General features: G+C 73.5%; 53 protein-coding genes and 1 pseudogene (1 of these 54 running past the window's edge). 25 read left to right on the top strand and 29 right to left on the bottom strand.

Annotation, left to right across the window (positions count from 1 at the left end; genetic code table 11):
- The 3 genes from RZ50_RS20845 to RZ50_RS20835 all read right to left on the bottom strand — a co-directional run.
- Positions 1-2,025: the 5' portion of a BTAD domain-containing putative transcriptional regulator gene (locus RZ50_RS20845; RefSeq protein WP_254802890.1), read on the bottom strand. 96 nt of this gene lie to the left of the window's left edge; only the first 2,025 of its 2,121 coding nucleotides appear in the window; the start codon lies at positions 2,023-2,025; the stop codon falls past the left edge of the window.
- Positions 2,026-2,332: 307 nt separating this feature from the next.
- Positions 2,333-2,689, bottom strand: a complete 357-nt coding sequence (locus tag RZ50_RS20840; RefSeq protein WP_196947259.1) for a helix-turn-helix domain-containing protein — start codon at positions 2,687-2,689, stop codon at positions 2,333-2,335.
- A 476-nt stretch (positions 2,690-3,165) separates the two neighbouring features.
- Entirely contained in the window at positions 3,166-4,443 is a 1,278-nt protein-coding gene (locus RZ50_RS20835; RefSeq protein WP_217680677.1) for an MFS transporter, read from the bottom strand.
- A 205-nt stretch (positions 4,444-4,648) separates the two neighbouring features.
- Here RZ50_RS20835 and RZ50_RS20830 point away from each other — a divergent pair, with 205 nt between their 5' ends.
- Positions 4,649-6,010 (top strand): condensation domain-containing protein, encoded by a 1,362-nt coding sequence (locus tag RZ50_RS20830; RefSeq protein WP_308271959.1) that lies wholly within the window; start codon positions 4,649-4,651, stop codon positions 6,008-6,010.
- A gap of 67 nt (positions 6,011-6,077) precedes the next feature.
- Here RZ50_RS20830 and RZ50_RS20825 read toward each other — a convergent pair whose 3' ends face one another.
- The 5 genes from RZ50_RS20825 to RZ50_RS20805 all read right to left on the bottom strand — a co-directional run bounded on the left by RZ50_RS20825 (position 6,078) and on the right by RZ50_RS20805 (position 11,913).
- Positions 6,078-7,607 carry a M1 family metallopeptidase gene (locus RZ50_RS20825; RefSeq protein ID WP_196949067.1) on the bottom strand — a complete coding sequence of 510 codons (1,530 nt, stop codon included), beginning with the start codon at positions 7,605-7,607 and terminating at the stop codon, positions 6,078-6,080.
- A gap of 174 nt (positions 7,608-7,781) precedes the next feature.
- Entirely contained in the window at positions 7,782-9,305 is a 1,524-nt protein-coding gene (locus tag RZ50_RS20820; protein WP_196949068.1) for a M1 family metallopeptidase, read from the bottom strand.
- Between the two features lie 238 nt (positions 9,306-9,543).
- On the bottom strand, positions 9,544-10,416 hold the full coding sequence (locus RZ50_RS20815; RefSeq protein WP_196949069.1) for a sulfurtransferase: 873 nt from the start codon (positions 10,414-10,416) through the stop codon (positions 9,544-9,546).
- Positions 10,417-10,545: 129 nt separating this feature from the next.
- The gene (locus RZ50_RS20810) at positions 10,546-10,869 is read right to left on the bottom strand and encodes a hypothetical protein (RefSeq protein ID WP_196949070.1); all 324 of its coding nucleotides are present in this window, start codon (positions 10,867-10,869) and stop codon (positions 10,546-10,548) included.
- A gap of 162 nt (positions 10,870-11,031) precedes the next feature.
- The gene (locus tag RZ50_RS20805; RefSeq protein ID WP_196949071.1) at positions 11,032-11,913 is read right to left on the bottom strand and encodes a polysaccharide deacetylase family protein; all 882 of its coding nucleotides are present in this window, start codon (positions 11,911-11,913) and stop codon (positions 11,032-11,034) included.
- 220 nt (positions 11,914-12,133) lie between these two features.
- Here RZ50_RS20805 and RZ50_RS20800 point away from each other — a divergent pair, with 220 nt between their 5' ends.
- The gene (locus RZ50_RS20800; RefSeq protein WP_196949072.1) at positions 12,134-12,991 is read left to right on the top strand and encodes an SAM-dependent methyltransferase; all 858 of its coding nucleotides are present in this window, start codon (positions 12,134-12,136) and stop codon (positions 12,989-12,991) included.
- A gap of 57 nt (positions 12,992-13,048) precedes the next feature.
- Here the strand turns inward: RZ50_RS20800 and RZ50_RS20795 are convergent, their stop codons facing one another.
- Positions 13,049-13,918 carry an Fpg/Nei family DNA glycosylase gene (locus RZ50_RS20795; RefSeq protein ID WP_196949073.1) on the bottom strand — a complete coding sequence of 290 codons (870 nt, stop codon included), beginning with the start codon at positions 13,916-13,918 and terminating at the stop codon, positions 13,049-13,051.
- An 87-nt stretch (positions 13,919-14,005) separates the two neighbouring features.
- On the opposite strand from RZ50_RS20795, the gene RZ50_RS20790 reads away from it, so the two are divergent.
- The 4 genes from RZ50_RS20790 (at position 14,006) to RZ50_RS20775 (ending at position 16,753) form a co-directional block, all read left to right on the top strand.
- Positions 14,006-14,488 carry an SRPBCC family protein gene (locus RZ50_RS20790; RefSeq protein ID WP_196949074.1) on the top strand — a complete coding sequence of 161 codons (483 nt, stop codon included), beginning with the start codon at positions 14,006-14,008 and terminating at the stop codon, positions 14,486-14,488.
- An 87-nt stretch (positions 14,489-14,575) separates the two neighbouring features.
- Entirely contained in the window at positions 14,576-15,235 is a 660-nt protein-coding gene (locus RZ50_RS20785) for a hypothetical protein (protein WP_196949075.1), read from the top strand.
- A gap of 112 nt (positions 15,236-15,347) precedes the next feature.
- Positions 15,348-16,139: a thioredoxin domain-containing protein gene (locus RZ50_RS20780; protein WP_196949076.1), complete on the top strand. Its 792-nt coding sequence runs from the start codon at positions 15,348-15,350 to the stop codon at positions 16,137-16,139.
- Positions 16,136-16,753 (top strand): vitamin K epoxide reductase family protein, encoded by a 618-nt coding sequence (locus RZ50_RS20775; protein ID WP_196949077.1) that lies wholly within the window; start codon positions 16,136-16,138, stop codon positions 16,751-16,753. The genes RZ50_RS20780 and RZ50_RS20775 overlap by 4 nt, the downstream gene beginning before the upstream one ends.
- Before the next feature lie 51 nt (positions 16,754-16,804).
- Here RZ50_RS20775 and RZ50_RS20770 read toward each other — a convergent pair whose 3' ends face one another.
- The 3 genes from RZ50_RS20770 to RZ50_RS20760 are packed head-to-tail and all read right to left on the bottom strand — an operon-like array spanning position 16,805 to position 19,730.
- Positions 16,805-17,788: an adenosine deaminase gene (locus RZ50_RS20770; RefSeq protein WP_196949078.1), complete on the bottom strand. Its 984-nt coding sequence runs from the start codon at positions 17,786-17,788 to the stop codon at positions 16,805-16,807.
- A gap of 50 nt (positions 17,789-17,838) precedes the next feature.
- A complete protein-coding gene (locus tag RZ50_RS20765) occupies positions 17,839-19,140 on the bottom strand; it encodes an MFS transporter (RefSeq protein ID WP_308271955.1) in 1,302 nt (433 codons plus the stop codon).
- Complete coding sequence (locus tag RZ50_RS20760) at positions 19,137-19,730, bottom strand: helix-turn-helix transcriptional regulator (protein ID WP_196949079.1); 594 nt, start codon at positions 19,728-19,730, stop codon at positions 19,137-19,139. The genes RZ50_RS20765 and RZ50_RS20760 overlap by 4 nt, the downstream gene beginning before the upstream one ends.
- Positions 19,731-19,871: 141 nt before the next feature.
- Between RZ50_RS20760 and RZ50_RS20755 the strand changes: the two genes are divergently transcribed.
- Positions 19,872-20,153 (top strand): DUF6158 family protein, encoded by a 282-nt coding sequence (locus RZ50_RS20755; protein ID WP_196949080.1) that lies wholly within the window; start codon positions 19,872-19,874, stop codon positions 20,151-20,153.
- Between the two features lie 198 nt (positions 20,154-20,351).
- On the top strand, positions 20,352-21,740 hold the full coding sequence (locus tag RZ50_RS20750; RefSeq protein ID WP_196949081.1) for an NADP-dependent succinic semialdehyde dehydrogenase: 1,389 nt from the start codon (positions 20,352-20,354) through the stop codon (positions 21,738-21,740).
- Between the two features lie 49 nt (positions 21,741-21,789).
- Here the strand turns inward: RZ50_RS20750 and RZ50_RS20745 are convergent, their stop codons facing one another.
- Entirely contained in the window at positions 21,790-22,074 is a 285-nt protein-coding gene (locus RZ50_RS20745) for a hypothetical protein (protein WP_196949082.1), read from the bottom strand.
- Positions 22,075-22,123: 49 nt separating this feature from the next.
- A complete protein-coding gene (locus RZ50_RS20740) occupies positions 22,124-23,110 on the bottom strand; it encodes a Ku protein (protein ID WP_196949083.1) in 987 nt (328 codons plus the stop codon).
- 163 nt (positions 23,111-23,273) lie between these two features.
- Here RZ50_RS20740 and RZ50_RS20735 point away from each other — a divergent pair, with 163 nt between their 5' ends.
- The 5 genes from RZ50_RS20735 (at position 23,274) to RZ50_RS20715 (ending at position 30,866) form a co-directional block, all read left to right on the top strand.
- Positions 23,274-23,522 carry a hypothetical protein gene (locus RZ50_RS20735; RefSeq protein WP_196949084.1) on the top strand — a complete coding sequence of 83 codons (249 nt, stop codon included), beginning with the start codon at positions 23,274-23,276 and terminating at the stop codon, positions 23,520-23,522.
- A 240-nt stretch (positions 23,523-23,762) separates the two neighbouring features.
- The gene (locus tag RZ50_RS20730) at positions 23,763-25,205 is read left to right on the top strand and encodes an amino acid permease (RefSeq protein ID WP_196949085.1); all 1,443 of its coding nucleotides are present in this window, start codon (positions 23,763-23,765) and stop codon (positions 25,203-25,205) included.
- Positions 25,206-25,888: 683 nt separating this feature from the next.
- Positions 25,889-26,530, top strand: a complete 642-nt coding sequence (locus RZ50_RS20725) for a transglycosylase SLT domain-containing protein (RefSeq protein WP_196949086.1) — start codon at positions 25,889-25,891, stop codon at positions 26,528-26,530.
- Between the two features lie 256 nt (positions 26,531-26,786).
- Positions 26,787-27,791, top strand: coding sequence for a glycosyltransferase family 2 protein (locus RZ50_RS20720; RefSeq protein WP_196949087.1), 1,005 nt, complete (start codon positions 26,787-26,789; stop codon positions 27,789-27,791).
- Positions 27,792-27,974: 183 nt separating this feature from the next.
- Entirely contained in the window at positions 27,975-30,866 is a 2,892-nt protein-coding gene (locus tag RZ50_RS20715) for an FAD-binding and (Fe-S)-binding domain-containing protein (RefSeq protein ID WP_196949088.1), read from the top strand.
- Positions 30,867-30,884: 18 nt separating this feature from the next.
- Here RZ50_RS20715 and RZ50_RS20710 read toward each other — a convergent pair whose 3' ends face one another.
- A complete protein-coding gene (locus RZ50_RS20710; RefSeq protein WP_196949089.1) occupies positions 30,885-31,397 on the bottom strand; it encodes a DUF1453 family protein in 513 nt (170 codons plus the stop codon).
- Between the two features lie 73 nt (positions 31,398-31,470).
- On the opposite strand from RZ50_RS20710, the gene RZ50_RS20705 reads away from it, so the two are divergent.
- Complete coding sequence (locus tag RZ50_RS20705; protein ID WP_196949090.1) at positions 31,471-32,091, top strand: TetR/AcrR family transcriptional regulator; 621 nt, start codon at positions 31,471-31,473, stop codon at positions 32,089-32,091.
- A 68-nt stretch (positions 32,092-32,159) separates the two neighbouring features.
- On the opposite strand, the gene RZ50_RS20700 is transcribed toward RZ50_RS20705, so the two are convergent.
- Positions 32,160-32,603, bottom strand: coding sequence for a CBS domain-containing protein (locus RZ50_RS20700; protein ID WP_196949091.1), 444 nt, complete (start codon positions 32,601-32,603; stop codon positions 32,160-32,162).
- 83 nt (positions 32,604-32,686) lie between these two features.
- Positions 32,687-33,688: a slipin family protein gene (locus tag RZ50_RS20695; protein WP_374199967.1), complete on the bottom strand. Its 1,002-nt coding sequence runs from the start codon at positions 33,686-33,688 to the stop codon at positions 32,687-32,689.
- Between the two features lie 210 nt (positions 33,689-33,898).
- Between RZ50_RS20695 and RZ50_RS20690 the strand changes: the two genes are divergently transcribed.
- Complete coding sequence (locus RZ50_RS20690) at positions 33,899-34,672, top strand: uracil-DNA glycosylase (protein ID WP_196949093.1); 774 nt, start codon at positions 33,899-33,901, stop codon at positions 34,670-34,672.
- 3 nt (positions 34,673-34,675) lie between these two features.
- Here RZ50_RS20690 and RZ50_RS20685 read toward each other — a convergent pair whose 3' ends face one another.
- On the bottom strand, positions 34,676-35,449 hold the full coding sequence (locus tag RZ50_RS20685) for an SDR family NAD(P)-dependent oxidoreductase (protein ID WP_196949094.1): 774 nt from the start codon (positions 35,447-35,449) through the stop codon (positions 34,676-34,678).
- 132 nt (positions 35,450-35,581) lie between these two features.
- Between RZ50_RS20685 and RZ50_RS20680 the strand changes: the two genes are divergently transcribed.
- A complete protein-coding gene (locus tag RZ50_RS20680; RefSeq protein ID WP_196949095.1) occupies positions 35,582-36,433 on the top strand; it encodes a helix-turn-helix transcriptional regulator in 852 nt (283 codons plus the stop codon).
- A gap of 134 nt (positions 36,434-36,567) precedes the next feature.
- On the opposite strand, the gene RZ50_RS20675 is transcribed toward RZ50_RS20680, so the two are convergent.
- Positions 36,568-37,446, bottom strand: coding sequence for a CHAD domain-containing protein (locus RZ50_RS20675; RefSeq protein WP_196949096.1), 879 nt, complete (start codon positions 37,444-37,446; stop codon positions 36,568-36,570).
- 351 nt (positions 37,447-37,797) lie between these two features.
- On the opposite strand from RZ50_RS20675, the gene RZ50_RS20670 reads away from it, so the two are divergent.
- From RZ50_RS20670 to RZ50_RS20660, 3 genes are all read left to right on the top strand, one after another.
- Positions 37,798-38,472, top strand: a complete 675-nt coding sequence (locus RZ50_RS20670) for a hypothetical protein (protein WP_196949097.1) — start codon at positions 37,798-37,800, stop codon at positions 38,470-38,472.
- 147 nt (positions 38,473-38,619) lie between these two features.
- Entirely contained in the window at positions 38,620-39,435 is an 816-nt protein-coding gene (locus tag RZ50_RS20665; RefSeq protein ID WP_196949098.1) for a thioredoxin domain-containing protein, read from the top strand.
- Between the two features lie 90 nt (positions 39,436-39,525).
- Positions 39,526-40,176 carry a vitamin K epoxide reductase family protein gene (locus tag RZ50_RS20660; RefSeq protein ID WP_196949099.1) on the top strand — a complete coding sequence of 217 codons (651 nt, stop codon included), beginning with the start codon at positions 39,526-39,528 and terminating at the stop codon, positions 40,174-40,176.
- Between the two features lie 14 nt (positions 40,177-40,190).
- Here the strand turns inward: RZ50_RS20660 and RZ50_RS20655 are convergent, their stop codons facing one another.
- The 4 genes from RZ50_RS20655 to RZ50_RS20640 all read right to left on the bottom strand — a co-directional run bounded on the left by RZ50_RS20655 (position 40,191) and on the right by RZ50_RS20640 (position 42,916).
- Positions 40,191-40,691, bottom strand: coding sequence for an NUDIX hydrolase (locus RZ50_RS20655; RefSeq protein WP_196949100.1), 501 nt, complete (start codon positions 40,689-40,691; stop codon positions 40,191-40,193).
- Positions 40,692-40,866: 175 nt separating this feature from the next.
- Complete coding sequence (locus RZ50_RS20650; RefSeq protein WP_196949101.1) at positions 40,867-41,940, bottom strand: serine hydrolase; 1,074 nt, start codon at positions 41,938-41,940, stop codon at positions 40,867-40,869.
- A gap of 43 nt (positions 41,941-41,983) precedes the next feature.
- On the bottom strand, positions 41,984-42,499 hold the full coding sequence (locus tag RZ50_RS20645; RefSeq protein ID WP_196949102.1) for a GNAT family N-acetyltransferase: 516 nt from the start codon (positions 42,497-42,499) through the stop codon (positions 41,984-41,986).
- Positions 42,500-42,523: 24 nt separating this feature from the next.
- A complete protein-coding gene (locus tag RZ50_RS20640) occupies positions 42,524-42,916 on the bottom strand; it encodes an ankyrin repeat domain-containing protein (RefSeq protein WP_196949103.1) in 393 nt (130 codons plus the stop codon).
- Positions 42,917-43,325: 409 nt separating this feature from the next.
- On the opposite strand from RZ50_RS20640, the gene RZ50_RS20635 reads away from it, so the two are divergent.
- The 3 genes from RZ50_RS20635 (at position 43,326) to RZ50_RS20625 (ending at position 45,941) form a co-directional block, all read left to right on the top strand.
- Positions 43,326-43,520, top strand: a complete 195-nt coding sequence (locus RZ50_RS20635) for a hypothetical protein (RefSeq protein WP_196949104.1) — start codon at positions 43,326-43,328, stop codon at positions 43,518-43,520.
- Positions 43,521-43,653: 133 nt separating this feature from the next.
- Positions 43,654-45,267: a hypothetical protein gene (locus RZ50_RS20630; protein WP_196949105.1), complete on the top strand. Its 1,614-nt coding sequence runs from the start codon at positions 43,654-43,656 to the stop codon at positions 45,265-45,267.
- Between the two features lie 299 nt (positions 45,268-45,566).
- Positions 45,567-45,941 (top strand): RNA polymerase-binding protein RbpA, encoded by a 375-nt coding sequence (locus RZ50_RS20625; protein WP_196949106.1) that lies wholly within the window; start codon positions 45,567-45,569, stop codon positions 45,939-45,941.
- 156 nt (positions 45,942-46,097) lie between these two features.
- Here the strand turns inward: RZ50_RS20625 and fxsA are convergent, their stop codons facing one another.
- The 5 genes from fxsA to RZ50_RS20600 form a co-directional block, all read right to left on the bottom strand.
- On the bottom strand, positions 46,098-46,676 hold the full coding sequence (gene fxsA / locus RZ50_RS20620; RefSeq protein ID WP_308271950.1) for an FxsA family membrane protein: 579 nt from the start codon (positions 46,674-46,676) through the stop codon (positions 46,098-46,100).
- Between the two features lie 55 nt (positions 46,677-46,731).
- Positions 46,732-48,387 carry an apolipoprotein N-acyltransferase gene (gene lnt / locus RZ50_RS20615; RefSeq protein ID WP_196949113.1) on the bottom strand — a complete coding sequence of 552 codons (1,656 nt, stop codon included), beginning with the start codon at positions 48,385-48,387 and terminating at the stop codon, positions 46,732-46,734.
- A 112-nt stretch (positions 48,388-48,499) separates the two neighbouring features.
- The gene (locus RZ50_RS20610) at positions 48,500-48,958 is read right to left on the bottom strand and encodes an N-acetyltransferase (RefSeq protein WP_196949107.1); all 459 of its coding nucleotides are present in this window, start codon (positions 48,956-48,958) and stop codon (positions 48,500-48,502) included.
- A gap of 42 nt (positions 48,959-49,000) precedes the next feature.
- Positions 49,001-50,608, bottom strand: a complete 1,608-nt coding sequence (locus RZ50_RS20605; protein WP_196949108.1) for an amidohydrolase — start codon at positions 50,606-50,608, stop codon at positions 49,001-49,003.
- Between the two features lie 50 nt (positions 50,609-50,658).
- Positions 50,659-51,099 carry an Lrp/AsnC family transcriptional regulator gene (locus RZ50_RS20600; protein WP_045694655.1) on the bottom strand — a complete coding sequence of 147 codons (441 nt, stop codon included), beginning with the start codon at positions 51,097-51,099 and terminating at the stop codon, positions 50,659-50,661.
- Positions 51,100-51,327: 228 nt separating this feature from the next.
- On the opposite strand from RZ50_RS20600, the gene RZ50_RS20595 reads away from it, so the two are divergent.
- Positions 51,328-51,813: a hypothetical protein gene (locus tag RZ50_RS20595; RefSeq protein ID WP_196949109.1), complete on the top strand. Its 486-nt coding sequence runs from the start codon at positions 51,328-51,330 to the stop codon at positions 51,811-51,813.
- A gap of 120 nt (positions 51,814-51,933) precedes the next feature.
- Here RZ50_RS20595 and RZ50_RS20590 read toward each other — a convergent pair whose 3' ends face one another.
- A complete protein-coding gene (locus tag RZ50_RS20590; RefSeq protein WP_196949110.1) occupies positions 51,934-53,097 on the bottom strand; it encodes an acyl-CoA dehydrogenase family protein in 1,164 nt (387 codons plus the stop codon).
- Between the two features lie 307 nt (positions 53,098-53,404).
- Here RZ50_RS20590 and RZ50_RS20585 point away from each other — a divergent pair, with 307 nt between their 5' ends.
- Positions 53,405-53,983: a uridine kinase gene (locus RZ50_RS20585; protein ID WP_196949114.1), complete on the top strand. Its 579-nt coding sequence runs from the start codon at positions 53,405-53,407 to the stop codon at positions 53,981-53,983.
- A 411-nt stretch (positions 53,984-54,394) separates the two neighbouring features.
- Positions 54,395-55,422 (top strand): annotated as a pseudogene (locus RZ50_RS29370) (CbxX/CfqX); the annotation flags it as partial.

The following is a 55,422-nucleotide window of genomic DNA, read 5'->3' as shown; positions in this document are numbered from 1 at the left end:
CGACCAGAACCGGCGGGTCGGCCCCTTCGCCTCGTCCTGCGCGCTGGAAAGCAGCTCCAGCAGCCGGTCGACGGCGTCGTCCGACAACGGGTCGAGCGTGATCGTGGTGACGTGGCGCTTGCCGCCGCCCCACTCCGGCCGTCGCCGGATCAGCTCCGGCCTGGCCGCGGCGACCACCAGCAGCGGCACCGGTCCGGCGAACTCGGCGAGATCCTCGACGACGTCGAGCAGGGCGTCGTCCGCCCGGTGCAGGTCGTCCAGGATCAGCACCAGCGGTCGGTCGAGCGCTATCTCGGCGAGTAACCTCCGCCAGGCGAGCACGATGTCGTCCGGGGCGACGGTGTCCCCGGCCGGTCCGGAACCGGCCACCAGCGGACGCAGTCGGCTCACCAGCCAGGCCGCGGCCTCGTCGCCGCCCACCAGCCGCCGCACGGCCGAGGAGAGCTTCGCCACCGCCACCACGCCGTCGTCGTCCGGGGTGATGCCGCAGTACGTCGAGAGGATCTCGCTCTGGACGGCCGCCACGCTGCCCATGCCGGCGAACTGCCGCTGACAGACCAGGAACTGGACCTGGGCGGTGTCCGGCGTGGCGAACCGGCGCTCGAACTCCAGCAGGAACCGGGACTTCCCTATGCCGGGCTCCCCCATCACGGTGACCAGGTGCGGCGTGGCCCGGCGCCTGGCACGTTCCAACAGGACGCGCAGCACTTCGAGTTCGGACTCCCGGTCGACCATCGGTATCGCGTGCAGCCGGGCGCACCCCTGGCCGGCGCCGAGCACCTGCCAGCCGCCCTTCGGGCTGCCGTCCTCGTCGTACCCGATCACCGGCTCGGTGGCCCTGCGGGTACTGGCGCAGACCCTGATCTCGCCGGGCGCGGTGACCGCCAGCAGTGACTGACACTCGTCCAGCAGTGCGCCGCTGACCAGTGGCGGGAGGTCGGGCTGGTCGACGCCCTGGTACCGCACGATGGCCTCACCGGTGGTGACCGCGGCGCTGATGTCCAGCCCGCGCAGACCGAGCGGGCCGACCAGGGAGCCGAGGCCGTCCCGAATCGCCAGCGCCGCCCGCACCGCGCGCTCGGCGTCGTCGCCGCTGTCGCCGTGCACGCCGAAGAGGGCCAGCGAGACCGAGCCGATCGAGGCCGCCGCGGTGCCGCCGAACCACTCGAACTTCTCCCGGATGATGGCGGCGACCTCCTCCAACAGACCGTCCACGTCGCCGGGTTCGAGGTCGCAGGCCTCGGACCTGAGCTGGGTGCGCACGATCACGGCGCTGACCGGCTTGCGCTCCGGCGCCGCCGGGCCCCGCCGGACGGGCACCCGTTCCGGGACGGGCGGGGTCCGCTCGCCGCGCGAGCCGATCACGTACGCGTCGCCGGCCGGGGGCTCGGTCAGGGTGAGCCCCGGATCGTGGGTGAGGATCGCGTGCTGCAGCGTCTGGAGGTCCCGGCCGGGCTCCAGGCCGAGGTCCTCGACCAGGGCTGCCCGGACCCGGCCGTAGACGGTCAGCGCGTCCGCCTGCCTCCCGCAGCGGTACAGCGCGAGCATCAGCTGCCCGCACGACCGCTCCCGCATGGTCTCGGCCTCCACGAGCGTCTCCAACTCGGAGAGCACCGCGTGGTGCCGCCCGCAGGCGAGCTCCGCCTCGAAGTAGTCCTCCATCGCGTCCAGCCGGGCGTTCCGCACGCCGACCAGCTCGGGCCAGGAGATCCCCGTCTCCACCAGGTCCGCCAGGGCCGGTCCGCGCCACAACCCCAGTGCGTCACGCAGGAGTTGGGCGGCCGCCTCGGGCGATCCCGCGGCGAGCCTGGTCCGGCCCGCCTCCACCTGCTGGTAGAAGTGGTACAGGTCGATCTGCTCGGGGTCGACCCGCAGCATGTACCCCGGCGCCCTGGTGAGCAGCGAGGCCGCGTCCTGGCCGGCGCCGGGCGGCGGTGCCAGGGCTCCGCGTAACCCCGAGACCGCGTTCTGAAGAATCTTGCGTGCGGAGGTGGGCGCGTCGTCACCCGCCCAGAGAGCCTTCAACAACTGACTGGTCGCCACTACCCGGTTGGGCTGCAGAAGCAGGAACCCCAGCGTCGCCCGCTGCTTGGTCCCTCCTAACGCGACCGGCTGCTCTGCGCAGACGGCCTCCAACGGGCCCAGCAGTCGAAACCACATCGTTCCCCCAATGATCGCGTGCAATCGCTGATTGATTGACGAGGTACGCGAATTCCGGTGACCGCGCCGGGAGCTCCGCCGCACGCCCGAGCGGCCGCCGAAATCCGGTGGCGGCCAGATGAGGTCAACCCCCTTGACCTCACTGCCGCCGCCCCTCTCCACAGGGGCTTCTCTACAGGGGCTTCCGTGCCACCACGAGCTGATGTTCGAGTCCGGCCCGCTCCATGTGCCGCTCACCCCAGAAACCGAGCGGTCCCAGGGCGTCATAGAGCGAAGTGCCGTACATCGTCAGCGAATACTCCACCTTCGGGGGCACTTCATCGTAGATCTCACGGTGGACGATCCCGTCCGCCTCCAGCTCCCTGAGCTGCTGAATCAGCACCTTCTCGCTGACGCCGGGAATGAGTCGTCGAAGCTCACCGAAGCGTCGCTCTTGACAGTGGAGCTCCCACAGAATCAGTACCTTCCATTTGCCACCGATCACATCCATGGCAGCGTCCAGACCGCATTGATATGACTGCCTCTTCATGATCCCATCCCCGCCGACTTCGAAGTAAGTACTGACTTCCAGGTAAGTGCTGAAAAGTTTCCAGGTACTTGACCATAGTAAGAGGCGTGCGCGATCCTATGGCCGGGCATGGCCAACTTCCGGCCACCGGGCCCGAATCGGCCACAACACCACCCCGGCGGCCCCGGTCGTGCGGGTGCCCTGAATCCAGTATGCACACGGTCGCCGCCCGTCAATCCTTACAAGATCTACCCGGCCGACGGCTTGACACCCCGTCGAAACGACCGCCGCCGCCGGAACGGCCCCGCAGCCACGGGCCGTCGGCGTCCGCCACTGCCCACACGCAACACACACAAAGGGGCCCGCGGCCACGAGCCCCACACACGGGGTCTTTCCGGTCGTCACCTCACCATCGGGCGGATTTCCGCCGGTACATGGCCGACGGCGCCACCCCCGCGCGTGCGGGGGCGGCGCCGTGCCGACGTTCTCCGGACCGCTCAGCCGGCCGCCACCGCGACGGCCCGGCCGGCGTCCACCGCCGCCAGCCGGCGCAGGCTCGCCCGGCGCTGGAGCGCGCCGAGGCCGGTGGTGGCGGCGCCGAGCGCGAGCCAGCCGACCGGGCCGGCCGCCATCACGACGCCGGTCAGCAGCAGCGGCCCCACCGACCGCTGCACCGACTGGGACATCCCCGCGACCCCCAGGTACGAGGCCCGGGCGCGCGGCGGGGCGAGGCTGACCGCCAGCTCCCAGGAGCTCACCGAGCGCATCAATTCGGCCAAGGTCACCAGGGCCGCGGCGGCCAGCAGGGCGATCGAGGCGGCCAGCGGCCCGCCGCCCGTGGAGAGCGCGATCAGCAGGCAGGTGGTGAGCAGGATCACCCCGTACCAGCCGACCGCCGTGGTCGCCCCGCCGGGGCGTTCGGCCCAGGCGGAGACCTTCAGCTGCAACAGCACCACGAGCACCGTGTTGAGGGTCAGGAACACCGGGACGACGGCGTGCGGCGCGTCGGTGTGGTGGATGAGCCACAGCGGCAGGCCGACGTTGAGGATCGTGTCGTCCAGGCACATCGGCAGGTCCAGCAGGACGAACAGCAGGTAGCCGCGGTCGCGCCAGGGGCTCGGCACGGCCGCCGGCTCCTCCTGCGGGCGCTCGGACGGCACCTCCGCCACCAGGCCCCGCCCGGCCGGCTCCTCGGTGCGCCGGATCAGCACGGCGGCCAGCAGGTACGAGAGCGCGTTGGCCACGATCAGCGCGCGGTAGGCGGTCGTCGTGCCGACGGCCAGGCCGATCGCCGAGACGCCCGCGCCGACCGCGTAGCCGGCGTTGGCGACGCTGCGGAACAGCGCCTGGTACGTGCCGCGCCGCTCGCCCGCGACCCGGGTGGCGAAGAGCATCTCCAGGGTCTTGGCGCCCCGTTCGGCCAGGCAGATCAGGGCGACCGCGGCCAGCAGCACGGCGAAGTAGTCGGCCACCAGGAGCAGGCCCATCGTCCCCAGCCGTAGCAGGTGGCACCCGATCAGCAGCCCGCGCAGCGAGAGCCGCTCGGCGGCCCGCCCGGCCAGCGGAGAGCCGGCGATCCCGGCGACGGCACCCACCCCGAGCAGCAGTCCGAGCTGCCGGGCGTCCATCCCGCACACGTAGGTGAAGTACAGCACCGAGGCCGCCGCCCACACGCCGGTGCCGGTCCGGTCGACGCCCTGGGCCAGCAGCATGATCCGGGCGTCCCGCCCACCCGGCGGCCGCCGCAGTTGCGCCCACAGTCCGTTCCCCCGCATGGCGGTCCCCCGTCTCGCGTCCAGCATTAATCTCGACGTCAAGATACTTCATATCGAGATAGTTGCGGAACCCCCCTCCCCCGATCGACCCCGAAGGCCCCCGGCCCTCGACGCCTGCCGGGCGGGTGCGCCACACTCTCCCCAGCAGCACCCGCGCTCCCAACGCACCGGCACCGACGCACCTCGAACCACGGAGAGCCACACGGTGACCACTCGTCAACTGCTGGAGATCGACTTCACGTCCGGCCGGTCCGGCTCCGGGCCGGCCACCTGGGGCCAACGGGCCATCTGGGACGCCGTGCACCGCCTCGCCCCGGCCGACGCGCCGCGCTACAACATCGCCACCGCGGCCCCGCTCGACCCCGGCCTGCCACTGCCCACCCTGCTCGACGCCCTGGCGCAGCTGCTGCACCTGCACGACTCGCTGCACACCCGGCTGGTCCCGTCACCGGACGGCGGGCTGCGCCAAGTCGTCGACGCGAACGGCACCCTGACCGTCGAGGTGGTGTCCGGAACGGACCACGACGGCGACCTGGCCGAGACGGGCGCCCGGCTCCACCGGGAACTGGCGGCGCGACCCTTCGACACCGCCGCCCAGTGGCCGCTGCGGGTCGGCGTGGTGGAGGCCGGGGGCCTGGTCCGGTACATCAGCCTGGTGCTCTCCCACACCGCGGTGGACGGCTCGGGGATGAACCGTCTGGTCGCCGACCTCTCCGCACTCAGCCTCGGCGGCTCCCCCGACGAGCTCGCGAAGCTCCGCGAACCCGCCCAACAGCCGTTGGAGGAGGCCGAGTTCCAGACCTCCGACCGGGGACGCCGCCGCGACACGGCCGCCCGCAGGCAGTTCCTGCGCAAACTCCGCCTCGGCCCGCCCCGCCTCTTCCCGCGGCCCGGGGCCCCCGCCGGCGAACCACCCGCCCGCTTCCCCAACGCCGTCCTGCGCTCCCCCGCCCTCCCCCGCGCCGTCGAACTGGTCGCCGCCGCCCACCGGGTGAGCACCTCATCGGTCCTGCTGGCGGCGACCGCCACGATGACCGCCCGCCTGGCCGGGACGGACGAGGCCGTCCTCAGCGTGGTGGTCAACAACCGCTTCCTGCCCGAACTGACCAACGCGGTGAGCGTGCTCTCGAACGAAGGACTGTTCCACCTCCCGGACGCCACCGCCGAGTTCGGGGACGTCGTCCGGCGCACCCACGCCGCCGCGATCGGCACCTACCGCCACGCCTACTACGACAAGCTCGCGCTGGCCGCCGAGACGGAGCAACTCGCCGCCGACGGCGTCCCGCTCGCCGACCGGTCCTGCGTGTTCAACGACACCCGCGAGCTGCTCCCCTCCGCGCCCGGGCCCGCCGACGGAGCCACCACCCTCAGCTGGCCGGTCGAGTTCGAGCCCCGCCCCGGCCTCAGCTACGCCCTGGACGCCCTCCAGTCCCCCGAGGCGCTCAGCCTGGCCATGACGGCCGACCCGGCCGTCCTCCCCCACCCCGCGATGGAGCGGTTCCTGTACGGCGTCGAGGAGTTGATCCTCACCGAGGCCGAGCGGTCGTCCGGCACCGACGCGGCGTAACCCGGTCGGCCGCCCCACCAAGGGCGGCCGACCGGGCCGTACCGGTCTCAGGCACCGGCCTCCGGTGTCAGTGCTGTCGGTCGTGCAGGGAGCTGGTCTCCTGGATCTTCTTCCAGGACTTCGGCTCGGCCGGCAGCTGCCCCGCGGCCCGATCCGCGCCGGATGCCAGCGTGGCCGCAGCCGGGGCGCCCTTCGGCACCGGCCCGACGGCCGGCTTGCCCGGGGTGAACAGCCAGGTGGTGAAGAGGTCGCCGAGCTTCTGCCCGGAGACCTTCTCCGCGTACGCCTGGAACTCCGGGATGGTCGCGTTGCCGTAACGGCGCTCGGTCGGCCAGCCCTTCAGGATCTGGAAGAACTTCTCGTCCCCGACGGTGTTGCGCAGCGCCTGGATGGCCACCGCGCCCCGGTAGTAGACCGCGCTGGCGAACTGGTTCTCCTCGCCCGGGTCGCCCGGCTTGACGGTCCAGAACGGGTCGTTGGCCGGGCGCGAGGCGTAGATGTAGTCGGCCAGTTCCTGCGCGGTGCCCTCGTTCTCGTGCTCGGACCAGAGGAACTGCGCGTACTGGGCGAAGCCCTCGTTGAGCCAGATGTCGCTCCAGCGGGAGAGCGAGACGCTGTCGCCGTACCACTGGTGCGCCAGCTCGTGCACGACCACCTGGGTGTTGGAGCCCCTGGCGAACAGCCCGGGACCGTAGGTGACCCGGGTCTGGGTCTCCAGGGCGCCGCTGGACTGGGTGTTGGGCACGTAGCCGCCGACCGAGCTGAACGGGTACGGGCCGAAGTAGCCGCTCAGCCAGTCCACCAGTTCGCCGGTGCGCTCGACGCTCGCCCGGGCGGCGTCCGCGTTGTCGCCGAGGTCCTTGCTGTACGCGTTGTAGACCGGCAGCCCGCTCGCCGTGGTGTCCGTGCTGATGTCGAACCTGCCGATCGCGAGGGTCGCCAGGTACGTCGCCTGGGGCTTGTTCTCGCGCCAGCTGTAGCGGGTCCAGCCGGCCTGCGAGGAGGTACCGGTCAGCACGCCGTTGCTGATCACCTGGTTGCCGTCCGGCACCAGCACCGAGACGTCGAAGGTGGCCTTGTTGCTCGGGTGGTCGTTGCTCGGGAACCACCACCCCGCCGACACGGGCTCACCGGACGCCAGCGCACCGTCCGGGGTGCGGCGCCAGGCGGTGAAGCCGCCGTACTTCTTCACGGTGGACGGCACGTCCTTGTAGCGCACGACCACGGTGGCCTGGCTGCCCTTGGCCAGCGGCCGGGCGGGAGTGATCTCCAACTCCTGGTCGCCGCTGGTGGCGAAGCTCGCGGGCCGCCCGTTGACCAGTACCTCGGAGACGTTCAGTACGAAGTCGAGGTTGAACCGGGAAAGGTCCTGGGTCGCCGTGGCGAGGATGGTCGTGGTGCCTTCGAGTTCGTCGGTGGCGGGCTGGTACTTCAGCCGGATGTCGTAGTGCGAGACGCGGTACCCGCCGTTGCCGAGGGTCGGGTAGTACGGATCCCCGACGCCGTCCGCGCCGGGCTGGAAGTCGGCAGCCGAGGCGGGGACGGCCAGGAACAGGCTCAGGGCACTGGCCGCTGAGACGATCAGTCTCTTGCGCACGTGGTCCTCCAGGATCACCGGAATGACTGGGTTGAATCGATCCTTGTCCCGGAGGCTCCCCGTCCACTCCCCTCCCATGAGAATTTCGTGAAGGAAACGCGCCGAAGTGACGGCTTCGCAGCAGTGCCGCGAAGCCGTCACTCGCTCCGCCCGTCCGGGCCGATGCGCCGTCAGTTAGCGGGCGTCGTGCACCGAGTTGGTCTCCTGGATCTTCTTCCAGGACTTCGGCTCGGCCGGCAGCCGCCCCGCGGCCTGATCCGCGCCGGGTGCCAGCGCGGCCGGAGCCGGGGCACCCTTCGCCACGGGCCCGACGGCCGGCTTGGCGGCGGTGAACAGCCAGGTGGTGAAGAGGTCGCCGAGCTTCTGCCCGGAGACCTTCTCCGCGTACGCCTGGAACTCCGCGATGGTCGCGTTGCCGTAGCGGCGCTCGGTGGGCCAGCCCTTCAGGATCTGGAAGAACTTCTCGTCCCCGACGGTGTTGCGCAGCGCCTGGATGGCCACCGCGCCCCGGTCGTACACGGCGTTCGCGAACTGGTTCTGCGGGCCCGGGTCGCCAGGCTTGACGGTCCAGAACGGGTCGTCGGCCGGGTGCGAGGCGTAGACGTAGTCGGCCAGCTCCTGCGCCGTCCCCTCGTCCTCGTGCTCGGACCAGAGGAACTGCGAGTACCGGGCGAAGCCCTCGTTCAGCCAGATGTCGCTCCAGCGCGACAGCGAGACGCTGTCGCCGTACCACTGGTGGGCCAGCTCGTGCACGACCACCGAGGTGTTGGCGCCCTTGGCGAACTGCCGGGGGCTGTAGAAGACCCGGGTCTGGGTCTCCAGGGCGTAGCCGGTCGGGACGTTGGGGACGTAGCCGCCGACCGAGCTGAACGGGTACGGGCCGAAGTAGCCGCTCAGCCAGTCCACCAGCTCGCCGGTGCGCTCGACGCTCGCCCTGGCGGCGTCCGCGTTCTCGCCGAGGTCCTTGCTGTACGCGTTGTAGACCGGCAGCCCGCTCGCCGTGGTGTCCGTGGTGACGTCGAACTTGCCGACCGCGAGCGTGGCCAGATAGGTCGCCTGGGGCTTGTTCTCGCGCCAGCTGTAGCGGGTCCAGCCGGCCTGCGAGCTGGTGCCGGTCAGAATGCCGTTGCTGATCACCTGGTTGCCGTCCGGCACCTGCACCGAGATGTCGAAGGTGGCCTTGTTGCTCGGGTGGTCGTTGCTCGGGAACCACCACCAGGCCGACTCGGGCTCGTTGGCCGCCACCGCGCCGTCCGGGGTGCGCAGCCAGCCGGTGAAACCGTACTTCTTCACGGTGGACGGCACGCCCTTGTAGCGGACGACCACGGTGGCCTGGCTGCCCTTGGCCAACGGCCGGGCCGGGGTGATCTCCAACTCCTGCTCGCCGCTGGTGGCGAAGCTCGCGGTCCGCCCGTTGACCCGCACCTCGGAGACGTTCAACGCGAAGTCGAGGTTGAACCGGGAGAGGTCCTGGGTCGCCGTGGCGAGGATCGTGGTGGTGCCTTCGAGTTCGTCGGTGGCGGGCTGGTACTTCAGCCGGATGTCGTAGTGCGAGACGCGGTACCCGCCGTTGCCGTAGGTCGGGTAGTAGGGGTCGCCGACCCCGGCGGCGCCGGGTTGGAAGTCGGCAGCCGAGGCGGGGACGGCCAGGAACAGGCTCAGGGCACTGGCAGCAGAGACGATCAGCCTCTTGCGCAACGTGGTCCTCCAGGATCACCGGAACGATGGGTCGGATCGATCCTTGTCCCGGTGGCCCGCGGCCCACTCCCCGATTATGAGATGTTCATGAAAAGAAACGCGCCGAAATGACGGCGCCGCAAGGCCGCCACCCACCCCACCGATCACCCGCGCCCCACCCCACCGGCCCAGCCCACCGACCCAGCCGTCGGCCCCGCCCGGCCCCGCCCGCCGACACCGTTCGGGCCCCGACGGCAGCTCACGCCCCGAGCACCACCGGCGCCCGGACCAGCGAGCCGTACTCCGTCCACGAGCCGTCGTAGTTCTTCACGTGCGGGTACCCCAGCAGCTCGGTGAGCGCGAACCAGGTGTGCGCCGAGCGCTCGCCGATCCGGCAGTAGGCGATCACCTCGCGCTCCGGCTCCACGCCCTTGCCCCCGTACAGCGCCCGCAGCTCCTCCGCCGAGCGGAACGAGCCGTCGTCGTTGGCCGCCTGCGACCAGGGCACGTTGACCGCCCCCGGGATGTGCCCGGGCACCTGGGCCTGCTCCTGCGGCAGGTGCGCGGGCGCGATCAGCTCGCCCCGGAACTCCGCCGGGGAGCGGACGTCCACCAGCACCGCGTCCGCGCCGGGCTTGGCGAAGACCTCGGCCCGGGCCAGCACCTCGTCCCGCAGCGCCCGCAACTCGGGCCGCTCGGGGCCGGTCAGCCGGTAGGTGGTGTGCTGGTAGTCCATCACCTCGTGGGTGAGCTCCCGCCCCTCCAGCTCCCACTTCTTGCGCCCGCCGTCCAGCAGTCGCACCGGCCCGAAGCCGCGCAGCCGCAGCAGCCAGTAGGCGTACGCGGCGAACCAGTTGTTGTTGCCCCCGTACAGCACCACGGTGGTGTCGTCCTCCACCCCGGCCGCCCGCAGCAGGTGCTGGACGCCGTCGCGGTCGACGTAGTCGCGGCCGACCTGGCTGTGCAGGTCGGTGGTCCAGTTCCAGCCGACCGCGCCGGGGATGTGGTCCCGGTCGTAGGCGGTGGTGTCCTCGTCCACCTCGACGACCCGGATCGTCCCGTCGTCCAGGTGGTGGGCGAGCCACTCGGTGCGGACCAGTGACTCGGGGTGTGCGTAGCCGTTGCCGGTCATCCCAGGCCTCCTTCGCTCTGCCCAGGCCGCCGCGCCCGACCACGGGCACGACGAAGCGCCGGCGGCCGGACCGGACAGTTCGAAACTACGCCGACCGTCCGGTCCGGGCCACCCCGTGCTCCCCGGCGCTCAGGAGAAGACGACCGAGCGCAGCTTCAGCCGGTCGCTGAACTTCTTGCCGGGGTTCACGACGTAGTGCTCGCCCTCGCAGTCGAAGTCCAGGAAGACCGTGGCCGTGGAGCGGGTGAGGTTCTCCGGCGCGAAGGCCGGCTCCTCCTCCGTGGCCTCCGGAATGTCGATGCACGGGCCGCTCGGCGGGTTGAACAATCCGCTCGTGTGACCGAATCCGTACTTGTAGCGGAAATCGCCCTGCGCCGCGTTGGCGGACATCGGTACGGCGAGGACGAGGGCGACGGCGCTGACGGCGGCGAGCACGGCATTGCGGAGACGCATGGATGTGGGCCTTTCAGGTGGTACTCGGAGGTACCGGTGAATTGGTGCGAGATCACCCTAGAGGCCCAAAATCCGCAGAAACGGTTCTTCTAATCCACCCGTTTGGGTGGTTTAAATGGCAAAACCGATACCCTCATCGCTCCGCCATCACAGGGAATTCACTCAGTTCGGCGGAGCCGAGAAGGAGTACCCCGAATCGAGCAGCGCCGGGAGGTACGTCTTCATCGCCGCCACCGTCTGCGACCTGTCCCCGCCGCCGTCGTGGTTGAGCACGATCGACCCGGGCCGGACGTTCTTGAGGATCCGGTCGACGATCACCGAGGTCCCCGGCCGGGCCCAGTCCTGCGGGTCCACCGACCAGCCCAGGTTCCGCAGCCCGAGGGCCCTGCTCACCCTGAGCGCCACCGGGGACCAGTCCCCGCCCGGGGCGCGGAACCAGGTGGGCTGCCGTCCGGTGGTGCGCTGCAGCAGGTCGGAGGTGCGCTCCAGCTCGTCCCGCACCGCCTCCTCCGACATGTGCCGCAGGTCCGGGTGGGTCCAGGTGTGGTTGGCGATGTGGTGGCCGTGGTCCGCGATCTCCCGCACCAGCTCCGGGTGCTCGGCCGCGTTCTCGCCGATCAGGAAGAAGGTCGCCCGGATCCCGTACTGCTGGAGCAGCGCCAGCACGGTGGGCGTGTGCCGGGGGTCCGGGCCGTCGTCGATGGTGAGCCCCACCACCCGTTGCCCCGGGTCCAGCTCGAACACCGGTTTGCTCTCCTCCTCGGTGAGCTCCCGGTGGACGGGCTCGCCGGCCGGAGGTGCTCCCGAGCCGGCGGGCGGCGGGAAGGGCCCGGCGGGAGGCGCCCCGGCGGGAGGCGCCCCGGCGGTGGGCGGGGCGGTGGGCGGGGGCGCGGCGGCGGAGGCCGCGGCCTCCGCGGAGGGGGCGGTGCCCTCGTCGCTCCAGGGGCTCCGGCAGCCGGCGGCGCCGAGCAGGGACATTCCGGCCGCGACCAGCAGCAACCGGCGCGAGGTGATTTGAGCGCTAATCTGACGATCTGACAGCATTCTGAATGCTTCCCCCGGAGGTCGCCGTCCCTCTCCGCAGGCGCCTCGGACGGGCTCGATCACCACTCCGACGGCTCAAGCACGGGCCGAGCGCACCCCGGGCACACCCCACGTCCCCACTACTTCCCCGGATCTTTCCCGACCGGACGCCCGGCTTCCCGTCAGGGCCGCTACGCTGTGCCTTCCCCAGTGTGATGATCTGCCATCAGAGGACGTGGCCATGACGACAAGTCAGGACTTCCCCCAGCAGGGCCCGCAGGACGACGCCACCGAGCTGAGCCAGTGGGAACGTTTCGGTGTCGACACCACCACCCCGCACTCGGCGCGTGTGTACGACTACTGGCTGGGCGGCAAGACCAACTTCCCGCCGGACCGCGCCATGGGGCAGGCCATCGAGCAGGCCGTACCGAGCGTCAAGGAGATGGCCAAGGCCAACCGCGCCTTCCAGGGCCGGGCCGTCCGCTACCTGGCCCAGGAGCACGGCATCCGCCAGTTCCTCGACCTCGGCACCGGCATCCCCACCTCGCCGAACACCCATGAGATCGCCGAGTCGGTCAGCCCCGGCACCCGGGTGGTCTACGTCGACAACGACCCGATCGTGCTCGCCCACGCCCGCGCCCTGATGGTCTCCAGCCCGGCCAGCCGCACCACCTACATCCACGCCGACCTGCGCAAGCCCGAGGAGCTGTTCGCCGACCCGGCGCTCACCTCGACCCTGGACCTCACCCAGCCGGTCGGCCTGCTGATGATCGCCGTGCTGATGCTGATCGCCGACGAGGACGACCCGTGGGGCCGGGTCGCCGCGCTGCGCGACGCCCTGCCCGTCGGCAGCTGCATCGCCCTGACCACCCCCACCCCGGACTTCGACCCGGAGGCGGTCGGCCAGGTCGCCGAGGCCGCCCGGGCCGGCGGGATGACCCTGGTGCCGCGCGGCTACGACGACGTGCTCCGCTTCTTCGACGGCTGGGAGCTGGTCGAGCCCGGCGTCGCCCCGGTCCTGGCCTGGCGCCCGGACGGCGCGCCGCCGGCCGACCCGAAGGCGGCGTACTACTGGGGCGGCGTCGCCATCAAGCGCTGACGCCCTCCAACGGCGAGAACACCGGGCGGGACGGCGACGCGCCGTCCCGCCCCCGTGTCACTTCAGCAGCCGCGACAGCCGCCGGTCCGCCAGTGGCCTGCCCCCGGTCTGGCAGGTCGGGCAGTACTGCAGGGAGGAGTCCACGAAGGACACCTCCCGCACGGTGTCCCCACAGACCGGGCACGGCTGCCCGGTGCGGCCGTGCACCCGCAGCCCGAGCTTCTTCTCCGCCTTCAGCTCCCCCGCCGCCAGCCCGCGCGAGCGCTCCACCGCCTCGCGCAGCGTGCCGCCGAGCGCCTCGTACAGCCGCGCCGTCTCCTCCCCGCTCAGCGCGGACGCCTGCTTGTACGGCGACATCCGCGCCGCGTGCAGCACCTCGTCCGAGTAGGCGTTGCCCACCCCGGCCAGCACGCCCTGGTCCCGCAGCACGCCCTTGAGCCGGCGCCGGTCGCCCCGCAGCAGGGCCGCGAACCGGTCGAGCGTGAAGCCCGGGTCCAGCGGGTCCGGGCCGAGTCCCGCCACCCCGGGCACCTCCTCCGGGTCCGCGACCACGTGGACGGCGAGGCCCTTCCTCGTCCCCGCCTCGGTGAGGTCGAAGCCGTCCCCGGCCTCGCCCGCCAGCCGCACCCGCAGCGCCAGCGGGTTCCTCGGGCCCGGCCGCGGCGGCTCGGCGGGCAGGCGGTCCTTCCAGCGCAGCCAGCCGGCCCGGGCCAGGTGCACCACCAGGTGCAGCCCGCCCGCCTCGATGTCCAGGAACTTGCCGTGCCGGGTCACCGACCCGACCGTGCGCCCCTCCAGAGCCGTCACCGGCGGGTCGTACGTCTTCAGCGCGCTGATCGCCACCGGCTGGACCCGGGCGATCACCCGCCCGGTCAGCCGTTGGGACAGGAAGGCGCTCAGCGCCTCGACCTCGGGCAGCTCCGGCATGCGCCCAGTCTCCCCCGGCCGTGGACGCACCGCCCCTTTGCCTCGGCACGCCCGCGAGCGCAGGCTGGGACCGGAGGAGGCGTCGCCATGACCACCCTTGAGGAACAGATCGACATCGCCGTCCCCGTCCTCGCCGCCTGGGAGCAGCTCCACCGAGTGCGCGAGTACCCGCGGTTCGTCGACGGGGTGAGTTCCGCCCACCCGCACGGGCGCAACCACGCGCACCTCGGGGTGCGGATCGACGGCGCCGAGCGGGCGGTGGACACCGAGATCACCGATCGCGGCCGGGGCCGGGTGATGTCCTGGCGGACCCTGGACCTCGTCCACCTGCGCGGCGCCTTCGCACTGCTGCCGCTGGACGCGCGGCACACCCGCTTGCAGATCCGGGTGGAGTACGACCCGGAGGTGCTGCACCAGGACTTCGGCGGTCCGCACGGCTTCGCCCAGGCCGGGGCGATCGAGCGGGCGGTGCGCGAGGACCTGGAGCACTTCCGGGATCTGGTGGAGGCCCGGGTGAACGCCGCCGAGGCCCCCCACGGTGAGCCGCCGGAGTCCGTAAGCGGCGCATAAGCCCAGCTCAGCAAGGGTGGTGAGGCTGTTCACAGCCCGCCGTCCGGCAGACCGTTCCGCTTTCAACCTGTGGCAGACTCGGATGCCATGGACATCGGGCCGGCCACCAGGACGCTCCGCGCGGCGGTCTTCGCCGCGCTGGTCGTGCTGCTCGCCGGGCTCGGCCAGGTGCTGGTCACCGGCCGCGCGCTGCCGGTCGGCACGATGGGCGTGGCCTTCGTCGCCGTCCTCGCGGTGGCCTTCGCCCTGGCCGGCCGCGAGCGCGGCTACCCGGCGATCGCGGCGGTGTTCCTGCCGCTGGAGCTGGGCGTCAGCGCCCTGTTCGACCTCGCCCAGAGCACCTGCCCCTCCCTGCCGCCCGGCGCCGCGCACGGCTTCCGTCCGCTGCTGTGCGGCGGCGGCTCGCTCGGCGGGTTCCTGCTCGGCCACGGCGTCTCCCAGCAGACCGGCGTCCTGCTGCTCCTGCTGCTGCACACGGTGATCGCGCTGGCCGGCGCGTTCTGGCTGCGCCGCGCGGACGCCGCGCTGGCCGGCCTCGCCCGGACCGCCCGGATGCTGGGCGAGTTCCTGCACCGGCACCTCCCGGCCGCCGCCCGCTGGCTTCGGCTGCTCGCCGCGCCCGTCCCGGCCCGTCCGGTGGCGCGGGTGCCCTTCCCCCGGGCCAGCCGGTCGCTGGTCCCGGCCGAGGACGTGGTCGTCCGCCCGGCCGTCCGGCGCGGTCCGCCGGTGTTCGCCCTGGCCGTCTGAGCCTCCCCGCTCGACCGGCCGTCTCTCCCCCGCGCAGGCCCTGACCGGCTCCCGTGAGCCCCGACCGGCCGCGCCCGCACCTCCGCACGCCCGAGAGCACAGGACGACACCCATGAGCAACGCCCGTAAGACCGACAAGAAGATCTCCGCCACCGAGCGCATGCGCGTCGCCCGCGCCGAGGCCGAGCGCTCCGACAAGATCCGCCGCCGGGTGGTGGTCGGCGCCTCCTCCGCCGCGGTGCTCGCACTCGTGGCGGGTGTGGCCTTCGCCATCGGCGGTTCCTCCGACTCCTCGGGCTCCGCCGCGAACGGCCCGCTGGTCGTCCCCGCCAACGCGACCGGCACCGGCGGCACCGTGATCACCTACGGCAAGGCCGACGCCCCGCACACCCTGGAGGTCTACGAGGACTTCCGCTGCCCGTACTGCGAGCAGTTGGAGACCACCACCGGCAAGGCCGTCCAGCAGCTCGCCGACGACGGCACGTACAAGATCGAGTACCACCTGGCGACGTTCCTGGACAAGAACCTCGGCGGCAAGGGCTCGCGCACCGCGCTGGCCGCCGCCGGCGCCGCGCTGAACGAGGGCGTGGACAAGTTCAAGGCCTTCCACGACGTGCTCTACGCCAACCAGCCGGACGAGCGCAGCGACGACTTCGGCGACGTCAACCACATCCTGGACCTCGCCGGCCAGGTGCCCGGCCTGAAGACCGACGCCTTCGTCAAGGCCGTCCAGGACGGCACCTACGCGCCGTGGGCGGCCAAGGTCAACGAGGAGTTCAACAAGAGCGACGTCACCGGCACCCCGACCGTCAAGCTGGACGGCAAGAAGCTGGACGTCCTCACCAACGGCAAGGCCGTCTCGCCCGAGCAGTTCACCGCGATGGTCAAGCAGGTGACCGGGTGACGGCCGCCGCCCCCGAGGCGCGGACCCACGGCGCGAGCCGTCCGTTCGCCTGGCTGCTGCTGATCGGCGGCGCGGTCGGGCTGTTCGCCTCGGCCGTCCTCACGCTGGACAAGATCCGGCTGCTGAAGGACCCGTCGTACGTCCCCAGCTGCAACATCAATCCGATCATCAGCTGCGGCTCGATCATGCGCAGCGACCAGGCGGAGGCCTTCGGCTTCCCCAACTCGCTGATCGGCCTGGTCGGCTTCGGGGTCGTGATCGCGGTCGGTGCCGGACTGCTCGCCGGGGCGGCGTACCGGCGCTGGTTCTGGCTCGGCCTCCAGGCCGGGACGGTCTTCGGGATCGGCTTCGTCTCCTGGCTGATGTACCAGGCGCTGTACCGGATCGGCGCGCTCTGCCCGTACTGCATGGTGGTGTGGGCGGCGATGATCCCGCTGTTCTGGTACACCACCCTGCACAACCTGCGCTCCGGCGTCATCCCGGTCGGCCGTGCCCTGCGCCCGGTGGTCCGGGAGGCCGCCCGCTACCACTGGGTCGTCCCGGCCCTCTGGTGCGCGGTGATCGCCCTGCTGGTCCTCAACCGCTTCTGGTACTACTGGAGCACCCTGATCTGACCCACCGCGTACGGCCCCCGGGAACTCCCCCGGGGGCCGTGCGCGTACTGGTCAGAAGGTGAACCGCTCGACCTCGGCGAGGAGTTCGGCGCGGCGGGCCTCGTCGATGAAGGAGGCCCGGAAGGAGTTGGCGGCGAGGAGGCGCAGGGTCTCCTGGTCGAGGGCGAGGGCCTCGCGGACGGCGCGGAAGTTGTCCTCGACGTAGCCGCCGAAGTAGGCCGGGTCGTCGGAGTTGACGGTGACCAGCAGGCCGGCGTCCAGCAGCTCGCGCAGCGGGTGGTCGGCCAGGGTGTCGATGCAGCGCAGGCGGACGTTGGAGAGCGGGCAGAGGGTGAGCGGGATCCGCTCACGGGCCAGGCGCTCGACCAGCTCGGGGTCCTCCAGGCAGCGCAGGCCGTGGTCGATCCGCTCGACGCCGAGGACGTCCAGCGCCTCGGTGATGTACGAGGCCGGGCCCTCCTCGCCCGCGTGGGCGACCCTGCGCAGGCCGGCCTCGGCGGCCCGGCGGTAGACCTCGCGGAACTTCGCCGGCGGGTTGCCGACCTCGGCCGAGTCCAGGCCGATGCCCGCGATCCGGTCGAAGTACGGGCGGGCGGCCTCGAAGGTCTCCAGCGCGGAGTCGGCGGACTCGTCGCGCAGGAAGCACATGATCAGCTGGGTGCTGATGCCGTACCGCTCCTCGCTGCGCTCCAGCGCCCGGGTCAGCCCGTCGACCACCACGCCCAGCGGCACCCCGCGCGCGGTGTGCGCCTGCGGGTCGAAGAAGATCTCCGCGTGCCGCACGCCCTGCTCGGCGGCGCGGGCGAGGTAGGCGTCGGCGAGGTCGGCGAAGTCCTGCTCGGTGCGCAGCACGGCCATCAGCGCGTAGTAGAGGTCCAGGAAGGACTGGAGGTCGCTGAAGGAGTACGCCTTCCGCAGTTCCTCGGTGTCGGCGTAGGGCAGCTCGACGGAGTTGCGGGCGGCGAGGGCGAAGGCGAGTTCGGGCTCCAGGGTGCCTTCGATGTGCAGGTGGAGTTCGGCCTTGGGAAGCGGCATGTGCGATCTGTCCGAGCGGTAGCGGGGTGGACCTGAAAAGTCGGAAGGATTCATCCTATGATCTGCCCCGCCTCGGCGGGTGAGGCGGGCAGCTCCCGGAGGGAGCGCAGCGGCGAGAGCAGCGGCAGCGCCCCGGCCAGCGTGAGCAGTCCGGTCATCACCCACATGGTGGCCCTCAGTCCGATCGCCTCGCCGAGCACGCCGCCCGCGAGGGCGCCGAGCGGGATGGTGACGTGGACGGCGAACATCGAGCCGGCCGTCACCCTGGTGAGCAGTTCGGGCGGGGTGTAGGACTGCCGGAAGCTGCCGAGCACGACGTTGCAGAGCACCACCGCGGCGACCACCCCGAGCGACCCGACGACGTAGAGCACCGTCCCGGGGCCCGGCCCGGCCAGCGGCATCAGCAGGCCCAGCGGCACCGCGGTGAGCAGCACGATCCGCACCCCGCGCGCGGTGCCGAGGCGCCGGCACAGCGGCCGGGCGGCCAGCGCGCCGAGCACGCCGCCGACGGAGGAGACGGACGCGAGCCCGCCGACCCAGCCGGGGGCCACCCCGGCCTCCCGGAGCAGGAACAGCGGCAGGATCGACTGGTAGCCCATCAGCGCGAAGTTGGCGGCCGCGCCGAAGCACAGGAAGGAGCGCAGGTACGGGTCGCGCAGCAGGAAGGACAGCCCCTCCCGGACCTGCCCGCGCAGCCCCGTCCGCTCACGGCCGGCCGGCGCCGGCGAAGGCTCCGGTCTGGCCCGGATCCGCAGCAGGGTGCCGGTCGCGATCAGGAAGCTCACCGCGTCGGCGAGCAACCCGGCCGCCGCGCCCAGCAGTTGGACGGTCAGCCCGGCGAGGCCCCGTCCGGCGACCTCGGCGGCCGAGCCGCTGCCCTCCAGCTTGGCGTTGCCCTCGATCAGGTCCTCCGGCGCCACCAGCTCGGGCAGGTACGCGTGGTAGGCGGCGTCGAAGAACACCGAGGCCACCCCGCTGAGGAGGGCCACGGCCAGCAGCTGCGCCAGGGTGAGCACCCCGAACCAGCCCGCCACCGGCACGCTCGCGAACAGCGCTGCGGAGGCGAGGTTGCAGGCGATCATCACGGCCCGCCGGGGCACCCGGCCGACCCACACCCCGGCCGGCAGGCCGAACACCAGCCAGGGCAGCCAGACCGCGCCGGTCAGCAGGCCGGCGGCGAGCGGCCCGGCGTCCAGCACCAGCACCGCGACCAGCGGCAGCGCGACGGTGGTGACGCTGCTTCCCAGCCGGCTGACGGTCTGCCCCGCCCACAGCAGCCGGAAGTCGCGCTGCGCGAACAGGCCCCAGCGCGAACGGGCTTCGGGTGCCGGGGCGGTGATCGTGGCGGTCACGGCCGGGCCGGGACGCTGTGTGAGAAGGCGAGGACGGTCTCGCGCTCGCGCCCGTCCTGCGGCACCGGCCGGTGCGCCCACTTCTGGATCAGCCCGTGCAGGTCCGCGGCCAGCTCCCGGGCCTCCTCGGGGGTGAGCCGCAGCCAGGTCTGGGTGGCGATCGAGCAGCCGTCCCGCCACTCGGGCCCGTAGCCGCCGCGCCGTACGGCCCACTCGCGGACCAGCTCGACCTGGCGCTCCAGCAGGATCGAGCCGGCCGCCTCCGCGACCGCCTCGGCGACCGGGTCGCCGTCGAAGTCGGCCCTGGTCCAGCTGAGTTCCCTGTCGGCGAGCCGCCACCAGTGCTCGCGCCGGTTCCGGGCGAGTTCGGGCGCCTCGGCGATCAGCCCGCTCTCGGCGAGCACCTTCAGGTGGTGGCTGACGTTGCCGGGCGCCTGCCCGGTGCGTTCCGCGAGCTGCCCGACGGTCGCCGGGCCGTCCACCTTGAGCAGGTCGAGCACGCGGCGGCGCAGCGGGTGGGTGAGGGAGGCGAGCACCCGGGAGTCGGAGATCTCCCGGGAGTCGCGCGGTTCGTCCGTCGTCTCGGTCATGGCCGGAGAATATCCACAAGAGCTCTTGTGCGACAGCCCTTGTGCAACATCTCTTGTCGATGGGGGCCCGGTCGAACGGGTGCAGCGTCGGCGGTCGGCAGGCACCCTGTAGGTGGGGACATCCGCCGAGGAGGCACCGAGATGCAGCACGCCGAGGACCCGCACATCCGGCCCGCGGGCGTCTCCCCGCACGCCCTGGGCAACGACATCCTGCTGCACGAGCTGGAGCAGCTGCACCGCACGCGCCACGAGACGTTCCTGTACGGATCGGAGGACGCGCTGAAGCGGCACACGCTGCGCACCGGCCAGCTGGAGGCCGAGTACCTGCACCGCTTCCCCAACCGGCAGGTGACCGCCGCGCGGACCAGGGCCGGGGCCCGGGCGCGGGAGGCGGCGGCCCGGGTGGAGTCGCTGCCCGAGTAGCGCCGGCACCAGGCCGGACCCGCCCCGGACCCGTGCGGGACACGCCGGGCGGCGGTGGCGTGCCCGGGGGCGGGGCGTCGGGGAGGGTGTGAGGGCAGACGCACGGAGACAGACGCGCCGGACACCGACACACCGACACACCGGGCATCGGCGCACCGGCGCACCGGACCCGGACCCGGACCCCCAAGGGAGCCCCGCATGCCCATCGCCAGCGTCAACCCCGCGACCGGCGAGACCGTCCAGACCTTCGAACCGTTCGACGCGGCCGAGATCGAGCGGCGGCTGGCCCGCGCCGAGGCCGCCTTCCACAGCTACCGAGGCACCCCCTTCGCCACCCGCGCCAAGCTGATGCGCCGGGCCGCCGACCTGCTGGACCACGACCAGGAGGCGGTCGCCCGCATCATGACCGAGGAGATGGGCAAGCCGCTCGCCGCCGCCCGGGCCGAGGCCGCCAAGTGCGCGAAGGCGATGCGCTGGTACGCCGAGCACGCCGAGGAGCTGCTGGCCGACGAGCACCCGGCTCCGGCGGACGTCAGCGACTCCGGAGCCGCCCGCGCGTACGTCCGCTATCGCCCGATCGGTCCAGTTCTCGCCGTCATGCCCTGGAACTTTCCCTTCTGGCAGGTCCTCCGGTTCGCCGCCCCGGCCCTGATGGCGGGCAACGTGGGCCTGCTCAAGCACGCCTCCAACGTGCCGCGCACGGCGCTCGCGATCGAGGAGCTGTTCCGGCGGGCCGGCTTCCCGGAGGGCTGCTTCCAGACCCTGCTGATCGGCTCGGGCGCGGTCGAGGGCGTGATCCGGGACCGCAGGGTCGCCGCCGTCACCCTCACCGGCAGCGAGCCGGCCGGGCGGGCGGTCGCGGCGGCCGCCGCGGACGAGGTGAAGAAGGCGGTGCTGGAGCTGGGCGGCAGCGACCCGTACGTCGTCCTGCCGAGTGCCGACCTGGACGCCGCGGTGCGCACCGCCGTCCGGGCCCGGGTGCAGAACAACGGGCAGTCCTGCATCGCCGCCAAGCGCTTCATCGTGCACACCGACGTGTACGACCGCTTCACCGCCGCCTTCACCGAGGCGATGCGCGGGCTGAAGATCGGCGACCCGATGGACGAGGCCACCGACGTCGGCCCGCTGGCCAGCCGCCAGGGCCGGGACGACCTGGAGGAGCTGGTCGAGGACGCCCGCACCCACGGCGCCCGGGTGGAGTGCGGCGGCGGCCGCCCTGAGGGCTGGGACACCGGGTACTTCTACGAGCCGACCGTGCTGACCGGCATCACCTCGGCGATGCGGATCCACCAGGAGGAGACCTTCGGCCCGGTCGCCACCGTCTACCGGGTCGCCGACCTGGACGAGGCGGTGGCGCTCGCCAACGACACCCCGTTCGGGCTGAGTTCCAACGTCTGGACGACCGACCAGGCCGAGCAGGAGCGCTTCGTGCGCGACATCCAGGCCGGCGGGGTGTTCTTCAACGGCATGACCGCCTCCCACCCGGCGCTGCCCTTCGGCGGCGTCAAGCGCTCGGGCTTCGGGCGGGAGCTGTCCGGGCACGGGATCCGGGAGTTCTGCAACGTCACCACGGTGTGGATCGGCTGAGCCCTCCCGGATCCGCGCTCACCCCGGATCCGCGCTCACCCCGGCCCGGTCAGGACGCCATCCGGTGTCTGCCCGGGCCGGGCGTCAGCCAGCGGGCGACGACGCCGACGATGGCGATGAGGGTCAGGCCCCAGAAGACCGCCATCGGCACCAGGACCGGCAGCAGGCTCACCTGGACGGCGACCATGCACAGGCCGATCGAGAGCGCGATCATGAAGGTCACCACGGTGGGGCTGAGGCTGAGCAGCCAGTGCCAGGCCCGGTGCCCGAAGCCCCGGGCCTTCGGCGGGGTGTCGGGGGCGGTTTCGAGTTCCTTGTAGGTCAGCAGGTCCATCGGGGATCGCCTCCAATGCTGGACGGGAGGGAGGGCTCGGCCCGCGGGGTCAGGAGGCCCTGCGCGGAGCCGAGGGCTTTCGGGTGGTGGTCTTCTTCGCCGCGCCGACAGCCTTCGACGCGGAGGCCTTCGATGCGGCGGCCTTCGGCGCGGCCGGCTTCCCGCCGGCCGCGGAGCTCTTCTTCGCCGCGGCGCGCCTGTGGGGCGCGGGCTCCTCCTCGGCCTCGGCTTCGGGCCCGGCCCCGGCGCCCCGCGCCCGCCCGCCCCTGGCCTGCTTGAGGCTGCTGCGCAGCGCCTCCATCAGGTCGATCACGTTGTCCGGCGCCTCGCCGGGCTCCTCCTCGTGAGGGACCTCGACGCCCTCCAGCCGGGCGGTGATCACCTGTTGCAGCGCCTGCTGGTAGTCGTCGTGCAGTTGGGCGAGGTCGAAGTCCTCGGAGAGGGTGTCCATCAGCGAGCGCGCCATCTTCAGCTCCTGAGGCCGGACGGTGACGTCCTCCTCGGGCGCGATCCCGGCCGCCGGGCGGACCTCGTCGGGCCAGATGCAGGTCTGGAGCACGAGCGTCCCGTCGTGCACCCGCAGCACGGCCGGCGACTCCCGGGTGCGCAGCGCGATCTTGGTGACCGCGATCCGCCCGGACTCGACCAGCGCGTCCCGCAGCAGCGCGTACGGCTTGGCGGCGGCCTTGTCGGCCACGCCCACGTAGTAGGCCTTGGAGAACATCAGCGGGTCGATCTCGTCCGCCTCCACGAAGGCCAGCACGTCGATGATCTTCTTGCTGGGCAGCGGCAGGTCGGCGAGGTCCTCGTCGGTGAGCGTGACGGTGCGGCCGTCGGGCGACTCGTAGCCCTTGGCGATCTCGGCGTACGGGACCTCCCTCTCCTCCCGCTCGCAGTACCGCCTCATCCGGACCCGTCCGCCGTCCTTGGCGTGCACCTGGTGCAGCGGGACGTCGTGCTCCTGGGTCGCGGAGTACAGGTGGACGGGGATGCTGACCAGCCCGAAGCTGATCGTCCCCTTCCAGGTGGTCTGCATGGGGTCGCTCCTGAACCTGCGCCGGGGACGTGGCCTGCGCCGACGTGACCGGCGTCGAGAACGTTCGGGGGTGCTCCGAGGATTGCCCCGAGAGTCCCACTGTGCCCGGGTTTGCGCCGATCGGCCACACCGCGCTCACAATGGGCCGAGGAGGTCGATGCGGATGACCGTCCGGAGCCGGGGGGACAGCCGTCACACCCGCGGTCCGGATCGTGCGCCGCCACCGGATCGGACCACCTACCGGGTGGTCTACACCGTGCGCGGCGAACCCGGGGTGCGCCGGGAGGAGGTCACCGTGGTGCCCGGGTACTCGCGGGAGAGCGACATTCCGCGGATCCTGGCCGCCCGGCTCGCCCCCGAATCGTTCGACGTGCGACCAGAGATCATCGTGCTCGAACTGTGTGAACTCTGATCCCCTGGTGCGGAATCCGATCTTCGCCATACTGACGATGCGTCAGATTTGAGGTTTCCGGAACCTTTTTCAACCCCTCTGACCTGCGGTTTCCTGTCCGGTTAGCGAACATTTACCGAACTTCTGTTCCGATAGCCGGGCGGAGAAGTTACGTTGCACCGCAATGCGCGGTCCGTCCCCCACCCTTCGGCGAGACGAGTCGAGGGTCATGCCGCGCGGGAAAGGCACAGGGCACCCTTGATGAGTGCGGACACCACCAGGCCCGCGGTATCCACCCCGGTCCCCCACCAGTCCAGCCCGATCGCACACGGTGGCGACGGCCACCTGAAGGCCGGGCTCAAGAACCGGCACCTGTCGATGATCGCCATCGGCGGCGTGATCGGCGCCGGGCTGTTCGTCGGATCGGGCGCGGGCATCGCGACCACCGGCCCGGGCATCCTGCTCTCCTACGCGATGGCGGGCGTGCTGGTCGTGCTGGTGATGCGAATGCTCGGCGAGATGGCGGCGGCCGACCCGCAGAGCGGGTCGTTCTCCGCGTACGCGGACCGCGCGCTGGGCCGCTGGGCCGGCTTCACCATCGGCTGGCTGTACTGGTTCTTCTGGGTCGTGGTGCTCGCGGTCGAGGCGACGGCCGGTGCCAAGATCCTCAACGGCTGGGTGCCCGGAGTGCCGCAGTGGGGGTGGGCGCTGATAGTGATGGCGGTGCTGACCGCCACCAACCTGTTCTCCGTCGCCTCCTACGGCGAGTTCGAGTTCTGGTTCGCCGGGATCAAGGTGGTCGCGATCGCCGCGTTCCTGGTGATCGGCACCCTCGCCGCCTTCGGCCTGATGCCGGGCACCCACGCGGTCGGCGCCACCAACCTGACCGGCCAGGGCGGCTTCCTGCCGCACGGGGTGGGGGCGGTGTTCACCGGCATGCTGACCGTGGTGTTCGCCTTCATGGGCAGCGAGATCGTCACGCTCGCGGCCGGCGAGTCGGAGGACCCGGAGAAGGCGGTCAGCAAGGCCACCAACAGCGTGATCTGGCGGATCGGGATCTTCTACCTGGGCTCGATCCTGCTGGTGGTCACCCTGCTGCCGTGGAACTCCTCCGCGGTCAAGGACAGCCCGTACGTGGCGGTGCTGGACCACGTGGGCATCCCCCACGCGGGCCAGGTGATGAACGTGATCGTGCTGACGGCCGTGCTGTCCTGCCTCAACTCGGGCATGTACACCGCCTCCCGGATGGCCTTCTCGCTCGGCCAGCGCGGGGACGCGCCGAAGGTCTTCGCGAGCGTGACCTCCCGGGGCGTGCCGCGGGCGGCCATCCTCGCCTCGGTGGTCGTCGGCTTCGTCGCCGTCTTCTTCAACTACACCTCTCCGGACACCGTGTTCGCCTTCCTGCTCAACTCCTCCGGAGCGGTCGCGCTGTTCGTCTGGCTGGTGATCTGCTTCTCCCAGCTGCGGATGCGCAGGATCATCGAGCGCGAGATGCCCGAGCGGCTGACCGTCCGGATGTGGCTGTACCCCTACCTGACCTGGACGGCCATCGGCATGATCGGGTTCGTGGTGGCGTACATGTTCACCGACGCCGACGGGCGCAAGCAGATGTACCTGTCGCTGGCTGCCGCGGCGATCGTGCTGGCGGCGTCGGCCGTGGTGGGCCGACGGCGGCGGGCGGCGGTGGCGGTGGCGGGGTCCTGACCCGCCCGCACCGCCCGACAGGGCCGGGCCCGGGAGCCGTTGCGGAGGCTCCCGGGCCCGGTGCCGTTGTGCCCACTGCCATTGCGTCCACCGCCGCCGTGTCCGCCACCGGACCGCTGCCCGGCGGCCGCCGGACGGCGCCCTGGACGGCGACCGCGCGGTCACGGTGCGTCGACGTCGGCCCGGCGGACGTGTGAGGCCGCCCACAGGGGGTTCCACGTCTACGGCCCTCGATAGTGGTCGCCCCCGCCGCACCGGCCGACCGGCCGCCCCGGCCGGGGCGGCACCGCGCCGTCCGCCACCGCGACCGGCCTGAAGAACCCAGGCCACCGGCCTTCCGACCCTCGCGCACCCCCGGCGCCGACCGCCCGCGACGCCCGGATGCGCAATTCGGACAAACTTCACCAAATCCACCTCGGGGCCTCGATCCGGCCGCCCCGAAGCCACTACTCCGCGTAGTAGCGAACGCCTTTGCCACCCGTCCTCGACCCTGCCAAGAATGGCCCGTCGCCAGGCAGCGCCGGCCGGCCCGTCCGCCGCGCAGCCCGCCGCCCCGCCGCTTCCGCCGGGGTGCGACGGCCGTCCCGGACGGCCGTGCGGGCCCCGCTCACCCGGAGCTCGCGCGATGCCCCGCGCCCAGTGCCACCGGCACGGCCTCCCGACGGAAAAGGACCGACCGCTCCATGCCGCTCAGCCATGCCCGCCGTAACTCCCTGATCACCGGCGTCGCCACCCTCGTGCTCTCCGGTGCCGCCACCGCCGCCCTCGCCATCCCGCAGGTCGGCAGCTCCACCGAGGCCGCCCCCGTGGCCGCCGTGACGGTGGCCGACAAGCCGGCCGGCGAGCAGGCCCCGGCCGACACCACGGCCGCCGAGCCGACCACGCAGCAGGCGCAGGCCGCCCAGGCCGAGGCGGACGCCGCCGCCCAGGCGCAGGCCCAGGCCGCCGCCCAGGCCGAGGCCGAGGCGAAGGCCCAGGCGGACGCCAAGGCCCAGGCCGACGCCGCCGCCTCCCGCTCCCAGGAGCGCGCGAGCCTCACCGGGACCCCGCAGCAGATCGCCGCGCAGATCGTCCCGGCCGGCCAGCTCCAGTGCTTCAGCAACATCGTGTACCGCGAGAGCAGCTGGAACCCGCAGGCCGTCAACGCCTCCTCCGGCGCCTACGGCCTGGTCCAGGCGCTGCCCGGCACCAAGATGGCCTCGGCCGGCGCCGACTGGCGCACCAACCCGGCCACCCAGATCAAGTGGGGCCTGGACTACATGAACACCCGCTACGGCAGCCCCTGCGACGCCTGGGCGTTCTGGCAGAACCACCACTGGTACTGATCCGGCCCGACCTGCCGGTTCACTCCCCCGCTCCGGGCCCGCGACGCACTCCGCGCCGCGGGCCCGGAGCGTTTCCGGCCGGCTTCCCGGACGGGTTCGCGGCCCGGTTCGCGGCCGGGTTCCCGGACGGCGTGGACACGTCCGGAAGGCGGCGTGAAGATATGGCGCACGGTCGTACGATTTGCCGCCAATTGATCGGAATTACTCCTGGTCACGGCTTTGCCACCGTTCGCCCGCGCTCTTACGCTCCGGCGTCATGCCCTCACCCCTGATCAGTGTCGTGCTCCCCGCCTACGACCAGCACGGACAGCTCTCCGACTGTCTGGACTCACTGCTCGCCCAGTCCCTGGCGAACGTCGAGGTGATCGTGGTCGCCGACCGCTCCCCCGAGACCGCGGGCGAGCTCGCCGAGGCGTACGCGGCACGCCACCCGCGGGTGTCGGTGCTGCGCCTGAACGCGGCGGTCGGGGTCGGGGTGAGCCGGAACGCGGGTGCGACGCGGGCCTCCGGCGACTACCTGCTGTTCCTGGACGCCGACCACCTGCTGCCCCGGGACGCGCTCCAGACCCTCGCCGACCGGCTCTCCCAGACCGGGCCGGTGGACGTGCTGCTGTTCGGCCACTCCCGCCGCCACAAGGACCGCGACTGGCCGGGCGGCGCCGAGGCGCTGCTCGCCGAGGCCGGCCCCGAGGCCTTCGCCCCCTTCGACCGGCCCGCGCTGTTCGGCGCCCCGCCGCTGATCTGGGACCGGCTGATCCGCCGCGGCCACTGGGAGGAGCTGGGGCTCGCCTTCCCCGACGGCCGGTACGAGGAGGTCCCGGTGGTGCACGCCGCGCTGCTCGGCGCGCAGCGGGCCGCCGTGCTGCCGCGCGAGTGCGTCCAGCTGCGCCGCCGCGAGACCGTCCACCCGGCCGGCGGCCCGGGCAGCAGCGTGTTCGACCTCTTCGACCAGTACGAGCGCAGCTTCGCGCTGCTGGAGGACCAGCCGCACCTGTACGCGGTGCGCGACGCGCTGTTCGTGCGGATGATCCGGCACTACCTGTTCGTCTTCGACCTCGCCGGCTGCGTCTCCCGGGCCGAGCGGCCGCAGTTCTTCCACCGGGCCGCCGAGCACCACCGCCGCTTCCTCCCGCCGGGCCACCGCAAGCCGGCCGGCCGGGAGGGGATCAAGTTCTCGCTGCTGGCCGGCGGCGCCTACCCGGCGTTCGAGGTCGCCAAGCTCTCGCACATCGCGCGCGGCACGCTCACCGGGAGGAAGTGACCGGCCACCGCCGGGGAGGGTGCCCGGTGCCGCCGCGCCGCCAGGGGTGCCGGGCGCCCGTGCGCCGCCGGGGGTGCCGTCCGACACCCCGTCGGCGGTACCGCCGTCGTGCCCGGTACCCGTGCGGCGCCGGGCCTGCGATCATCGGCGGAGCCGACACCGCACCCGCCCGGGAGGTCCCTGGTGAGCCGTCCGTCCGCCGTACCCGGGGCCGAACTGGCCCGTGAGCTGGCCGCCGTGCTGCGCGGGGAGGTCCGCTTCGGCACCGCCGAACGGACCGTCTACAGCCACGACGCCTCCAACTACCGGCAGTTGCCGCTCGGCGTGGTCAAGCCCGCCGACCTGGACGACGTGCGCACCGCGCTCGCGCTGTGCCGCGAGTACCAGGTGCCGGTGGTGGCGCGCGGCGCCGGCACCAGCATCGGCGGGCAGGCGATCGGCCCGGGCGCGGTGGTGCTGGACTTCCGCCGCCACCTCGGCGCGGTGCTGGCGCTCGACCCCGAGGCCCGCACCGCCCGCGTCCAGCCCGGCACCGTACTGGACGACCTCCAGCGCGCCGCCAGGCCGTACGGGCTGCGCTTCGGCCCGGACCCGTCCACGCACAGCCGCTGCACCCTCGGCGGCATGATCGGCAACGACTCCTGCGGCTCCCACTCGCTCGCCTGGGGCCGCACCGCCGACAACGTCGAGCAGCTGGAGCTGCTGCTCGCGGACGGCACCGAGCTGACCGTCGGGGGGCCGCTCACCGCCGCCGACCGGGCCCGACTGCGGTCCGAACCCGGGAGCGTCGGCCAACTCCACACCCGGCTCCAGGAGTTCACCGACCGCAACCTCGCCACCATCCGGCGCGGCATGCCGCAGCTGCCGCGCCGCACCTCCGGCTACCCGCTGGACGCGCTGCTGCCCGAGCAGGGCCACGACCTGGCCAGGGCGATCACCGGCACCGAGGGCACCTGCGCCCTGCTGCTCGGCGCCACCGTCCGGCTGGTCGAGGACCCGCCCGCCCGGGCCCTGGTGGTGGCCGGCTACCCCGACGAGGGCGCCGCCGCCGACGCCGTCCCCGCCCTGCTGCCGCTGGGGCCGCTGACCGCCGAGGGCATGGCGGCCGACCTGATCGCCGCACTGCTCGCGGCGGGCCCCCGCCCGCCCGCGCTGGACCGGCTCCCCGCCGGCGAGTGCTGGCTGTTCCTGGAGACCGGCGGCGCCACCCCCGTGGAGGCCTACCAGGCCGCCCGCCGGCTCGCCGACGCGGTGCGCCGCGAGCCCTCGGCCGCCGTCGCCCTGGTCACCGACCCGGCGGAGCAGCGCCAGCTGTGGGCCGTCCGGGAGGCGGGCGCCGGAATCGTCACCCGGCTGCCCGGGGGCGGCGAGGCCTGGCCCGGCTGGGAGGACTCCGCCGTTCCGCCCGAACGGCTCGGCGACTACCTGCGGGGCCTGCGCGCCCTGCTGCGCCGGCACGGCCTGCACGGCGTCCCGTACGGGCACTTCGGCGACGGCTGCGTGCACCTGCGGATCGACTTCCCGCTGGACAGGCCCCAAGGGGCGCCGGTGTTCCGGGAGTTCCTGGAGCAGGCGGCCGATCTGGCGGTCTCGTACGGCGGTTCGCTCTCCGGCGAGCACGGCGACGGGCAGGCCCGCTCCGAACTGCTGCCGCGCATGTACGCGCCCGAAGTCATCGACCTCTTCGGTGAGTTCAAGCGGATCTGGGACCCGGAGAACCTGCTCAACCCGGGCGCGCTGGTCGATCCGCGCCCGCTCGACGCCGACCTGCGCTTCGTCACCGCCCCGCGCCGCCCGCTGCCGCTGGCCCTGCCGTACGCGCAGGACGACGGCAGCCTGACCAAGGCGGTGCACCGCTGCGTGGGCGTCGCCAAGTGCGTGGACCCGACCACCGGGGTGATGTGCCCCAGCTACATGGCCACCGGCGAGGAGCGGCACTCCACCCGGGGCCGGGCCCGGCTGCTCGCCGAGATGCTGCGCGGGGACGCCATCGCGGACGGCTGGCGCTCCGAGGAGGTCCGGGAGGCGCTGGACCTCTGCCTGAGCTGCAAGGGCTGCGCGAGCGACTGCCCGGTGCACGTCGACATGGCGACCTACAAGACGGAGTTCCTGTACCAGCACTACCGGTACCGGCCACGCCCGCTGTCGCACTACTCGATGGGCTGGCTGCCGCTGTGGCTGCGGGCGGTCTCGCTCGCGCCGGGGGCCGCCAACACCCTGGTCCGCTCGCCGGCCGGCGCCCTGCTCAAGCGGCTCGGCGGGATCGACCGGCGTCGGGTGCTGCCGGTCTTCCCGCCCGAGACCTTCACCCGCTGGTACCGGCGGCACCGCGCCTCGCACCCGGCCCCGGCGGGCGCCCGGCCCGTACTGCTGTGGCCGGACACCTTCTCGGACCACCTGCAACCGGGCGTGCTGCGTTCGGCCGTCGAGGTGCTGGAGCACCTGGGCTTCGACGTCCGGCTCCCGGCGGGCCCGGTGTGCTGCGGCCTCACCTGGTACTCCACCGGCCAACTCGGCACCGCCCGCCGGGTGTTGCGGCGCAGCCTGCGGACGCTGACGGCCACCGGGCTCCCGGCCGACACCCCCGTGGTCGGCCTGGACCCCAGCTGCACCGCCACCCTGCGCGAGGACCTGCCCCGGCTGCTCGGCGCCGACGGCCGCCCGCTCGCCGAACGCACCCGCACCTTCGCCGAGTTCGTCGACGAGTACGCCCCGGACGCCCCGCTCCCCCGCGTCCCGCTGGACGCCGTCACCCAGACCCACTGCCACCAGCACGCGGTGCTCGGCAGCGCCGCCGACCGCCGGGTCGAGGCCCGACTGGGCCTGCACAACCGGGTGCTGGACTCCGGCTGCTGCGGACTGGCGGGCAACTTCGGCTTCGAGCAGGGCCACTTCGAGGTGTCCGAGGCGATCGCCGAGCGCGTCCTGCTGCCCGAGGTGCGGGCGGCCGGTCCGGACACCGTGGTGCTGGCGGACGGCTTCAGCTGCCGCACCCAGATCGCCCAACTCGCCGACGGGCGAAGGGCTCTGCACCTGGCGGAGCTGATCGCCCGGGCCCTGCGGCCGCCGGAGTAGGGAGCGCGGCCGGGCCGGTCACCGACCGGCCCGGCCCGAATCCCGCCAGGACCCGGCGTCCCGCCGCTCGGGTGCGAACGGGGTGCCGGAGGAGAGCGCGCGGTAGCCGACCACCAGCGCCTCGCCCAGGAAGCCCACGCCGATCGACAGTTGGACCGGTCGGGCGTCGGGGGCGAGTCCGAAGTGCCCTGCGGCCATGGCGAAGCCGGCCGTCACGGCCAGCGAGACCGCGGCCACCAGGAAGGTCCGGCCGGTGTAGCGCTGCCACAGCGCCCCCTCGCGCTCGTAGACCCGGATGGTGGCGCCGCGGACCGCCCCGAGCGCGGTGCCGAGCGCGGCGCCCGCCGCCACCCAGGCGTAGTCGCCCGCGCCGAGGCCGTGGTGCCGCGACAGCGCCCACAGGCCGAGGCCGGTGAGCACCACCGGCGGCGCGAAGAGGTCCCGGGCGTTGAGCGGTTCGCCGCGCAGCCGCCGGACCACGACCACGACGACCACGGCGGCGATCAGCGCCACGTGCAGCCAGTTGTTCATCCCTGCTCCCCGAGTTTTTATAGCTTGACCGTGCTAAATCAGCAATTTAGCTCGCCCGTGCTATAACGGCAACATGCCGAAGATCGTCGACCCCGTGGAACGCCGCCAGGCCGTCGCCGACGCCGTCCTGCGCGTCGCCGCCCGGGAGGGCCTGGAACACGCCTCGCTGCGCAACGTCGCCGAGGAGGCCGGACTCGCCATCGGCTCGGTGCGGCACTACTTCGCCGGCGGCTCCGAGCTGATGATCTTCGCGATGCAGGAGCTGGCCCGCCGGATCGACGCCCGGATCCGCACCCACGCCCGCGCCCTGCTCGACCCGGCCCCGGCGCCCGGCGCCGACCGGCGCGAACAGACCGCGCGGCTGCTCGCCGAGACCCTCCCGCTGGACGCCGAGCGCCGGGAGGAGTCCGCGCTCTGGATCTCCTTCGTCACCGCCGCCCGCACCCGGCCCGAACTACGGCCCCGCGCCGCCGAGATGCAGACCGGCCTGGACGCGCTCGTCCGACGCGTCCTGGTCGAGGCCGAGCGCTCCGGCGGCCTGGCCCCCGGCCTCGACCTCGCCGTCGAGACCCGCCGCCTCTCCGCACTCCTGGACGGCCTCACCCTCCAGGCCGTCCAGTACCCCGACCTGGTCGGCCCGGACGCGCTGCGCGAGGTGCTCCACCGCCACCTGGACAGCCTGGCCACGCCCTGACGCCGGACGGGCAGCCCGCACTCGAACCGCCCGCCCGCCGTTCCGGCCTCGCCGTTCCGTCCGCGCCGTCAGGCCTTCGCCGTCGGAGCCTCCTCCGCGCAGACCGCCGACACGAACTCCGCGACCCGGGCCTGCGGCAGCCCGCGCGCGATGTCCGCCTCGCTGATCATGCCGACCAGCTTGTGCTCGGGGTGGTTGATCACCGGCAGCCGGCGGACCTGGTACTGCTCCATCACCCGCAGCACCTGCTCGCAGTCCTCGTCCGCCTCCACCGTCATAGGCCGCCCCTGCGCCAACTCGCCCGCCATGACCGTCGCCGGGTCACGTCCCTCGGCGACGCAGCGCAGCACGATGTCGCGGTCGGTCACGATGCCCACCAGCTTGTCGCCCACCCCGCAGATGGGCAGGGCGCCCACATCTCGTTCCCGCATGATCCGGGCAGCGGCCGCGAGCGTCTCGTGCTCTCGGATGCACTCCGCGCCCGGGTGCATGATGTCGCCGGCTCTGGTCATGGTCCGCCTCCTGACCTGGAGTTCTCCCTCTCGTCCATCGTGGTCCGGGCTGCTGCCGGACGCCACCGGGGTGCCGCGCCCGCTCAGGCGGCCGCACCCGGTTCCGTGCGTTCCGTCGGCTGCCCGCCCTCCTCCGGAAGCCCGTCCCCGAGGTCCTCGTCCTCCAACGGCGAGCGGGACAACAGATCCTCCAGCGGCGGGAGTTCGTGCTGGGGCTGCTCCCGGTCGAGCTCGGGCTCCGGGGCCTCGCCGCCCTCCACGACGCCCTCGGCCGCCTTCGCCGCGGCCGAGACCGCGGCGGCCGCCAGCAGGTCCCGCTGCTGGGACTCGGTCGCGGTGTCCAGGAACCGCAGCAGCTCCACCGGGAACGGCAGCACCAGCGTCGAGTTCTTCTCCGCCGCCACCTCCACCACGGTCTGCAACAGCCGCAGTTGGAGCGCCGACGGGGTCGCGCTCATCACCGCCGCCGCCTCCGACAGCCGCGCCGAGGCCTGGTACTCGCCGTCCGCCGTGATGATCCGCGCCCGCCGCTCCCGCTCGGCCTCCGCCTGGCGCGCGATCGAGCGCTTCATCGACTCCGGCAGGGCGACGTCCTTGATCTCCACCCGGTCGATCTGGATGCCCCAGCCGAGCGCCGGGCTGTCGATCATCAACTCCAGCCCCTGGTTGATCGGTTCGCGGTTGGCCAGCAGGTCGTCCAGCTCGCTCTTGCCGATGATCGACCGCAGCGAGGTCTGCGCGACCTGGGAGATCGCGAAGTTGTAGTCCTGCACGTTGACCGTCGCCTTGACCGGGTCCAGCACCCGGAAGTACACCACCGCGTCCACCCGCACGGTCACGTTGTCCCGGGTGATGCCTTCCTGCGCCGGGATCGGCATCGTGACGATCTGCACGTTCACCCGGCGCAGCCGGTCCGCGATCGGCACCAGCGCGACCAGCCCCGGCTGGCGGACCTCATCGCGCACCCGTCCGAAGCGGAACACCACGCCCCTCTGGAACTGCTGGACGACCCGGATGCTCAGCCCGGCCCACAGCGCCCCCAACCCGGCCAGCCCCCCGAGAGCCCCCAGCACCGCATCGACGATCATCGCGGCCTCCTCGCGGCCTGCGCGCACACCGGCGCCTCCGGCCGCCGCCGACCCGGCCGAGCCGGGGACCGCCGGAGCAACTGATTCCACGCTACGCCTGCCCGCGCGGCGCCGGGCCGAACGCCGGCAGGCCCAAGGGCCTGTCTTCGAACTCCCGCCCTCCGGGCGGACGACGGGAGTTCGAAGACAGGCCCTAGGATCGGGCACATGCCGCAGTCCCCCGCCGACGACCCCGGCGACCCGCGTCACCCCGCCGAGGCCGCCGCCCGCGTCACCGGACTCACCGCGCTGGACCGCGTCGTCACCGACTGCCGCGCCTGCCCCCGGCTGGTCGAGTGGCGCGAGGAGACCGCCCGCACCAAGCGCCGCGCCTACCAGGACTGGGACTACTGGGCCCGCCCCATCCCCGGCTTCGGCCCGCCGGACGCCCCGCTCGTCCTGGTCGGCCTCGCCCCCGCCGCCCACGGCGGCAACCGCACCGGCCGGATCTTCACCGGCGATCCCTCGGGCGACCTGCTCTACGCCGTCCTCTACGACCTCGGGCTCGCCAACCGCCCCGAATCCGTCCGCCACGGCGACGGGCTGGAGCTGTACGGCGTGCGGATCACCGACCCGGTCCGCTGCGCCCCGCCCGACAACAAGCCCAACCCGACCGAGCGCGACACCTGCCGCCCCTGGATCACCCGCGAACTCCAGCTGCTGCGCCCCACCGTACGGACGGTCGTCGCCCTCGGCGCCTTCGCCTGGCAGGCCACGCTGCCGGCGATCGCGGACGCCGGCTGGCGGGTCCCCCGCCCCCGCCCGGCCTTCGGCCACGCCGCCCAGGTCACCCTCCCCGCCGACGACGGCGGCCCGGACCTGCGGCTGTACGGCTGCTACCACGTGAGCCCGCGCAACACCAACACCGGCCGCCTGACCACCCCCATGCTCCGGGACCTGCTGCGCGACGCGGCCCGCTCCGCGGGGCTCAGCCCCCGTTAGGGGTCAGTCGAACCGCCGGGTGGCGGTGATCCCGCCGTCCACCGGCAGGGTCACGCCCGCGACGTAGGAGGCCCGGTCGCTCAGCAGCCAGGCCGCCGCCTCGGCCACCTCGACGTCCAGCCCCGGCCGGCCCAGCGGGGTCGAGCGGGCCACCAGCGCGGCGAACTCCGGGCCCGCCGCGAAGTACGGCTCGCTCCCCGGCGTGCGCACCACCCCGGGGGCGACGGCGTTGACCCGGATTCCGTGCCGGGCGTAGTCGGCGGTGGCCGCCTTCACCAGCCCGGTCAGGCCGTGCTTGGCGGCCTGCTGGGCGCCGTCGCCGAACCCCCCGACCAGCGCCCCCACACCGGAGTTGAGCACCACCGCGCCACCGCGCCCGGACGCCGCCATCGCCCGCAGCTGAGCCCGCAGGCAGAGCCACGTACCGCGCAGGTTGAGCGCGTGGGTGTCGTCCCACTCCGCCTCCGAGCGCTCGGCGAGCGGCGCGGGCACCAGCCCGTTGCCCGCGTTGTCGAAGGCCGCGTCCAGGCGCCCGTAGGCCTTCAGTGCCGCGTCCACCGCCCGCCCGGCGCCCTCCGCCGTGGTCAGGTCGGCCGCGACCGCCACCGCCTCGGCGCCGGTCGCGCACAGCTCTTCGGCCAGCACCGCCACCTCGGGCCCGGAGCGGGCGGCGAGCACCAGCAGCGCCCCCTCCCGGGCGAACAGCCGGGCGGCGGTCGCGCCGATGCCCCGGCCGGCGCCGGTGACGATCGTGACCTTGTCGTCGAGAAGTCCCATGCGGCGAGCCTGCCGCCGCCTCCGCCCGCCCACCAGCGGCCGGTCCCTCCCCGGAACGGCCGGCCCGGGAACGGTCAGCCTGGGACGGCCAGGTCCTGGTTAACCCGCCCCGGCTGTGGCAGCGTGGCGCGCATGCCCGAGACCCCGCTGGGCGCCTTCCTGCGCGCCCGCCGCGCCCGACTCGCGCCCGCCGACGCGGGCCTTCCCCCGGCCGGGCGCCGCCGCACCCCCGGGCTGCGCCGCGAGGAGGTCGCCGCCCGCGCCGGAATCTCGCCCGACTACTACGCCCGCCTGGAGCAGGGCCGCCAGCGGGTGCCCACCGGCCCGGTCCTCGACGGCCTCGCCGAGGCCCTGCAACTCGCCGGGCCCGAGCGCGCCTACCTGCACCGCCTGGCCGCGCTGCACCACCGCCCGGCCCCGGCGCCCGCCGAACCCCCGGCCGTACCGGCGAGCACCCTCGCCCTGCTGGACACCCTGGACGCCGCCCCGGCCTTCGTCACCGGCCCCACCTTCGACCTGCTGGCCTGGAACCGCCCCGCCGCCCTGCTGATGGCCCGGCCCGAGCGGAGGCCGCCGCACGAGCGCAACCTGCTCTGGCAGGTCTTCTGCTGCCCGCACCGCGACCTCTCGCAGGGCAACGTCGCCGCCGACCGCTCGATCGGCGCCGACCTCGTCGCCTCGCTGCGCGCCCACCACGCCGACCGGCCGCGCGACCGCACCCTGCTCGCCCTGGTCCACCGGCTGTCGGCGGACAGCCCCGCCTTCGCCGCCCTCTGGGACCACCACCGCGCCGCCCCACCCGGCCCCGGCCGCCTGCACGTCCGCCACCCCGAGCTGGACACCGGTGTCCTGGACTACACCGTCCTCCCCCTCCCCGAGGAGGGCCGCCACCTCTTCGCCTGCCTCGCCCCGCCCGACAGCCGCACCCGCCGCGCCTTCGCCGCCGCCTCCGGGCACGGGAGCCCGCCGCCGGACAGGCCATAGGGACTGTCCGGCGGATCTTGTCGGACCAGACCGCGGCGTCCGAGCGCGTGCACCGCGAGGCGGAGGACGGAGGCACCTCCCGGCCGAAGGCTGCGGGCGCGCCGCGGTCCCGGCAAGGATCCGCCGGACAGGCCCTAACCGAACCTCGCCAGCCCCCGCTTCCCCGCGACCGCCCACACCTCCGCGAGCCGGCCGCGCGCCGCCTCCGCCGCCGCGAGCTGGCGGGCGTAGAGCGCGCCGTAGCCGAAGGGCTCGCCGCCGGCCACGGCCTGGTCGATCAGGGCCTCGGCGGCGACCACCGCGTCCTGGTGCTCGCCGAGCACCTCCTGGACGGCCTTCATCCGTTCCGCGTACCGCTCCGCCGCCGCACCGACCGCCAGGGCCGCCGTCTCGCCCGCGTAGCGGGCGCGCTTGGCGGCCTTGCGGGCCTCGTGCAGGGCGCGATCGCGCTCCGTCGGGTCGGCGGCGAGCGCGGAGCGGACGCGTTCGGCGGTGCGGCGCTGCTCCCGGGTGGCGATGCGGGAGAGCTCGGGGCGGGCGGCCCGGGTGGCCCGTGGGCGCAGCGGCGGCTCGGCGAGCAGGGCGGTCAGGGCGTCGGCGAGGGCGCGGCGGCGGGGGCTGTCGAGGGCGGCGACCACCTCGGGCCACACCCGGCGGTACTCGGTCTCGCCCCACCGCTCCAGCGCCCCGGCGATCCGCTCCGGTCCGCAGTCGGCAGGCAGCTCGCGGGCCTGGGCGGCCAGCCGCTCGGCGAGCACCTCACGGTCCCGGGCGCGGCCGAGCGCGGTGGCCAGCCAGCGCAGGTCGGCGACCAGGGCCTCGGTGGCGCCGGGGTCGAGGAAGCGGCGGAAGGTCCGCAGGGCGCTGCGCAGCCGCCGGCAGGCGACCCGCATCCGGTGGACGGCGTCGGGCTCGTCCGCCCGGACGGCGTCGTCCAGTCCGGCCAGCACCACCGCCTGGGCCTCGATGCGGTCGAGCAGCACCTGTCCCACCGTGGTTTCGGGCCGCGCCATGTGCGTCCACCCCCTCGTCGGGGTCGCCGGGAACGACTTCAAGGTTAGGGCCTGTCCGGCGGATCTTGTCGGATCAGACCGCGGCGTCTGAGTGCGTGCATCGCAAGGCGGAGGAGGGAGCCACTGTGGTGGGGGCACCTCCCGGCCGAAGGCTGGGGGCCATTGGCGACCGACGACAACGCGGCGAGGTGCGTGCTCAGACGCCGCGGGCCCGGCAAAGATCCGCCGGACAGGCCCGAGTCCGGCGGCGACCGCTGTCGAGCGCGCGTGGGCCGCTGAGGGGATGTCACGCGAAGTCCAGGGCCGATGTGCCCTCGTGCGAGGTGTAAGGGCCATGGCATACTCCGGGGCGTGACGACCTCCACCCATGCGACCAGGGCCCTGCGGGCCGCGGTGTTCACCGCGCTCGCCGTGCCGATGGCCGCGTTGGGCCAGGTGGTCATCACCGGTCGCCCGCTGCCGCTGTCGCTGGTGGCCACGGCGAGTGCCGTCGTGTTCCTGGTCTCGGCCGCGCTGGCCGGCGGGGAGCGGCGGCTGCTGCACATCTCCGGTGTGATGGTGCCGGTCGAGCTGCTGCTCAACACCACGTTCAACCTGGGCCAGACCGGCTGTGGGCCGATCCTGTCCGAGCACGTGTCCGCGCGCGGGGTCAACCTGCTGGTCTGCGGCGGCGGTTCGATGGACGGCTCGCTGCTGGGCGGCCCGCTGGGCCACGCCGGGCAGTTGGCGCCCGCCGCGACCCAGCTGCTGCTCCTGCTGGTGCACCTGGCGATCGCGCTGGCGGCCTCGGCCTGGCTGCGGCTGGGCGATGCGGCGCTGTCGGGCCTGGCCCGGGCGCTGCGCGCGCTGCGCCAGTCGCTGGCCCGCCCGCTGCGGGCGCTGGTCCTCCTGCTGCTCCCCGCCCCGGCGCGCCCGGTGCTGCGGGTGCCGCTGCCGGTGTCGGACCGTGAGCGGCCGCGCCGCGAGGACGTGGTGCTGAGCCCGGCGCCCCGGCGCGGTCCGCCGTTCTTCGCGCCTGCCTGCTGACCGTTTTCCCGTCACCGGCCCACCGGGGCTCGGAGCCCCCGTACGCCCGCAGGCAGTGCGCACAACTCCCGCGTTCACCCGACCCCGCCGCACCCCGTGCGGCTCCCCGCGCGCACCCGCGCGCCGCGTACAGGAGTTGACTTCCCCATGGCTCAGAAGCCCACCAAGCGCGAGGCCAAGCGCATCAGTGCCCGTGAGCGGATCCAGGAGGCGCAGCGCCGCGAGCAGCAGGCCGCCAAGCGCCGCCAGCGGATCGTCGTGACGGTGACCTCGGTGGCCGTGCTCGCCCTCGCGGGCGGTGTCGCGCTCGCCGTCAACTCGGCCTCGAACAAGGACGACAAGGCCTCCGCGGCGGCGTCCTCGGCCCCGCTGGTCGTGCCGGCCAACGCCACCGGCCCGGACGGCACGGTGATCACCTACGGCAAGGCCGACGCCCCGCACACCATGGAGGTGTACGAGGACTTCCGCTGCCCGGTCTGCATGCACTTCGAGAAGGCGAACGGCGAGACCGTCAAGAAGCTCACCGAGGACGGCCAGATCAAGGTGGAGTTCCACCTGGCGGCCTTCCTGGACAAGAACCTCGGCGGCAAGGGCTCGCACACCGCGCTGGCCGCCGCCGGTGCCGCGCTGAACGAGGGCGTGGACAAGTTCAAGGCCTTCCACGACGTGCTGTACGCCAACCAGCCGGACGAGCGCGAGGACGGCTTCGGCGACGTCAACCACATCCTGGACCTGGCCGGCCAGGTGCCCGGCCTGAAGACGGACGCCTTCGTGAAGGCCGTCACCGACAGGACCTACGCGCCGTGGGCGGCGAAGGTCGCCGACGCCTTCAACAACAGCCAGGTGACCGGCACCCCGACGGTCAAGGTCGACGGCAAGACGATCAACCTGTTCGCCGGCAACGTCCCGGCGACGCCGGACCAGTTCACCGCGCAGGTGAAGCAGGCCGCCGGCCTCCAGTAGGCCGACCCGGCCGCATCGCACGGCACCACCGGCCCGGCCGAACTCCCGGCCGGGCCGGCCCCTCCCAGCCAGCCACCGGAGTGTGCTGCCATGACCGCCGCGACCCCAGTGCACCTCTCCCACCCCACCCCCGACGCCGCCGGCCGAGCCCCGGTCGGCGCGAGCCGGGCCTTCGCGATCCTGCTGTTCCTCGGCGGGCTGATCGGACTGGCCGCCTCGGCCGTCCTGACCTTCGACAAGCTCCGCATCCTGGAGAACCCGTCCTACGTCCCCAGCTGCAACCTCAACCCGGTGATCAGCTGCGGCTCGGTGATGCGCACCGAGCAGGCCGAGGTCTTCGGCTTCCCGAACCCGCTGCTCGGCCTGGCCGCCTTCGGCGCGCTGGCGGCGATCGGCGCGGGGCTGCTCGCCGGCGCCGGGTACCGGCGCTGGTTCTGGCTGGGCCTGCACGGCGGGACCGCTCTGGGCGTGGTGTTCGTGCACTGGCTGGTCGACCAGGCGCTGTACGACATCGGTGCGCTGTGCCCGTACTGCATGGTGGTGTGGGCGACGGTGGTGGTGCTGTTCTGGTACACCACGCTGCACAACCTGCGGACGGGCGTGATCCCGGTGGGGCCGAGGCTGCGGGTGGTCGTCCGGGAGGCGGCGCGCTACCACTGGGCGCTGCCGGCGCTGTGGGCGGCGGTGATCGCGCTGCTGGTCCTCAACCGGTTCTGGTACTACTGGAGCACGCTCCTCTGACGGTGCGTCGCGCGTCAGCCGAGGTATCCCGCCGAGTGCAGCAGTGTGGCGGCGCCGGTCCGCCGGGCCTCCAGGGCCCCGGTGAGCCGGCGCGCCGCGCAGGGGTGCAGCAGGGCGGTGGCCCGGGCGGGGGTGAAGTACCCGTGGTCGGCGATCTCCTCGGCCTGGAGTCGGACGGCCGCGCCCGCCTCGACGGTGCCGCCGTCGAACATGAACTGCACGGCGGGGTGGGCGTGTTCGCCCTGGCCGGGGATCGGATCGCGCCACTCCACCACCAGCAGCCGCAGCTCGCCCGCCACCAGCCCGGTCTCCTCGTACAGCTCGCGGGCGGCGCACTCGGCGGGGCCCTCACCCGGGTCCATGCCGCCGCCGGGGAACTGCCACTGGTCGCGGTAACTGGCCTTCAGCAGCAGCACCTTGCCCGTCTCGTCGGTGAGCAGCACACTGCACCCGATGTAGGCGCGGACCATCCCGGCCAGCCACTCCTCCTCCGAGAGTGCCCAGGTGTCCGTCATCGCGCCTCCTCCTCCGACTGCCTCCGTCGCGGCCACTCTGCCGCAAGCACCGCCCCTTCGAAGACCGTTCGTACCTAATCCACCCGATCGGGTGTGAGGGCGTGTCCTGCGGGCCTCGGGGCCCGCCCTCGGACCCGCGTCCGCGGGGCGGACGACGGGAGTTCGACGACGGGCCCTACCCGAAGACCGCCCGCCGGAAGGCGTTGCGCAGGTCGGTGAGCGGCTGGGTGTTCCGGTCGTAGTGCACCTTGTTGGTGAGCAGCAGCGCCCAGCGGCCGAGGCGGCGGGAGACCCAGATGCCGGTGCCGGTGAAGCCGTAGTGGACGAAGGTGCCCTCGGCGGGGTCGGTGCCGGGGGTGCACAGCCAGGACAGGCCGCGGGCGGGGGTGAGGCCGCCGGTCTGTTCCCGCAGCGATTCGGTGATCCACCGTTCGCCCCAGGGCAGTTGGGCCGGCGGGGCGAGCACGGCGGCGAGGAGGCGGGCGAGGTCGTGGGCGGTGGCGAAGGCCCCGGCGTTGCCGGAGACGCCGCCGAGCAGCCGGGCGGAGGGGTCGTGCACGACGCCGCGCAGGTGGGCGCCGAGCGGCTCCTCGTACTCGGTGGGCGCGGTGTGGGCGGTCTCGGCCGGGCCGAGCGGCCCGTAGCGGGTGTCGGCCATGCCGAGCGGCCGCCAGGCCCAGCGCGCGGCGAGTTCGTCCAGCGGTGCGCCGCCGAGGCCCTCGACCAGGTAGGTGAGCAGCACGGCGGCGCGGTCGGTGTACTCGACGGCGGTGCCCGGGGCGCGGTGCAGCGGGGCGGCGATCACCCCGGCCCGGATCGCCGCGGGCTCCCGTCCGTAGAGCTGCGCGAAGCGGGTGTACGGCAGCAGCCCGGCGGTGTGCGCGAGGAGTTGACGCACCGTCAGCACTTCCGCCGGGTGCCCGGCCGAGGGCGGCCACCAGCGGCCGAGCGGTTCGTCCAGCGGCAGCCGCCCGGACTGCCACAGCACCCCGGCGCAGGGCCAGAGCGCGACGATCTTGGTGAGGCTGGCGAGGTCGTACAGCGTGTCCGGCCCCGGTACGAGCCGGGCGTACGGGCCCTGCCCGAGCACTCCGTGGCTGCCGCCGCCGAGCGTGCCCCCGGCATCGCCGACGGCCCAGACGGCGCCCGCGCCGACGGTGCGCACGCCGTCCCGGACCAGCCGGTCCAGCTCCCCGCCGGGCGCGGCCAGGGCGGGGAGCCGGTCGGCTCCGGGCGCTCGGTGGCTCATCCGTCCCCCTCAGGCTGCCCGGAGTGCCCGGCGCGGCGGCCGCTCAGACCGCCGCCGCGAGCTCCTTGCCGAGGCAGATGCTCTGCTCGTGGTCCTTGTAGATGCCGAACTTCTGGATCGCGGCGTAGCCCTCGGACTCGTACAGCGCGATCGCCTCGGGCTGCTCGGTGCCGGTCTCCAGGACGAAGCGGCTGCGCCCGGCCTCGACGGCGGTCCGCTCCAGGCGGCGCAGCACCGCCCGGGCCAGGCCTCGGCCCCGGGCGGCGGGGATCACGAACATCCGCTTGAGCTCGGCGTCGCCGTCGCGCATCCCGTCCGGGCCGGCCTGCTTGGCCCGCCACCCGCCGCAGGCGACCGGGCGGCCGTCCAGGTAGACGATCATGAACAGTCCGGCGGGCGCCTCGAAGTCCTCGGGGTGCATGACGGTCTCGTCCGGATCGCCGTAGCGGCGCACGTACTCCTGCTGCACCTCCGCCGACAGGGCCTGCGCGTCGGGGTGGGCGTAGCCGGTGATGCGGAATTCGACGGTGCCGGTGTCCTCGGTGGCGGTGCTCTCCATGACTGAAGAGCCTACGACCTCGGTTTACCGGCCCTCGAACCGGGCGAGCAGTTCCGTCTTGCCGAACATCTCGGCGGCCTCGACGGCGGACGGGAAGCCGGCCCTGGGGTCCGCGCCGCCGGCCAGCAGGGCGTCGACGACGTCCACGGTGCCCTTGAAGACGGCACCGGCCAGCGGGGTCTGGCCCTTGTCGTTGGCCCGGTTCGGGTCGCCGCCGCGCTGGAGCAGCGCCTCGACGGTGGCGGCGTGGCCGTGGTAGGCGGCGAGCATGATCAGGGTGTCGCCGCTGCCGTTGGTGAGGTCCGCGGAGACACCCGCGTCGACGGCGGTGGTCAGGGCGGCGGTGTCGCCGGTCCGGGCGGCTTCGAAGAGCTTCCCGGCGAGCGCGATCACCTCGGCGTCGGGGGCGTCGGTCATGGCTGGCTGCCTTTCCTGAAGGGCGGGTGGAGGTGCCGTGCGTACCGCACGCTAGCGGCCGGGACCGGGCCCCGGCCACCATGCGTCCGGATTCCGGGTTCCGGATTCCGTTGCCGGCTCGCCGCGTGCGGACGCGGGAGCACGGGCCGCGCGGGTTGCGCAGCCGTTCGGGGGAACTTTCCGGACCCCCCGGAAACTTCCCGCCCACCCGCCGGGAATGCCTCGGCGCACCGATTCCGTGTGGAGAGAGGCCGACACCCCGGCCGTTTCGCCCACCTCCGCCCACTCTCCGGGGCGGTATTGAACGGCAGAACCACCCATTTGCGCCGTTCCATCATCTATTACTTTTTGTCACGATTAGGACACTTTCAGTGACACGGTCCCCGTCCCCCTCCCTGAGGAGCAGAACGTGATCCTCTCGATTTCCGGCATCGTCCTGTTCGGCACCATCGCCTTCCTGTTCTTCCGCAGGGACGGACTAAAGGTCTCCCACGCCGTCGTCTGCGCCCTCTTCGGCTTCTACGTCGCCGGCTCCTCGATCGCCCCCAGCATCACCGCGGGCGGCACCACCCTGGCGGGGCTGCTCGGCGGCATCAAGTTCTAGGGCCCGCCCCAGGGCCCGCCCCCTCCCCCCGTACCGGCCCGGGCGCGGATCCCACCGCCCCGGGCCGCGCCGTACCGCCACCGCGGGCCAACCTCCTCACCCCACTCGTCCCACTCGTCCGGGGAGTCACGGAATGCCGTTCCACCGCCATCTCGGCAAGGGCCGCGAGATCGCCCGAACCGCCGGGGACCACGCCAGCGACATGCTCGCCCCGCTCACCGTGATCGGCCGCGGCCTGCGCCACCACGCCGGCTGGGTCAGGGGCCGCTGGCAGACCACCCCGAAGGACCGCCGCGGCCCGACGCTGTTCCTCACCGCCGCCATGCTGGTCGGCATCTACCTGCTGCCGCACGGCCTGCTGTTCGCACTGGTCGCCCTGATGGCCAGCGCCGCCTGGTCCGGCCGGGCCCCCAAGGCGCCGCCCGCCCCGCCCGCGCCCGACGTCGCCGACGTCAAGCTGAGCGCCCTCTACTCGGCGCTCACCCCGTACCTGTGCGGCCCCGAGGACGCCAACCCGCTGTACCACTTCGAGGGCAACTACAAAAACGCCTTCAGCTCCTGGGAGTTCGACGGCGAGGGCCGGCTCGTCCGGTTGGACCTCGGCTACCCGGCGTACTTCACCGACACCGAGCCGACGGCCCGGGCCCGCATCGAGCAGGTCGTCCAGGGCAAGGCCGGGCGGGCCCGGGAGTACCGCTTCGACTGGGACGAGGAGTCCAACCGGCTGCGGATCTCGGCGCTCGCCCCGCTGCCCACCGACATCGTCGCCCAGCGCTTCGTGGCCGCCCCCGGCGAGATCGTGCTCGGCTTCACCGACGAGGACGGCACCGCGCGCACCATCCCGGTCGGCCAGGGCGGCGCGATCGTCCAGCAGCCGCCGGTGATCTGGCGCACCGGGCCGCGCTCCTCCGAACCGCACCTGCTGGCCCTCGGCGTCACCGGCTACGGCACCTCCAGCCTGATCCGCTCGGTGGCGCTCCAGGCCCTCCCGTACGCCGATCTGGTGGTGGTCGACGGCGCGGGCACCGGGGAGCACGCGTGCCTGGTGAACCGGCCCGGCGTGCACACCGTGGAGACCAGCCTGCACGGCGCGCTGGCCGCACTGGACTGGGCCGCGCGGGAGACCGAGCGCCGGCTCGCCGCGCTGAACACCGCCCGACACACCGGCACCGCCCCGCCCGAGGACGCCACCCGGCCCCTGTGGCTGCTGCTGGACCACCCGACCGAGCTGAGCGAGCTCGCCCACGCCGAGGGCCGCCCCGACCCGCAGGACCTGCTGGAGCTGCCGCTGCGGCACGGCCGGGCCGCCCGGGTCACCGTGGTGATCGCCGACGACGTCGAGGCCCGGGACCGGATCACCCCGACCGTACGGGCCACCACCCGGGCCCGGGTGCTGCTCGGCCCGGCCGGGCCCGAGGAGGGCCACGCGGCGCTCGGCGCGCCGCTGGACATCGTGCCCGCCGCGCACGCCCCGATCGGCCGCGGCTACGCCCGGATCGGCAACGGCGACCCCGTCCGGCTCCAGGTGCCCGCCACCGTCGACCCGCTGGACGACGAGGCCCCGGCCCCGCTGCGGGACGCGGTGATCGCCCTGCTGCCGCACCGCGACAGCCGCGTCGAGGAGTCCCCCGCCGTGCCGCCCCGCCCCGACCACCCGCCGGTCGTCCCGGCCGACACGGCCCCGCAGGCGCAGACGGTCGACCTCGCGAAGACCGAGCCGATGATCCGTTCCCGACCGATCTCCTGAACGGTGCCGCGGCCCGTTCCCGGCACCGCGGGACCGGGGTCGGCGGCAGCCGTCGAATCCCGTCCCGGTACGCTCGACACGGAAAGGCCGACCGATCACCAGATGTGAAATAGGTGACACCTGGGGTGATATCACCGGCCAGATGTGACAAATCGGGCGCCGATGGGTACAAACAGGGGCGGCACGACAGACGACGCATGTCCCGGGACGGGAATCTTCGTCGGAAGCCGAGCGTTGACCGAACGACGAAGAACAGCGACCACTAGTCCTGTGGGCCATAAGCCCGGGAGGCACGATTCATGAGCGAGCGAGCTCTCCGCGGCACGCGACTCGGGGCCACTAGCTACGAGACCGACCGTGGTATCGATCTGGCTCCCCGCCAGACCGTCGAGTACGCATGTCAGAACGGACACCGTTTCGAGGTTCCATTCTCGGTCGAGGCGGAGATCCCCCCGACCTGGGAATGCCGCTTCTGTGGCCAGGAAGCGGCCCTTCTCGACGGTGACGAGCCGGAGGAGAAGAAGACCAAGCCCACGCGCACCCATTGGGACATGCTGATGGAGCGCCGGACGCGCGAGGAGCTGGAGGAGGTGCTGGCCGAGCGGCTGGCCGTGCTCCGCTCCGGGGGGATGAACCTCGCGGTGCACCCGCGGGACACCCGCAAGAGCGCCTGACACACCTCGCTCCCGCCGCGAGCGGGAGGACGCGAAAAGGGACCCTGGTCACCAGGGTCCCTTTCGCGTTGTCCGCTTTCGCGTTGTCCGGCCGCGTGACCGTTGCGGGCGGAACGGCTGGGGGCCGCCCGGTCGGGCGGCCCCCGGTGGTCGTTCTCAGCCGGCGATCGGCGGACGGTAGGTGGTGTCCGGGCCCTGCGGGCCGCGCCGGCCGGTCTCCGGGTCGACGACCTCGCCCTGGATGACCTTGCCGTCCGGCCGGTGGATGCGCAGTTGCTCCTGCAACCGCATCGCGTCCGCGAACGGGTCCGCCCCGGCGGCGACGGTGCTGCGCAGCGCCTTGTCCGCGACCCGGCGCCCGGCGGCCCGCCACAGCGCCCGGGTGGGCGGGAACAGCAGGGTCAGCGCGACCAGGTCGGACAGGAAGCCGGGGACGATCAGCAGCAGCCCGGCCAGCACGGTCATGCTGGTGCCGGTCTGCGGTTGCTGGGACTGCGGGTTCTTACTCTGTTCGATGGCCGCCGACAGCGCCTTCAGCCCGGCCCGCTTGATCAGCGAGCCGCCGACCAGCACGCCGGCGATGAGCAGCAGCAGGACGGTCAGGCCGCCCAGCGACGAGCCCACCTCGACCAACAGCCAGATCTCCAGCACCAGCCAGGCGGTGATCAGCAGCGGCAGCACCCGGCGGAGCCTGCTGCGCGGGACCGGACGGGTGGGGGTAGCTTGCTGGGTCACGGTACGAATCCACTCCAAGCGGTGCTCTGCACGCCGCACGGAAGGTCCGGGCCGGCTACGGCACCATCTGGTCCAACGATTCCCGTTCGGCCGGTGTTCCGGCGGAGCGCTTCCGGCCGCGGCCGACCAGCACGGCGGCGCCGCAGGCCAGCAGGCCGCCGATCGCCAGCGTCCACTCCGGGGCGGCGCCGATCCGGTCGGCCACCGTGGTGCCGTCGCGCAGCGGGACGGTCGCCGACAGCTCGGCCGGGGTCAGCTCCTCGGTGCGCTGCTCGACGGTGCCGTCCGGGGCGATCACCGCGCTGATGCCGCTGGTCGCGGCGATCAGCACGGCCCGGCCGTGCTCGACCGCGCGCAGCCGGCTCATCGCGAGCTGCTGCTCGGGCTGGCCGGTCTTGGCGTAGGTCGCGTTGTTGGTCTGGACCACCAGGACGCGGGCGCCGCTGTCCACGGTGTCGCGGACGATCTCGTCGTAGGCCACCTCGAAGCAGATCACGTCGCCGATCCGGGCCGGGCCGAGCTGCATGACGCCGTTGTGGTCGCCCGGGTAGAAGTCGCGGGCGACCCGCTGGAGGCGGGTGACCACCTTCATCAGCTGCGCGCGGAAGGGCACGTACTCGCCGAAGGGGACGGGGTGCTGCTTGGTGTAGGAGGCGCCGGGGCCGGTCTTCGGGTCCCAGACGATGCCCTCGTTCTGGACGTGCTGCGCGTCCGGGCCGTCCACCAGGGTGCCGACCAGGGTGGGCACGCCGACGGCCTTGACCGCCTCGTCGATGCGCTGACGGGCCAGCGGGTCGCTGAACGGGTCCAGGTCGGAGGAGTTCTCCGGCCAGATCACGATGTCGGGCTGCGGGACCTTGCCGGCCTGGATGTCCGCGGCCAGCCGCTCGGTGGCCGAGGCGTGGTTGTTGAGGACCATCATCGGGCGGCCGAGGAAGTCCATTCCCGGGTTGGGCACGTTGCCCTGGACGATGGCGACCTTCACGGTGTCGGCCGCGGCGGTGGGCACCGGGACGAGGTAGCCGGCCAGCAGCGCGGCCACCGCGCCGAGCGCCGCCAGCGCCGCCGCCCAAGGGCCGGTCTTCAAGGTCACGCCTGCGGGGCGGCGCAGGCGCAGCGCGGCCCAGGCGAGCAGGGCGCCGGAGAGGGCGACGGCGAAGGTCACCAGCGGCGCGCCGCCGAGCGCGGCCAGCGGGGTGTACGGGGTGGCGGTGTTGGCGAAGGCGAGCCGGCCCCAGGGGAAGCCGCCGAGCGGCAGCCGGTCGCGCGCCCACTCCTGGGTGACCCACAGGGCGGCCGCCCAGACCGGCCACCCGGGCAGCCGGGAGGTGACGGCCAGGCCGCTGCCGAGCAGGGCGATGAAGAGCGCCTCGATGACGGACAGGCCGATCGTGGCGTCCCAGCCGATCACCCGCAGCCAGCTGAGCAGCAGCAGGAAGAACGGCAGGCCGAAGGCGAAGCCCGTCCAGGCGCCCTGGCGGGCGGTGCGGCCCCTGGTGAGCAGCGAGAGCGCGGCGGCGCCGAGCAGTGACAGCGGCCAGAGGTCGTACGGCGGGAAGGCGAGTGCGAGCAGCAGTCCGGACAGGACGGCGAGACCGGTGCGGGGCAGTCCGGCGCGGACCTTGGCGAGCGCCCGGGCGGTGCGGCCGGGGGTGGAGGCCGGTTCCTGCGGCTCGGGAGTGGTCCCGGACCGCTCCTGGGTGACGGGCATGGTCACCGGCGCACCATCTTCCTGGGGCTTGCTGTTCGGATGCTGTGCGAAGAAGGTACCCCGGGGGGTCGGTGCGGCGTGAGGTCAGGGTGGTAGCGCCGGCGTCACCGCCTCAGCGCTCGGCGTAGCGGAACGCGCCGAGCGGCCAGTGCCCGGTGAGCCAGGCGGAGACGGCGCGGTACAACGGGGCGTCGAGTTCGGCGCGGTCGGCGCGGACCCAGGAGCTGACGGAGACCACGGTCGGGTCCTCGCGGTCCGGGTAGATGTAGACGCAGCCGATCACCTCGCTCCGGTCCGGCTCCAGGACGGTGTACGTGAAGCCGGTGCGGGCGGCGAAGTCGGCGGCGTGGCGGCGCAGGTCGGCGAGGTTCCGCTCCAGGGGCATCCCCTCGGCCGGCGGCCAGCTGCCGCCGGCCCAGCCGGGGGTGGCGCGGATGTGGTCGACGCTGCCCGTCCAGGCGGCGTGATCGGAGGCGTTGTGCTGCTCGCCCAGGGGCTCCAGGCGGAACTCCGGGGCGAGCAGCTCGCGCGGGACGGCGAAGTCGGCGGGCACCAGCGGGTGGGTCGTCATGGCGGTCAACCTACGCGGCGGTGCGCCGCCGCTTCACCCGGTTTACCGCTGGTGGACGGTGCGGCCGCGGACCACGGTGCGCAGGCAGGTGGGCAGTTCGCGGCCGGGGGTGAGGTCGGGCAGGCCGGGGGTGCCGGAGCGCGGGTCGGTGGACCAGCCGGCCACCCGGGAGTCGGGGGCCTGGACGACGAGTTCCTCGGCGGCCCAGATCGCGTAGTTGGCGATCGCGCCGGGCACCAGCACGCCGTCCTGGTCGCGGCCGATCGCGCGCCAGCCGCCGCGGGTGTGGGCGGTGAAGGCCGCGCGGACCGAGATCCGGTGCTCCAGGGTCTGGTGGAAGGCGGCGGCGCGGATGGTGCCCCAGGGGTCGAGCGGGGTGACCGGCGCGTCCGAGCCGAAGGCCAGCGGGACACCGGCCCGCAGCAGGGCGGCGTACGGGTTGAGGGCGGCGGCGCGCTCGGCGCCCAGGCGCTGCACGTACATGCCGTCCGCTCCGCCCCAGGCGGCGTCGAAGGCGGGCTGGACGGAGGCGGTGAGGCCGAGCTCGGCGAAGGCGGCGATGGCCTCGCCGTCCAGGGCCTCGGCGTGCTCCACGCGGTGGCGCAGGGCCCGGACGCGGCCGGCGCCGACCCGCTCGCCGGCCGCGCGCACGCCCTCGATCACGGCCGCGACGGCGGCGTCGCCGATGGCGTGGAAGCCGGCCTGCAACCCGGCCTCGGTGCAGGCGGCGACGTGGTCGGCGACCTGCTCGGCGGTCAGGTAGGCGGTGCCGGTGTGCCCGGCGTCGGCGTACGGGGCGTGCAGGCAGGCGGTGCGCGAGCCGAGCGCGCCGTCCACGAAGAGGTCGCCGCCGGCGCCCACCGCGCCGAGTCGGCGGGCCGTCTCGACTCCACCCAACTCGCCCCAGTAGCCGTACACTTCGGGCCCCTCGCCCTCTGCGGCCAGGGCCAGCAGGGCGGACAGGTCCTGCTCGGAGGAGATCTCCGGGCCGGCGCACTCGTGCAGGGCGCCGATGCCGAGTTCGGCGGCGCGGGCCAGCGTGGCGCGCTGGGCGACGCGGCGCTGCTCGGGGGTGAGGTGGGCGAGCGCGGTCTGCCGGACGGCGTGGTGGGCGTCCTTGCTGAGCGGGCCCTCGGCGTCGTGGCCGGGGCGCTCGGCGAGGCCCTCGGTCAGGTCGCGCAGTGCGGTGGTGGCGAGCGCGGAGTGCACGTCGGTGCGGGAGAGGTAGAGCGCGGCGCCGCGGGCGGCCTCGTCGAGTTCGGCGAGCGTGGGCGGGCGGCCCTCGGGCCAGCCGGACTCGTCCCAGCCGTGGCCGATCAGCACGCCGCCGGGCTCCGGCCGGGCGTCGACGAAGGCGGTGACGGCCGCGAGGGCGGCCGCGAGCGAGGGGCTGCCGGTGAGGTCGAGGCCGGTCAGCGCCAGTCCGGTGGAGGTGGCGTGCACATGGGCGTCGACGAAGGCGGGGGTGACCAGGGCGCCGTCCAGCTCGACGATCTCGTCGGCGACCGCGGCGTACGCCTCGGCGGCGCCGTCGCTGCCGACCCAGGCGATGTGCCCGCCCTCCACGAGCATCGCGGTGGCGAAGGGGTCGGCGGGGCTGTAGACGGCGCCGCCGCGCAGCAGGACGGTCCGGAGAGTGCTTTCGGTCATGGCGACAAGTCTGCACGTCGCCGGTTGCTCCACGGAGTCCGGCCCGGGGTTCAGAGCTTCGGGGGTCGGGCCTCGTACGGGGTGGACAGCACGACGGTGGTGCGGGTGGACACTCCGGCGGCGCTGCGGATGCGGGCGAGCAGGTCCTCCAGGTCGCCGGGGGCTCCGACGCGGACCTTGAGGATGTAGTTCTCGTCGCCCGCGACGCTGTGGCAGGCCTCGATCTCGGGCAGGCCGGCCAGCCTCTCCGGGGTGTCGTCGGGGGCGCTGGGGTCGAAGGGTTTGACCGAGATGAACGCGGTCAGCGCCAGGTCGACGGCGTCGGGGTCGATGATCGCGGTGTAGCCGCGGATCACCCCGCGCTGTTCGAGGCGGCGCACGCGCTGGTGCACCGCCGAGGTGGACAGGCCGGTGGCCTTGCCCAGGTCCGTGTAGCTCATCCGGCCGTCCTCTAGGAGCAGCTGGACGATGCGTTGGTCGAGATCCTCCACAGTGCGCAAACCTACCCGGTCGGAGCACGGGGGGCGCACGCGGTGGCACGGAGAGGGACCGCAGGTGTCAGGCGGGCAAGTGCCGGGTGAATGTGGCAGGAAGTGTGGCCAAGGACACACCCGGTGCATCACGGTGCACTGGGCCGCAGGGTTATGAGTCCGGATCACAGGGAAGTGCTGGTTGTGGCCCTGGACGACCACGCCGGGCCCGATCCTAGGGGGATCCTCATGCCTGCTACCGACCAGCGCGTGCTGGGCGTCGACGAGACCGACGATATGACCGGCCGCGACGATCTCGCGGTCGACCACGCGCCGGGCGACGACCCCGGCGAGGCCGAGATCTGGGACATCTTCCGGGTCCACTGCCCCGAGTGCCGCCGCCCGATCGCCCTGGTGGCGGACGAGGAGCGGCTGCCGCAGCACGCCCTGCTGCCCACCGCCTGGAACCCCTTCGCCCCCGCGATCTGCCCGGGCTCGGGCGCGCCGACCGACGACCTGGCGGAGGCGACGGACCAGGCGGACGCCGAGCCGGCCGGATTCGACGCGCTGTTCAAGCTCCCGAGCGGACTGGACTGGCGGACCCAGCCGTTCTCGCACGCGCTGGTGCAGCGCCCGGCGCGCACCACGGCGGTCGTTCCGGCGGTTCCGGCCCAGGCCGCGCGGTCGGCCGTTCCGGCCTTCCCGGAGCAGCGCCGCCGTCTCGTGCGGCGCTGACTTCCGCAGCCCCCAGGCCAGTTGGCAGGACGTTGGCGAAAACCTCCGGCCGTCACTCCGCACCCTGGAGTGACGGCCGGAGGCCGTATCGGGGAAGGCCCCCGGCCTTCGGGGAGGGCGTCAGTCCTTCGTGAGGTGGCGGCCGATCACCAGGCGCTGGATCTGGTTGGTGCCCTCGACGATCTGCAGCACCTTGGCCTCGCGCATGTAGCGCTCGGCCGGGAAGTCCTGGGTGTAGCCGTAGCCACCGAGCACCTGGACGGCGTCGGTGGTCACCCGCATCGCGGCGTCGGTGCAGAACAGCTTGGCCATCGCCGCCTCCTTGGAGAACGGCCGGCCGGCGTCCCGCAGTCGCGCGGCGGACAGGTAGAGCGAACGCCCGGCCTCGATCTGCGTGGCCATGTCGGCGAGCATGAAGGACAGGCCCTGGAAGTCGGCGATCGGGCGGCCGAACTGGCGCCGGGTGCGCGCGTAGTCGACCGCGAGGTCGAGCGCGGCCTGGGCGACGCCGATCGCGCACGCGGCGATGCCGAGGCGGCCGGAGTCCAGGGCGGCGAGCGCGATCTGGAAGCCCTGGCCCTCCTCGCCGATCAGCCGCTCGCGGGGCACCCGGGCACCGTCGAAGTGCAGCTGGGCGGTCGGCGAGGAGCGCATGCCCATCTTGTGCTCCGGCGGCGCGGCCGACAGGCCCTGCTGGTCACCGGGGACGAGCAGGCAGCTGATGCCCTTGGGGCCGCCCTCACCCGTGCGCACCAGGGCGCTGTAGAAGTCGGCCTGTCCCCCGTGGGTGATCCACGCCTTGGTGCCGTTCACCACGTACTCGTCGCCGTCGAGGTCGGCGCGGGTGCGCAGGGCGGCCGCGTCCGAGCCGGACTGCGGCTCGGAGAGGCAGTAGGCGCCGAGCTGCTCGCCGGAGAGCATGCGGGGCAGCCACTGCTCGCGCTGCTCGTCGGTGCCGAAGGTGGCCAGCGCGTGGCAGGACAGCGTGTGCACGCTGACGCCGAGGCCGACGGCCAGCCAGCCGGCCGCGAGCTCCTCCAGGACCTGGAGGTACACCTCGTAGGGCTGCTCGCCGCCGCCGTGCTTCTCGTCGTACGGGAGGGACAGCAGGCCGGCCTCGCCGAGGGTGCGGAAGACCTCCCGGGGGAAGCGGCCGGCGGCCTCGTCCTCAGCCGCGCGCGGCAACAGCTCGCGCTGGACCAGGTCCCGGGTGAGGCTCAGCAGCTCACGGGCCTCCTCGCTGGGCAGCTGGCGGTCCACGGCTTTCACGGGGGACGGGGTCATGGCGGCGGTCGCCTCCTCGATCGGGCACCGGGCCGGGGTTGTCGGCTGGTCCGGCGCGGGTGTGGCAGGTCGGCCCGACCGGCACCGGGTTGCGGTGAACGGCCGTTCACAGGCGTGGCGAAGCGAGTATGCCCGAAACCCGCGCTGCCGTCACGACCTGGGCAGATCATCTGTCCGTAGTGGTGGACTACGGCACCGTAGGGTTGCCGTTGTGGCTGCTTTCGTTACTCTCCCCGCCCCTCGTCCGCCCGCGTCCGGCGACGCCCCGAGCGCGCTCGCGGCGGAGCCGAGCACCCTCGCGGCGGAGCTGAGCACCCTCGCGGCGGAGTTGCTCGCGCTGCCGCCCTCCTGCGGGCCCGTCCGGCTGGTCGCGGTGGACGGGCACGCGGGCTCGGGCAAGACGACCTTCGCCGCCCGGCTGGCGGCGGCGCTCGACGGGGCGCCGGTGGTCCACCTCGACGACCTCGCCACCCACACCGAGTTCTTCGAGTGGACCGGTCGGCTGCGTGAGCAGGTGCTGGCGCCGCTGGCGGCGGGCCGGGACGCCGTCCACCAGGTGTACGACTGGACGCTGCGCCGCTTCGCGACCACCACGACGGTGCCGGTCGCCCCGGTGGTGCTGGTGGAGGGGGTCGGTGCGGGGCGGCGGGAGCTGCGGCCGTGGCTGGCCCGGGTGGTCTGGATGGAGCTGGACGCCGTCTCGGCGCGACACCGGGGCGAGCGGCGGGACGGGCCGGAACTGGCCGGGTTCTGGGCCGACTGGGCCCGCGCCGAGGCGGCGCACTTCGCCGCCGACCCGAGCCGTCCGTACGCCGCGACGAGGGTCGACGGGGTGACCGGGCGAATCATCCCGGCCACTGTGGGTGAATCTTCAACTAGCTCTTGACCTGCGACATCGCCAGGACCTAGGTTCTCCTCAGCCACCGGAACCGAATGCTCCGGTCGCCTCGGACCCGGCGCCCCCGGCTTGTTCCCCCGTGAGCCGGGGACGTCGCCCGGTCCCCCTCCGCAGCGTGCTCCGCCCACGGTGTTTCAGCCAACCGGCGGCCCAAGACCCGCTCGCGCGATCGCATTTGACTCCCTGCGGCACCCTTCCGGATCAGCCCCGCGCCGGTACGATTCCTGGTAGGCGCATATGCGCCCCGGGGGCTTCCGACCACCGGCCCGGCTGCGCGCAGGCGATCCGCCGGCCGAGCCCCGGGCCACACCGCGGGGGGCGTGAGTGACGACGGTGGAAAGTTCCGACAGCACGGCGGGCGGCCCGGACCGGCTCGCCGACCGCGCCTGGCTGCGCGCCATGGACGCCTACACGGCGGGCGCCTACACCCGGGCCGAGGAGGAGTTCCGGGCGGCCGTCCGGCTGGACCCGGGCATGGCCGACGCCTGGCTCGGCCTGCACGCGCTGCGCAGCGACACCTCGGCGGCGCTACTGGCGATGTACCGCCACCAGCAGCGCTTCGGCGAGCAGCGCCGCCTGCACCGGCGCCCGCTCAGCTCCTGGTACTGGCTGGGCTGGTGGGTGCAGCCCGTCCTGGAGGACGCCCGCGACCTCGCCCTGGCACACGCCTCGCACTGGCTGGACGGCCGCCATCTGGCCGAGCTGGACCGGGCGTTGGAGCAGTGTCCGGCCCCCAGTGAGGACCCGTGCGCCCAGTTCCTGTACGCCTGCCGGTCCTACCTCCTCAAGGACTGGGAACAGTTGATCCGGGACACCGACCGACTGCTGGACGACCCGTTGCTCGGCATCGAGGCCGGGCTGTTCGCGGGCATGGCCCGGGTGCGGCTGGACATGTGCGCGCAGGCACAGGCCCCGCTGGCCGCCTCGCTGGCGCGCTGCCGCTCCGAGCAGCCGCAGCGCAAGGAGCTGCGGTACTGGCTGGCGCGGGCGTACGAGGGGGCCGGGCGCAGCGCGGCGGCGCTGCCGCTGTACCGGGCGGTGCACCGGGCGGACCCGGCGTTCATGGACACCGCGGCGCGACTGGCGGCGATCTCGGCGGAGGACGCGCTCGCGGACGGGCTGCTGGAGGGCGGGCGCCCGGGCGGGGTGGACGGCACCGGGCCGGGGTTACCGGAGGAGCTCGGCTACGCCGGGGACCCGGGCTACGGTGACGAGTTCGCGACCGGGGCGGTGCCGGGCGGCGGCGCCGTGGACGGCGGGCCGGCGGGTGGCGGCGCCGCGGACGGCCCGATGGTGGATGGTTCGACGGTGGACGGCCCTGTGGTGGACGGCCCGATGGTGAACGGCTCGACGGTGGACGGCTCGACGGTGGACGGCCCGATGGTCGAGCCGGCGGCGGGCGTCGCGCCGCAGGCGGCCGGGAAGAG

It is taken from the genome of Kitasatospora sp. SUK 42 (genome assembly GCF_015776785.2).
GTDB lineage: Bacteria > Actinomycetota > Actinomycetes > Streptomycetales > Streptomycetaceae > Kitasatospora.
This window is presented reverse-complemented; position numbering and strand designations above follow the sequence as displayed.

Coding starts and splice junctions, on each gene's coding strand:
- RZ50_RS20840 (WP_196947259.1), bottom strand. CDS start 2,689: ATGAAGAGGCAGTCATATCAATGCGGTCTGGACGCTGCCATGGATGTG.
- RZ50_RS20835 (WP_217680677.1), bottom strand. CDS start 4,443: ATGCGGGGGAACGGACTGTGGGCGCAACTGCGGCGGCCGCCGGGTGGG.
- RZ50_RS20815 (WP_196949069.1), bottom strand. CDS start 10,416: ATGACCGGCAACGGCTACGCACACCCCGAGTCACTGGTCCGCACCGAG.
- RZ50_RS20810 (WP_196949070.1), bottom strand. CDS start 10,869: ATGCGTCTCCGCAATGCCGTGCTCGCCGCCGTCAGCGCCGTCGCCCTC.
- RZ50_RS20805 (WP_196949071.1), bottom strand. CDS start 11,913: ATGCTGTCAGATCGTCAGATTAGCGCTCAAATCACCTCGCGCCGGTTG.
- RZ50_RS20800 (WP_196949072.1), top strand. CDS start 12,134: ATGACGACAAGTCAGGACTTCCCCCAGCAGGGCCCGCAGGACGACGCC.
- RZ50_RS20795 (WP_196949073.1), bottom strand. CDS start 13,918: ATGCCGGAGCTGCCCGAGGTCGAGGCGCTGAGCGCCTTCCTGTCCCAA.
- RZ50_RS20790 (WP_196949074.1), top strand. CDS start 14,006: ATGACCACCCTTGAGGAACAGATCGACATCGCCGTCCCCGTCCTCGCC.
- RZ50_RS20785 (WP_196949075.1), top strand. CDS start 14,576: ATGGACATCGGGCCGGCCACCAGGACGCTCCGCGCGGCGGTCTTCGCC.
- RZ50_RS20780 (WP_196949076.1), top strand. CDS start 15,348: ATGAGCAACGCCCGTAAGACCGACAAGAAGATCTCCGCCACCGAGCGC.
- RZ50_RS20770 (WP_196949078.1), bottom strand. CDS start 17,788: ATGCCGCTTCCCAAGGCCGAACTCCACCTGCACATCGAAGGCACCCTG.
- RZ50_RS20760 (WP_196949079.1), bottom strand. CDS start 19,730: ATGACCGAGACGACGGACGAACCGCGCGACTCCCGGGAGATCTCCGAC.
- RZ50_RS20755 (WP_196949080.1), top strand. CDS start 19,872: ATGCAGCACGCCGAGGACCCGCACATCCGGCCCGCGGGCGTCTCCCCG.
- RZ50_RS20750 (WP_196949081.1), top strand. CDS start 20,352: ATGCCCATCGCCAGCGTCAACCCCGCGACCGGCGAGACCGTCCAGACC.
- RZ50_RS20745 (WP_196949082.1), bottom strand. CDS start 22,074: ATGGACCTGCTGACCTACAAGGAACTCGAAACCGCCCCCGACACCCCG.
- RZ50_RS20740 (WP_196949083.1), bottom strand. CDS start 23,110: ATGCAGACCACCTGGAAGGGGACGATCAGCTTCGGGCTGGTCAGCATC.
- RZ50_RS20735 (WP_196949084.1), top strand. CDS start 23,274: ATGACCGTCCGGAGCCGGGGGGACAGCCGTCACACCCGCGGTCCGGAT.
- RZ50_RS20730 (WP_196949085.1), top strand. CDS start 23,763: ATGAGTGCGGACACCACCAGGCCCGCGGTATCCACCCCGGTCCCCCAC.
- RZ50_RS20725 (WP_196949086.1), top strand. CDS start 25,889: ATGCCGCTCAGCCATGCCCGCCGTAACTCCCTGATCACCGGCGTCGCC.
- RZ50_RS20720 (WP_196949087.1), top strand. CDS start 26,787: ATGCCCTCACCCCTGATCAGTGTCGTGCTCCCCGCCTACGACCAGCAC.
- RZ50_RS20710 (WP_196949089.1), bottom strand. CDS start 31,397: ATGAACAACTGGCTGCACGTGGCGCTGATCGCCGCCGTGGTCGTCGTG.
- RZ50_RS20705 (WP_196949090.1), top strand. CDS start 31,471: ATGCCGAAGATCGTCGACCCCGTGGAACGCCGCCAGGCCGTCGCCGAC.
- RZ50_RS20700 (WP_196949091.1), bottom strand. CDS start 32,603: ATGACCAGAGCCGGCGACATCATGCACCCGGGCGCGGAGTGCATCCGA.
- RZ50_RS20690 (WP_196949093.1), top strand. CDS start 33,899: ATGCCGCAGTCCCCCGCCGACGACCCCGGCGACCCGCGTCACCCCGCC.
- RZ50_RS20685 (WP_196949094.1), bottom strand. CDS start 35,449: ATGGGACTTCTCGACGACAAGGTCACGATCGTCACCGGCGCCGGCCGG.
- RZ50_RS20680 (WP_196949095.1), top strand. CDS start 35,582: ATGCCCGAGACCCCGCTGGGCGCCTTCCTGCGCGCCCGCCGCGCCCGA.
- RZ50_RS20675 (WP_196949096.1), bottom strand. CDS start 37,446: ATGGCGCGGCCCGAAACCACGGTGGGACAGGTGCTGCTCGACCGCATC.
- RZ50_RS20665 (WP_196949098.1), top strand. CDS start 38,620: ATGGCTCAGAAGCCCACCAAGCGCGAGGCCAAGCGCATCAGTGCCCGT.
- RZ50_RS20660 (WP_196949099.1), top strand. CDS start 39,526: ATGACCGCCGCGACCCCAGTGCACCTCTCCCACCCCACCCCCGACGCC.
- RZ50_RS20655 (WP_196949100.1), bottom strand. CDS start 40,691: ATGACGGACACCTGGGCACTCTCGGAGGAGGAGTGGCTGGCCGGGATG.
- RZ50_RS20650 (WP_196949101.1), bottom strand. CDS start 41,940: ATGAGCCACCGAGCGCCCGGAGCCGACCGGCTCCCCGCCCTGGCCGCG.
- RZ50_RS20645 (WP_196949102.1), bottom strand. CDS start 42,499: ATGGAGAGCACCGCCACCGAGGACACCGGCACCGTCGAATTCCGCATC.
- RZ50_RS20640 (WP_196949103.1), bottom strand. CDS start 42,916: ATGACCGACGCCCCCGACGCCGAGGTGATCGCGCTCGCCGGGAAGCTC.
- RZ50_RS20630 (WP_196949105.1), top strand. CDS start 43,654: ATGCCGTTCCACCGCCATCTCGGCAAGGGCCGCGAGATCGCCCGAACC.
- RZ50_RS20625 (WP_196949106.1), top strand. CDS start 45,567: ATGAGCGAGCGAGCTCTCCGCGGCACGCGACTCGGGGCCACTAGCTAC.
- lnt (WP_196949113.1), bottom strand. CDS start 48,387: ATGCCCGTCACCCAGGAGCGGTCCGGGACCACTCCCGAGCCGCAGGAA.
- RZ50_RS20610 (WP_196949107.1), bottom strand. CDS start 48,958: ATGACGACCCACCCGCTGGTGCCCGCCGACTTCGCCGTCCCGCGCGAG.
- RZ50_RS20605 (WP_196949108.1), bottom strand. CDS start 50,608: ATGACCGAAAGCACTCTCCGGACCGTCCTGCTGCGCGGCGGCGCCGTC.
- RZ50_RS20595 (WP_196949109.1), top strand. CDS start 51,328: ATGCCTGCTACCGACCAGCGCGTGCTGGGCGTCGACGAGACCGACGAT.
- RZ50_RS20590 (WP_196949110.1), bottom strand. CDS start 53,097: ATGACCCCGTCCCCCGTGAAAGCCGTGGACCGCCAGCTGCCCAGCGAG.